Here is a 56693-nt window from a genome sequence, read left to right as displayed (position 1 = left end):
CTAAAACAGAGACCGGATTGCGTGTTAGTACATTACGAATCCGTTTATTCAAAGTCGCTGCCCGCGTTGTGTTTACCGGTCGACGAATCCAGTTACGACTGAGTTCTCATCACGTTTATCATCGACTCTTTTATCAGGTATTACAGCGTATTCAGGCTATTAAATAGCCCCAATTAAAAAAAATTCTGTACGATCAAGGGATAAGTGCACCCAAAAATTCAAAAATGACTCACCGTTAGGTGATACCATCAAAATTTAGAGTCTCAATACATAGTAAGCAAGATCAAAAGCCGTCAGTTTTTGAAAAACATGAAAACTGACGACTTTTTTGAAAGGTATGAATAATTCAGGTTGAAGTATATTTAATAAATAGAATGTAAATTTTAATTTTCTATTTCTTGTAATCTATAAAGAGACGATTCTGAATCAGAATTACGATATGAGAAATGATAATTAGTACTTTTGAAGGTAGTCGCAGTAGTATATCGCGTAGTTTGGCTGAATAAATTGTTTTAATATATGTGAGTGATTAGAATAACTGTAAACGCTTTATTTTTATAGGGGGAATCGCCATATGAAAAAATATGGAGTAGTAACGAGTATTATGTTGTTTTCAACTTTTTTAGGATTGATATCGCCAATACAAGTGGTAACTCAAACAAAACAGGGAAAATTTGCATCGGCACCTTTAAGCGCTAAGGCTGATAGCACCAACACTAAAGCACAAGATATCGAAGATGCAACGGCAAAATTTAATGAAACACTGGCGCAAGTTAATTTAGATGCAACTGTTAACTTAGATGGAACTGACACGAATGCAATTTCAGCACTAAAGTCCTCTTTCGATGATAATTTAAGTGCAGCCAGCATGACTTCCCAAAATGATTATAGCAGGGATTCGAGTATTAAAGGACTTACTAAAATCCAAGCTAGTAGTAAATATTATAGTGACGGAACTTATGATCAAAATCAATTTAATCAGGCTAATACGAGCGCCATTAATACATTAACTGACGTTTCGTTACCAGTTGACTGGGAATCAGCAGCTGAATTAGTGGCAACTTTTGCGAATAAAAGAAAAGAGGAAATAGCAGTTGCAGGTGCAACATCGTCAGCGACCGCTAATAGCGTTATAACTGCACAAGAGAAATATACGAATCCACAAGTCTTGGTGTCCTACACTGGTAAATCGATAGCAGACCAAAATATTTCAAGTTTTTTGCAATCAAAAGTCCTCGTACCTTATCTTACAACGAATATCGATGGGACAAAATTTTCTGGAAAAGAAGCTAATACAACGCAAATAGCAGATGCAAAATTTTTTGTTGAAAATATTGCGAATGCACGTAAACAGGTGGTGAATAGTTTAGCCTCGGCTTCAGATAAAGCAAAAGCAGACACTAATGCGAAAATCGATACCGCTTTGGCGAGTGATGAAGAAAAGATTGATAGCGGAACATTAACGTTTTCAGCTTTAGGCAAGTTAGTCGTAGCAGCATATAAACAATTTCAAGACCTTGGACCGGTTAGCGATATTAACGTTGTGACGGATCAAAATAAAGCAGATGCTTTAGCAACTCTTAAAAGTAATTACGATGCGGCTATGAGTAAACTATCAGCAATAACCGGTTTTGATGTGGATGTTAAAGCGGCAAAGGAGAGACTCGAAACAGCATACGCTCAGTATCAGACAGTAATCAATGGTACCGAAACACAAAGTGCTTTATCAAAGGCTATACTGGATAGCGGCAATGCCCTAGGTAGCGCAATAATCTTGAAAGCCACCGATACCGAAAAAACCGCCGGCATCAACGCCATCAACGCCGCAGTAACTGCCCAAACAGCTGTTATCAACGCCGATACTAAGGCGAGTGATGCTGAAAAGGCAACGGCGATCACTACAATCAAGAACACCGCTAATCAGTACATTCCAATGATTAATGCCAACGGTGGCATTACCGTTCAAAAGTTAAAAACAGCTCAAGACGCCGCTATCTCAACCATTAAAGCCGTAACCGCAATGCATAATCAACTTGCAACAACAGCACAACGTAACGCGGCTATGAACGCTGTTATCATTGCTGGTAACACTATGAAGGTTGACATTCAAAACGACACCTCCATTGCAGCTGCAGATAAGACAACGGCTTATGCAGCGGTTGATAAGTTAGTTACCTCGTACACGGATCAGATGAAGGCGGATAAGTTATTGACAACGGATCTCGCAAAGCTTCAAAGTGCTGGGGTTGCAGCGGTCACTGCGTTCCAAGCAACCAAGACGGCTACTGCATCGACTGCTACACCAACGACAGCCAACACAACTGTAGCAGGGACGACTAAGGCCTCAGCTAAGAAAGTGTTGTACGCGATTTCCGGTTTGAAGCTCTACAAGAGCGATAGCCTTAAAGGCAAGACGGTTGCCACATACGCTAAGCACAAGCGAACCAACCGGCCGACGTTCTTAGTTACGAAGACAGTGAAGAACGATGCTGGTAAGAAAGTTTACTACGTTCAAAACCAGGCTAGTGGCAAGAAGGGCTACATTACCAGCAGCACGAAGTCAGTTGCCTACGCTTATTACCAAACCACGCCTAAGAAGATTCAAATTATTTCAAAGGCTGGGGTTAACCAATACAAGAAGGCCAACTTATCTACGAAACAAAAGCACTACAAGAAGGGTCAAACTTTGAAGGTTAAGAAGTTGATCAAGAGTGGCGTTACAACTCGGTTCCAGTTGACGAATGGGAGCTATATTTCCGCCAACAAGAAGTTCGTGATCGATACGCAATACTAGGGCGTTACATTGGCCAATTGAAACACTTAAACTAGGTTATCAGATTGCTTAATTGCAATTATTAATGACTATATTATTAGGATGTTAGGGGAGAGTTCATTATGAAGTTTACCAAACTAGTAAAACTACTAGCTGGGACCGCCTTAGTTCTTGGCGGACTGGCTGTCGGGACTGGCGTTAGCGCAACGACAACCACGGCGCAAGCTAAAACGAAGAGCACCAAAGTGGTTAAGGCAACTTACAAGAAATTATCTAAGAAAGCCTACCACGTGACCAAGGGAACGTTCTACAGCACTAGTAAGTTGACGAAGGCCAACCACTACGCTAAGAACTATAAGCACACAACGTTCTATACGTACAACCAGGCTACGGTAACGCGGGCTAATGGTAAGAAGGCTGTTTACTACTATGTTAAGACCAGCAACAATAAGGTTAAGGGCTGGATCTGGCACAGTTATCTGAAGAAGGGTGTGGCGCCGGCTGCTAAGAAGACGACTACCACAACGACTTCAAATAAAACGACTACGACAACACCAAGCACGACTACAACGACAACGACAACGACGCCCCAAGCCCCAATCACGTCGTTAGTTGGCAGTGGGAGCACCACTAACGCCACTGAAGAACAAGTTCAAGTGCAAATCTTTGGCCCTCAAGAAGAAGGTAATAAGATTTTGAAGTCAGGAACGGTTGATATTCAATCAGGTGATACTGCCTTTGACGTACTCGAAAAATTAGATAGAGATATCTCGTACACCGGTTCTGGCTCAACGATTTACGTTAACCGGATTGGCAGTTACACTGCTGGTACTAGTGGTAATGGTGGCGGTTGGCTGTACAACATCAACGGCTCATACCCAAGTCGCAGTGCGGGCGCTTCACCTGTTAAGAACGGCGACTTAGTTCAATGGGTCTGGACATCAAAGCCTGGCGATCGTGGCTGGACTGGTGACCAAACCGGTGCTTAATGGCTCGGTAATTAAATCAGGTAATTCCGAAATTCTAATTGCAACACCATTCATCAAGCAATAAAAAGCTCAAATTGGCTATGCTGAACGCCAGCATACTCAATTCGAGCTTTTTTGGTGATTATGATCGATAACCCTTCCGCCCCAAATGCAACGCCGCCGCTCCCAAATCAAACGTCCGGTAACGCACATCTTCAAACCCAGCTGCCTCAAACATCCCAACCAACTGCTTCGCCGACACAAACGCCTTCGTGGTCTGCTGAAGATAGTCGTAATCTGAGTACCGGTTCCCAGCAAGACTCGTCATCACGGGCACCAGCTTAAAGTATGCTTGCCAGCCGATCTTAATTACCGGTTGAGTGGGCTGTGAGGTCTCTAAGCAAGCGGCCTTGCCACCGGCACGGACGACCCGGTAAAGTTCGCGGAGGATCTGGTTAGCGTCGGGGACGTTGCGGAGGCCGAAGCCGATGGTGACGACGTCAAAGGTATTGGCTGGGTACGGCAGTTGCATCGCATCGCCTTGAACGAGGGTCACCCGGTCTTCGAGGTGGGCGGCGCGAATCTTTTGTTGTGCCAGCGCCAGCATTTCCTCACTAAAGTCTAAGCCCCAAACGTGACCGCTGGGACCGACCGCTTTCGCCAGCGCAATCGTCCAGTCACCCGTGCCGCAGCAGACGTCCAGCGCAAAATTGCCCGGTTGAACGGCGAGTTGCTGCATGGTGACCTTGCGCCAGTGGTGGTGGGTGCCCAGCGTCATCAGGGTGTTCATGGCGTCGTAGTGGGTTGCGAGGCGGTTGAAGAGGTGTTGAACGTCGGCTTCTGGGGTGGGGTTAGTGAGTGACATGGTAAGGACTCCTTCGTTGAATTGGTGGTCATGCGCAAAATTGCGCTAGTTATTACGAAAATATAAGGTTAAAAAGATTATTTAGTCATGACGATATTTGATATAATGTATAAAAAATACGAATATGGACTGATAATTAATGGATATTAATCGTTTTATTGAAGCGCGTAAGGCGCATCACTTATCGCAAGCGGAACTCTGTCAGGGTATCTGCACCCAAGCCACCCTCAGTAAGTTTGAGAGTTCGGGCAAGGCGCCCGCCATCCGCATCTTAACGCAATTGTGCGCGCGGTTGGACCTAAAGTTGGACGACGTTTTTCCGGTGAATCAACCGGCACAGTCGCAGGCCAGTGTGTTGTTGGAACAGGCCGAATTTAAGTTGATCACCAGCGAGTACGAGAGCGCCTTGGTCGACCTAGGTGAGATTGACCTGGCTGACTTGAACAACAAGAGTCAGATGCAGTACTACTTCGTGCGCGGGTACCTGTCGGCGTTGTTGGACAAACCAATTGCCGATACCCTGTACGACTTTAACCTCATTTTAAATGATTTGGACGACACGCACCAAACGATTTTCACACTGCTGGCGTATACCGGGAGTGGGGTGGCGTACAGTCGCAATGGGGAAAATGCGAAGAGTGAGTTCTACTTCCAGAAGATTTTTGATAAGCTGCAGACGTTACCGTTGACCGATAACCAGTCAATTTGGCGAGTGCTCAACATGGTGTTTTATACGGCGGAGTATTTTGCTAGCGTTGGCGACTTTGAGACCAGTGATTCGCTGTTGCATTACGGCTACGGTATCTGTGCCAAGAACCACGTAACTTACTACTCAGCCAAGATCTGTTTCTTGTTGGCGCAAAATGCGCGGGATGAGCACCGCCCTGAAACTGAAGTGGTGGATCACTTGAATGATGCCAAGACCTTTGCCAAATTAAACAACAACACCCAACTTCTGGCAAAAATTGCCGCGTTTCAAGGATAAATCGTGAATTCACCAACGAATCGGTGAGGCGCTATGTTAGAATAAACCTAATTGAGTTTGGTAATCGAACGATAAGTCGTTTGGCTACCAGCGACGAGGAGGGGCAACATGGTGCATCAACTTTGGCGTCAATTTCCAACGGTTCAGCGACAGCTCACGCAGCTCCAGCCGTACCTGTTGAAAGTCGTCACGTTACCTAATCAACCGATTCACACGAAGATCACCCAGTTACTTAAGTCGGGGGGCAAACTCCTGCGACCGGGGTTCTTCTATTTATTCTCGGCGTTTGGCACGCAACGAGATGAAAATGCGTTACGGGCAGGGGCCGCTTCGCTTGAAATTCTACACGTGGCCACGCTGATCCACGATGACGTGATCGATGCGTCACCCTTGCGGCGTGGGGTCACCACGATTCACACCCAGTACGGGTCTCGGAACGCGATTTACGCGGGAGACTACTTATTTACGGTGTACTTCAGTGAAGTGATGAAGGCGACCCAGGATGTGGCCCAGCTTCAACTTCACATTGATAGCATGCGTGAAATTTTAGTGGGGGAGCTGGCGCAGATGCAGCTCAACTATAAACAGTCGGTGACCGAAGCCGAGTATTTTAACGAAATCACCGGCAAGACGGCGGAACTGTTCTGGTTAAGTTGCCGGCAAGGGGTGGCGTTGACCGGGGGTTCGGCTGAGGTGATTGACCTCGCCGGGCAGATTGGACTGACGATTGGGAAGGCTTATCAGATCTTGGATGACATCCTCGATTACGATGGTCAAACCGCGCTGACCAAGAAGCCGGTACTAGAAGATTTGAAGGCGGGCGTTTATTCGTTGCCGCTGATTCTGGCGATGAAGCAGGCGCCCCGAGCGTTTAAACCGCTGTTGAAGAAGCGGGCTGAGTTGAGTGACGCGGAGGCGTTGATGGTTCAGCAGTTGGTCAACCAGTATGGTGGTGTTGAAGCGGCTAAGCGGATGGCTGGTGAACTGACTGAGCAGGCGTTGGCGTTGATTGATCAGTTACCGGACTTGCCGGCGAAGCAAGACCTCGCAACCTTAACTAGTTGGTTGCTGACTCGAAATCAATAATTGAATGAACAAAGAGGCTGATAAGAAGTCAATATTGGTAAGGATTGAACTAGTTTCTTAACTCAAAGATAATGATAAATTTGATTTAATTTCGAGATTATTATCTAGCCTAAACGCGAGATAAAACTCAGGCCCCGGCCATATAAGCAAATTGGCGTCCAAATTCCAGAATCGGGAATTCGGACGCCAATTTGCTTATACTCTGGGACCTAACCGAGTTTTGTCTCGCTCTGCATTAATACCGTGACCGAGAAACCCCATATCGCGATTGTCCCAGTGTCCGCTGCAACCATGGCACGAACCAGAGATCCAGGCCGAAGCTGCGGCCAGAACCGTTCATCAGGGCAAAGGCCACGAAGAGCACCCAGACCGTCGCCCAACTGTGCAGGAAGACGAAGAAGCCGATGATCACCAAGAAGCAAGCACACCAGGTGCCGAGACCGAGGAAGATCAGCGCCCCAATCAATAGTTCCCAGATGCCTAACCCCGGATGACCGCTGACCAGCCAGCCCACGTCGCCGTTCAGCTTGCTAAGGCCGTCGATGAAGAGGCCGATGCCGAAGAACAAGCGTAGGGGGAGTGACCAGAGGACGTTGCCTTGCCGCGAGGTATTGGTGCCAAATACTGTCCGACCGTTAGCCACTCGGAAGATTTCGTCCATCAGGTATTTCCACATAAAGTAAAACGACTTGATGCGCCAGAAATACAGGAAGTTGGAGCCGTGCTTCATAATGGTTGCCAGCAGGCCACGAACCCGCTTACCGCCGAAGACTTGGGCAATGCCGTACTTGGCGCCAAAGGACACCGTGAAGCCCATGTCGCGGTCAACGAAGGTCTCGTAGTTCTGGGTGCCGTTGATGTCTTCAGCGATATTATGGCTGGTGGTGAAGGCTTCGTATTCGGCCTCCTGAGCCGTTTGCGGTACGGCCCGCTCTGCGCCCTTTTCGGTGGCGTTAGCGTTGTCACCGGCCACGTAGATGCTCTTGTCTTCAAAGCCACTCGCTTGCAGATACTCGTTAACGATCAGGCGGCCACCACGACCAGACTCGATGCCGAACTCGTCAGCGGTATGGTTGGTCTTCACGCCAGCGGTCCAGAGCAGCGTGTAGGTCTTGATGGGATCTTGTTCCTTGATTTCCACACTGTCAGCGTTGACCTTGGTGATCATGGAAGACGTCCGAATCTCAACGTTGTTCTTCTTGAAGTAGGCTTCGGCGTGAGCGGCGTTGGTGCGGTCCAGCATGTTGATGATGGTTGGGGCGGCTTCAACGAGGATCAGCTTAATCTCGTTGGGGTCGATTTTATTTTGCCGCGCTAAAATTGCCCGGTAGTCGATCAGTTCGCCCACCGTTTCGGCGCCGGTAAAGCCGGAACCACAGACCACCAGCGTCAACATGGCCGCCCGCTTTTCGGGATCCACTTCGACAGCCCCGAGACGGATGATTTCATTGATGTGGTTGCGTACTGCAATCGCGTCTTCCATTGACCACAAGGTAAAGCCGTTTTCCTTCACCCCAGGGGTACCGAAGTCGTTGGGTTCGCCTCCAAGACTGATCAGCAAACTATCGAACGGGTAGGTGCCCTGTTCACAGACGACCTGTTTGGCTTCCTTATCAACTTGAACGACAGTATCGGTCACTAACTTAACGTTTCGCTGCCGCGCAAAGAGCCGTTGCAGGTCGTACTGAACGGCGTCGGGTTGCACCCGCTCAGTCGCAATTTCGTGCAACTGGGTGAGGTAGGTGAAGTAGGAGTGCCGGTCGATCAACGTGATCGAGACGTCCGGTTGCGATTTAAACTGCTTCGCTAGCTTTTTAGTGGCTAGGACCCCCGCGAAGCCAGCGCCGATAACAACAATGTTCTTACTCATAATGTGCCTCCTTGTAAATGACAGGGTAAGTCAGTTCAGGTTATCAATTGGCGGTGAATATTATTAAAATGCATAATGGCAAGGTGAATACGCCGCTAGCTAAAAAATATAACTGTGGCGAAGTAATTAATCAATTGATAACTCAACATCAGTATACAATATTTGAGAATTGAAATGCACCTAAAACGCCTTAATCTAGGCGATTGATTGCTGATAATCGTAAAAATAAACGCGATTGGAATTCAAAATTTCACTCAAAATGAAGTCGCTTACATTTTATTGGAATGTTATAAATGAGGTTGTTAATTTTGACACAAGTTAGAATTATTCAAGACTGCAACGATGGTGAATGGACGATTATTCGTCATCGGATAAGTTGGCGATGGATGCTGATTGAAATTTAGTTATATTAGTTATTCTGATATTAGAATGAGCAATGAATATTATTGGCTGGTTGGATGAGTGCATTTAAGATGGTGAGTGAACGGCCGATGGCCACCGAATCAATTTAGGGTGGTGGTCAATAGTTAAAGTACGGATTATATTGGCTGCTCAATCTGAGGAACAATCACTCACCAGTGACCACTGATTTAAATCGTTAAGTCGAAGCCAATCACCACTCACCGCCAACTGTACGACCATCAAACATTCAACCTGAATAGTCCAAATATTCCAGCATGTCCGCCAAACATTCCAAAATAACATCGACCCCGACCAAAGCGCGCCAGTCGTTGGTTTCAAAATGCCAAAAAACCGCTTTCAACAATATTGGAGAAATACCTAATTTAAATATTCCAAAAAGAATGTATAATGAAGACATCGCATGTACATAATTAGAAAACGACAGTTCCGTTTACCCATTTGGTTATTAGGTGACTGGCGGTATAACAGGAATTAGCATCAAACGCTCTAATGCAATGTGAATGTAATTTTAATTTTCGATAGTAATGACTAGGAGGATGATGATCGCATGGCAACATTGGAAGTCAAAGATCTGCACGTTGAAGTTGAGGATAAGGAACGCGAGACCTCACGAGAAATTTTAAAGGGCGTCAATTTAAAAATGAAGACCGGCGAAATTCACGCTATTATGGGTCCAAACGGGACCGGGAAGTCAACGCTGTCACAGACCATCATGGGCCACTCCGCCTACCACGTGACGCAGGGCGATATTTTGCTGAACGGTGAAAGTATCTTGGACATGCCAGTTGACGAACGGGCACGTAAAGGCCTGTTCTTAGCGATGCAGTACCCCGCTGAAATTCAAGGGGTCACCAACGCCGAATTCTTACGGGCTGCCATCAATGCCCGGCGTCCTGAAGATGACCAGATCTCGGTCATGGCCTTCTTAAAGGAACTGGATAAGAACTTAGCCTTACTGGATATGAGCGAAGAAATGACGGAACGCTACTTAAACGAAGGCTTCTCCGGTGGTGAAAAGAAGCGTAACGAAATCTTACAGTTGTTGATGATCAAGCCATCCTTTGCGTTGCTTGATGAAATCGACTCTGGGCTTGATATCGATGCCCTTCAAGTGGTCTCTAAAGGGGTCAACTCGATGCGAGGGGACAACTTTGGTTCACTGATCATCACCCACTACCAACGGCTGTTGAACTACATTGTGCCTGACGTGGTTCACGTGATGATGGGTGGCCGGATCGTGAAGACCGGTGGCGCTGACTTAGCCAAGGAACTTGAAGCTGAAGGTTACGCTGGCTTACGTGACGAATACGGGTTGGACGTTGACCTCGTGGACGACAACCGTTAGGAGGGGTAAACGTGAGAGAAGCAGTTAAGGATTATGAAACAGTTAAACAAGCTGTTGATGCGGCTGCCGCTGTGCATGGTGACCCCAGTTGGTTGATCGACCGCCGGCTCGCTGCTGTTGACGGCGTGGCCAAGTTGCCATTGCCTGAGATGCGGCGGTTGGACTTTCACCGCTGGCCATTAACGGCCAACACCGAGCTTAACTGGCACGACTCAGATGCCAAGTTAGCCGATGACGTGGCTGGTGACAACCAACGGATCCAAGTCGTTCAGGTTGGTCAAACCACGGTGTCGATTGCGTTACCTCAAGCATTAGCGGATCAGGGCGTGATCTTAACGGATATCTTCACAGCATTTAAGGACTATCCGGAATTGACTCAGAAGTATTTTATGACCAAAGTGATCCCTGTCAACGAAGATAAGTTGACCAGCTATCACGCGGCTTTCTTGAACGCCGGGGTCTTCCTCTACGTGCCAAAGGGCGTTGTGGTGGATAAACCGGTTGAAATTTACACCGTCCAAGACAGTACGGTTAAGGTGCCGTTAGTGGCCCACGTGCTGGTGGTGGCAGAAGCCAACAGTGACGTTCAGGTCATTCAACACTTGAGTACCAAGGGTGAAGAAGAAAACGTCGCCAGCTGTGTGGTTGAAATCGACGTGAAGCCAAACGCTAACGTGCACTTTAGCTCCCTCGATGAATTTGGCCCCAAGACGCAAACCTACCTGAACCGGCGGGCTTACTTGGAAGCCGATGCGAAGATGGAATGGGCGATCGGCATGATGAACGATGCCAACACGATCGCAGACTTCGCCACTGAACTGGTGGGTGACGGCTCGCAGGCTGATTCAAAGGTCATTGCGATCACCTCAGCCAAGCAACACGATGGCATCAACAACCGGGTCACGAACCGTGGCAAGCACTCCACTGCTAACATCTTGCAACGGGGTGTGTTGCTCGAAAAGTCAGAACTGATCTTTAACGGGATCGGTCACATCGTCCACGGCGCTTCTGGCGCTAACGCTGAACAGGAAAACCGGGTGCTGATGATGTCGGACTACGCCCACGGGGATGCTAACCCAATTCTATTAATTGATGAAAATGACGTCATTGCCGGCCACGCTGCTAGTGTCGGGCAAGTTGACGAAGATCAACTGTACTACTTAATGAGTCGTGGGATCGATAAAGCACTCGCGCAACGGTTGGTGATCCGGGGATTCCTGGGCGCCGTGTTGAGTGCCATTCCACTACCAGAAGTACAACAAGAAATGATTGCGATTCTTGAAAGGAAGCTTGAGGATGGTCAAAAGTTTGAATGATATTGAAAAGGATTTTCCGATTTTAAATCAACAAGTTAACGACGAACAACTGGTTTACTTAGATAACGCAGCCACTGCGCAACGGCCAACTCAAGTGACCACGGCGCTCACCGAGTTCTATCAAACCGATAACGCCAACGTCCACCGGGGCGTCCATACCCTAGCAGAACGGGCAACGGCCGATTACGAAGCCGCTCGTCGTAAGCTCCAAAAGTTCATCAACGCCAAGGAACCCGAAGAAGTGATCTTCACCAAGGGGACCACGGACGGCTTGAACTTAGTGGCCAGCACTTACGGCCAACAAAACGTGACAGCCGGTGACGAGATCGTCATCTCGATCACCGAACACCACAGCAACCTGATTCCATGGCAACAACTCGCCTTGGAGAAGGGCGCTACTTTAAAATACATTCATTTGACTGACGATGGCGAACTCGATTTAGACGAGGCCGCTAAGTTGATCACGGATAAAACGAAAATCGTTGCCGTGGCCCACGCCAGCAACGTCATGGGCACCATTAACCCTATCAAACAACTGGCGAAGTTAGCCCACGAACACGGCGCCATCTTCGTTGGCGACGGGGCGCAATCAGTTCCTCACATCGCTGTTGATGTACAGGATTTGGACGTTGATTTTTACGCCTTTTCCGGCCACAAGATGATGGGGCCAACTGGGATCGGTATTTTGTACGGCAAGCGGGCGTTACTCGAAGCCATGAAGCCTTACCAGTACGGTGGCGAAATGATCGGCTTTGTGCATCAGTTTGAAAGTACCTGGGCTGAACTGCCATACAAGTTTGAAGCCGGGACGCAAAACATCGCTGGCGCAGTTGGCTTAGGTGCCGCTGCCGATTACCTGACTGAAATCGGGATGGCCAACGTGACTGCGCACGAACAGGAAATCGTGAACTACCTGCTACCAAAGCTCGAAGCCATGGATGGCGTGACGGTCTACGGGCCACAAGATCCCGCTAAGCACACGGGCGTGGTTGCCTTTAACTTAGACGGTTTACACCCCCACGACGTTGCAACGGCCTTGGATATGGAAGGCGTTGCCGTTCGGGCCGGTCACCATTGTGCGCAACCACTAATGGAATATCTCGGCCTTACCGCAACCGCTCGGGCCAGCTTCTACCTCTACAATACCAAAGCGGATGCTGACCGGTTGTTGACGGCACTTCAAGAAACAAAGGAGTTCTTCAAACATGGGTCTATCGAAACTAAATAACTTGTATCGCGAAGTCATCTTGGACCATTCAGATCATCCCCACCACAAGCATTTGCTAAACGAAGGCGACGCAACTAACAAAATTACGTTGAAGAACCCGACCTGTGGTGACGTGATCAACCTGGAAGTCAAGTTGACCGACGATGATAAAATCGCCGACATCGGCTTTACCGGTGAAGGCTGCACCATTAGCCAGTCGTCCGCCAGCATGATGACGGATGCGGTGCTGGGCAAGAGTAAGGAAGAGGCTTTGCACATGGCAAAAACCTTCTCCGACATGGTGATGGGTAAGGAACATCCCCAAGCTGATCTGGATCAACTGGAAGATGCTGCCATCCTATCAAGTATCATGAGCTTCCCAGCCAGAATTAAGTGTGCCACCCTGTCATGGTGGGCACTACAACGGGCACTGTTGTCAGAGGACGCCCCAGCAGAAGAGGAGGAGTAGACGATGTCAGAAGTACCAGATAGTGTGATCAATGATAAAGACTACGAGTACGGCTTTCACGACGACATTCAGCCGAAGTATACGACCGGCCGTGGCCTGACTGAAGAAACCGTCCGTGAAATTTCAGCAGCTAAGGATGAACCCCAATGGATGCTGGACTACCGCTTAAAGGCTTACGAGGCGTACAAGAAGTTACCACTGCCAGATTACGGTCCCGATTTGTCGAAACTGGACCTCGCCAACATGCACTATTACCAGAAGATGACGGATAAAAAATACCGTGACTGGGATGACGTGCCTGAAGACCTGAAGAAGACCTTCGACCGCTTAGGCGTGCCAGAAGCTGAACGGAGTTACTTGGCTGGTTCATCTGCCCAGTACGAATCAGAAGTGGTGTACCACAACATGCGGGAAGACTTCGAAAAGTTAGGCATCATCTTCACGGATACCGATACTGCGTTGAAGGAATACCCAGAACTATTCAAAAAGTGGTTCGGTAAGTTAGTGAAGCCAACCGACAACAAGTTCGCGGCGTTGAACGCGGCCGTTTGGTCAGGTGGCTCATTCATCTACGTGCCAAAGGGTGTGCAGACGAAGACGCCGATCCAATCGTATTTCCGTCTCAACTCCGAAAACTCTGGTCAGTTCGAACGGACCTTGATCATCGTGGACGAAGGCGCGCGGGTGGACTACGTTGAAGGCTGTACCGCACCAAACTACTCGCAGGATAGTTTGCACGCGGCGGTGGTTGAAGTGAACGTGCAAAAGGACGCTTACTGCCGTTACACCACGATTCAAAACTGGTCAGACAACGTCTACAGTTTGGAAACTAAACGGGCAGCGGCGGAAGCCAACGCCACAATGGAATGGGTCGACGGCAACTTGGGGTCAAAAGTCACCATGAAGTACCCAAGCGTCTACCTGAACGGTGAAGGCGCCCACGGGACGATGTTGTCGATCGCCGTAGCAAGTAACGGCATCCGCCAAGATTCCGGTGCGCGGATGATTCACAACGCCCCACACACAACCAGCTCGATTGTTTCAAAATCAATCGCCAAAACGGGTGGCGCCACGGATTACCGGGGTACAGTGCGTTTCAACAAGAACGCCGACCACTCACTGGGCCACGTGGAATGTGACACGATCATCTTGGATGACCAATCATCCTCAAACACGATCCCCTACAACGAAATCTACAACTCAAAGGTCGCCATGGAGCACGAAGCGAAAGTTTCCAAGATCTCAGAAGCTCAGTTGTACTACTTAATGAGCCGTGGTATCTCGGAAGCCAAAGCCACCGAAATGATCATCATGGGCTTCGTGGAACCATTTACGAAGCAGTTGCCGATGGAGTATGCGGTTGAGTTGAATCGGTTGATTAGTTTTGAGATGGAGGGGTCGATAGGTTAGAGTGCGGAACGAAACGCTTTGAGAGCGTCGTGTAAGGGCAACCGGGTGAAAAGGCCCGGGTTTTGGTCCTTTTTATCCGGTTGCCCTTACACATAGCTCTCAGTTTCGTGGAGCACGTTTCGGCGCAGGAGCCAAAACGAGGTTGCGAAAGCAACTCCACAAAGCCGCTGACAAGCGTTAGTGCTGAATCTCAATAGGCGCCGAAAACCATGTAGCAGCAATGCACGTCGCCAATACTACTATGGTAAGGACAACGCTTTTGGGTTTGTGGTGGAAGTTGCTTATGTGCAACTCTCTGCTCCCTGGAGCACGTTTCGGCGCAGGTGCCAGAACGAGGTTGCGAAGGCAATCCCACAAAGCCGCTGACAAGCGTTAGTGCTGAATTTCAATAGGCGCCGAAACCATGTAGTAGCAACGCACGTCGCCAACACTACCATGGTAAGGACAACGCTTGGGGTTTGTGGTGGAAGTTGCTTATGTGCAACTCTCTGCTCCTTGGAGCACGTTTCGGCGCAGGAGCCAAAACGAGGTTGCGAAAGCAATCCCACAAAGTCGCTTACAAGCGCCAACACAGAATCCCAATAGGCGCCGAAAACTATGTAGCAGCAACGCACGTCGCCAACACCACTCAACAACCGATTAGCATCAATCCAAAAAAACACCAAAAAAACGGCCACCGCAATCTCCGGTGGCCGTTTCGCTTAACCCTGATAAATATCAATGCCCTGCTCAGTATCCGTCACCCACTCACCCTTAGGCGTCAACAACAACCGCCCAACCAGATAAGCATCACCCGTACACCCAGACCCATGCACAGCAGTCACCAGAACAAACACCCCGGTCGACAACCAACCAAGTCCCCAGCCAATCGCAAAGACGGCAGTCAGCAACACAAACGGTGCCACGCCAATGAGCACAAACTGCCATCGCTGATACCGGGTCTCAGGACTAGTAGCGTAGAGCATGCCGTGCTTGAAGCCAAATTTAACGGGACGCTGAGGTTGAAATAACTTATAGCATGCGCCGTGAATCAGTTCGTGGACCGGAAACGAGCCGATGATCAAGCCACCAGCTAGAATTGAACCGGTGATGAGTTGACGACCATTGGCGGCGTTGAAGCTAAACAATGTTGTGCCAGTCAGCATTGTTAGCACCGCTAGTAACGCCATAAAGACGATAACGCTGGCTGCATTTAACCAAAAAATTGTTCTGGGGTTATCCATGACTAAAACGCGCTTGATCAGTTTTGGTGGCATGAGTGGGCTCCTTTGATTTTGGGAAATATTCCAAATGTGTTCGATACTGCGAGTATATCAGAAACTGTCAATCGTAGATAGCGCCTAAAATGAAGCGGTGGTTAAATTCAAAAAAATTCAGCGGTTAACCATTGAGAAATGGCCGAGAAAACGTTATTATTTAAATTAAGAATAAATTAGAATTCCACAGGAGGAATAGCCAATGGCAGAGACAGGTACCGGCGCTTCAGCAATTGAAACGAAAGTAATGACGTCACTTGAAGACGTAATTGACCCAGAATTGGGCATCGATATGGTCAACCTGGGATTAATCTACGGCGTTGACGTTGATGACGATGGCAAATGTGTGATCACCATGACTTTAACGACGATGGGGTGCCCACTTGGTAACCTTCTGTCGGACCAGATCACCAGTGCAGTTGAGTCCGTTGAAGGGGTCACGTCATGTGATATCAACCTCGTATGGGAACCCGCCTGGGATATGACCAAGATGAGCCGCTTTGCGAAAGTGGCCCTTGGCATTCACGGTTAATTAATTATTGGAAGTGGATTAATACATGAACATTGAAAAATTTGTAACTCGCCGAAAAGAGCTACATATTTCACAAGTTAAAATCTGTCAGGGCATCTGTACCCAGTCGACGCTCAGCAAGTTTGAAAGCGGCGGCCACGTGCCATCGCTGTTGATTTTAACTAAGCTCTGCAGTCGAATCGGCTTAACCATTGATGATTTAAACGAAGACGATAGTGCCTCCGCCAACCAGCTTCAGGTTCAGTTAGACCAACTGGAACAGGAACTGATCATGGAAGACTACCAGAAGGTGCTAACGGGCCTCAAGGCAATTGATGTGAAGCAGCTAGACTCAATCCTATTGAAGATGCAGTTTTACTACTTGCGCGGCTTATTAGGGGCGCTGATCAATCAGAAACCAGAAGAGATTTTGTACGACTATTCTCAGATCCTAAATGATTTGGATGAACGGCACGAAACGATTTTCACCCAGTTGGTGTACGTCGGTTCTGGCGTCATGTACAGTCGGATGCAGCAAGCGGAACGTGCCTCGTTTTACTTCAAGAAGATCCATACGTTTATCAACAACGTGTTGAAGGACGAAGAACTGTACTTTAGCCGAGTGGGTGATAACTACTTGCGATTATTAACGATGATCTTCTACACGGCTAACTACTATGCAACGATCGGTAAATTAAAGCAGAGCAACCAGTTAATTGACCGAGGCGTGCAGATTTGTTCCAAGAAGCACGTGACGTACTTCATGCCACGGTTGAAACTGTTGGCAGCCAAGAACGCCATCAGCCAAAAGCACGACGCCGAAGAAATTGAACGGCTGTTAAGTGAAGTGCTGGCCTTCGCAAGAATCAACGAAAACCAAGTGATCGAAGTGAAGACGGCGGCGTTGCGGCATCGGTATGAGGAAGATTTGCCGTTGACGGATATTATGCCGTAGAGAGCGCAAAAAAGAGCGGTTAAAGAGTGGCGTATAAGGCGGCCCCGACTAAAACTACCCGGGTTTTGGGTAGTTTTAGTCGGGGCCGCCTTATACATAACTCTTTGCTCTTTTTTGCGCGTTTCGGCGTGGCAGCCAGAAAGAGAGAAAGCTGGCAGGCTTCGGTTAACTCAAGGAACCCCAAGAAGAGATAGTCTAAACCAAGCCGAAACAAACGTAATAGTAAAGCGCGTCGCCAGCAACACTCAGTAAAATACCGGTTTGTGGTAGCTTTATGCCGGCCGCCCTTATGCATAACTCTTTGCTCTTTTTTGCGCATTTCGGCGTGGCAGCCAGAAAGAGAGAAAGCTGACAGGCTCCGGTTAACTAAAGGAACCCCAAGAAGAGATAGTCTAAACTAAGCCGAAACAAACGTAATAGCAAAGCGCGTCGCCAGCAACACACAGTAAAATACCGGTTTGTGGTAGCTTTATGCTGGCCGCCCTTATACATAACGCTTCGCTCTTTTTTACACGTTTCTTTCCCTTATCATAAGCCACCCATAGCAAATGGTATAGCCAGCTACCGACTCTCATAAACCCGACAACAACCCCGCATATGTCCCAAAATAACACACGATTGCCAACCACCCCCAACAATGGTATATTAATGGCGAAGACGACATTTGTCGTTACTTATAATTAGATAAACGTGGTAAATGGGGGACACAAGTGCAACACCTTGGAGGGGGAAACACAAATGACAATGGCACGAAAGCACCAGCGTTTGTTACAGGATACGGCAACGACCAAGCAGCATTTCAAGCGATATAAGGATGGTAAAATTTGGGTTGTTATGGGGATAACAACCGTCACGTTAGGTTTAGCTGGCTTAGGTGTTACCGCTCAAGCAGCAACGGGGGATAATGCGACGCCGCAGACAACGGTTATTTCGAAGACTGGTAATGCTGAAAGCGACACGCCCTTAACTAATAGTAATAGTCAAACGACTTCAATTAACGCACCTGCGGCAACGACTAGCGAACAAACGCCGGTGGTCAACGCCACCCAAACAGTGCAGTCAACAACTCAGGCGCCTGAATCGGTACCGGTAAACGAAGCAACGCCAACTACGCAATCCGATTCAGCAACCACCGAGACGGCTGATCCAGCAACTACGATAACCACCGACTCGACCTCAGGCCAAATCACAAACGTTGGCGATGTTGATGACGCTACCTATAACGACATTAAGACCGCAGCGGCCAAAGCGTACCAAACTACCGGAACGCCGCAAGTCATCACCCGCGACGCCGCAGCTACTGCCGTCACACCGCAAACGGGGACTTACGGGACGGCCACTTGGGATTTAGCCGAAGATGGGGCTTTGACGATTCACGCGGGGACCATGACGGATAAAGCGCCTTGGCTACCTTACGCCGATCAGATTACATCAATTACCACCGAAGCAGGGGTAGTGGCGGACAACTCGACCAACAATGATAACTACAACATTCACTTATTTGGCGATTTACCAAACGTCACGACCATCGACTTAACCGGGATGGATACCAGTCAGATGACGAGCATGAGTCACATGTTTGCGAGTGATCCGAAATTAACGTCGATCACGGTGGACCCAACGTTATTTAACACCAGCAAGGTCACCGATATGAGCCGGATGTTTTGGGGCGACGGGGCGCTGGTAAATATTGACCTGACGCCGTTTGACACCAGTTCGGTCACCAACTTTTACGGTATGTTTGAAAGTCTCGGTGCAATAAAATTCCTAGACGTGAGCGGCTTTGATACGAGTCAGGCCACGGTTATGCAGCAGATGTTCTACGGCACGTCGTCACTCGAAAATTTAGACGTCTCGAACTTTGATACCAGCAAAGTCACCAATATGAATTCGATGTTTGAAGATGCCGGTAACCGCGATGCCAAACTCGTCCTAAACGTCAGCGATTTTGACGTCGCCCAAGTGACCGATTTTGGCTCGATGTTTTTTGGCGCAGGCATCCAAATTTTAAACGTTAAATACTGGCAGATGTCACCCGACGCCAACACCTCGAGTTGGCTGGGACAAATGGACAACCTCTGGCAACTCACCGTTGGCCCTCACGTCAAACTGACGGATGCGAAACTCCCGGATGTCCCAGAAGCGGGGACCCCGATTCCACCACACACAAGTGACCAGTTGGGTAATCCGAACCTCGTTAGCGGCATTGAACAAGATGGTAATTTCGTCACCGGTTGGGAAATGATTTCTTCTGGCACGATCACCGATCCGGAAGGCCCAGTTTGGTCGACAACGCAGCTGATGGATTTGTATAAAGGTAACGGCATCGGCGCGCCAATGACCTACGTGTGGTCACAGCCGGTGCTCAACTTCTACCAGCCAATCGATGTGGCGACTGGTCAAATGGTACCGGACAGCGAAAAGGTCATTTTGGACACTTATGGCGCATTAGTGGACGTTAATTTGGATGATTTGGCAGTTAACGGGGTGATTCCAGACGGCTACCACGCCGCCACTGGCACGGAACTGGGCAGTTATAAACAGCCAAGGGAAGGGGTTGGCATCTCGACGAATGGGAATCGGTTTAAGATTTACGTGGCTGCGGATGCCGTACCGATCATTACGGGTGAAATGACCGTTTCTCGGACGATTGCATTTACTAGTGATAATCCAAATGCTGACTTGCCGGCAACAGTCGTGCAGCAGGTCGTTTACCAGACCGCTACGGATCCAACCACGAACCAGACCGGCTATACACCAACCGGTATTTTTGCCGAATACGATGTGCCTACTTTGACAGGTTACACGGCGGACACGCAGACGGTGGCGGCGTCCGTGCCAGCGGGAACCTTCACTGCGCCGCAGGATTCAGTGGTTACGGTCAATTACACCGCGCATCCGATGGTGTACGGCACTGATACGGCGATGCGCCGAATCACCTTTGGCAGCGAGGATCCTAAAGCTAAGGTACCGGGCAACGTCATTCAAACGGTGACCTACAAGACGGCAACGGATACGGTGACGGGCAAAACGGTGTATACGCCGATGGGGGTCCTGCCAGAATACGAGGTGCCAGAATTATCAGGCTATACCCCTAGTGTGACAACGGTTGAGCAGATTACGCTTGTCCCATCGTTCAATTCACCAGAGCTTTGGATTGATGCGGTTTCCTATTCCCCTAATCCAGTCACGTATGGCACTGCAACGAGTACCCGGACGATTACGTTTACGAGTGACAATCCAAATGCTGATTTGCCAAACGATGTGACGCAAACAATCACTTACCGCACAACAACGGATAAGCTGACGGGGAAGACGGTGTACACGCCGGCTGGGGCGTACGCAGGGTATGAAGTGCCGGAATTGACAGGTTACGTGGCGGATCAAACAAGCGTTGCCCAACTAGCACCGGGCGCCACGACTACTGAACCAATGAATGACGTTGTTACGGTGAATTACACCGCTGATCCGGTGACGTATGGTACCGCGACTGCGACCCGAACGATTACGTTTACGAGTGACAATCCGAATGCTGAGTTACCGACAACGGTAGTACAGACGGTGCCATACCGCACGACTACCGATACGGTGACGGGCGAGACGGTGTACACGCCAACCGGAGCGTATGCCGGCTACGAAGTGCCAGAATTGGCCGGCTACGTAGCTGATCAAACGAGTGTTGCGCAAGTTGCACCGGGTGCCGCGACTACAGCTCCGGTCGATAGTACGGTAACGGTGAACTACACCGCCAATCCAGTGACGCATGGCACCGCAACTGCGACCCGGACAATTACGTTTACGAGTGACAATCCAAATGCAGACTTGCCAACGGACGTTACCCAAACGGTCACGTACCGCACGGCAACCGATACGGTAACGGGTGAGACGGTATACACGCCAACCGGAGTGTACGCTGGCTATGCGGTTCCCAAATTGACGGGGTACACCGCTGACCAAACCGCTGTGGCACAAGCAACGCCGGGGGCTACTGCCATAGCGCCAGTTGATACCAAAGTAACGGTCAACTACACGGCCTCGCCATTAGACCATGGCACCACGACAGTGACCCGGACGATCACGTTTGTGGATCAAGGAACTGGCAAAACGTTAGCGCCACCAATCGTTCAGACGGTACCGTATAAAACGGTGACTGATCCGGCGACTGGTGAAACGGCTTATACGCCGGTCGGCTTGTACGCGACCTACGATGTACCAACGATTAACGGTTACGAAACGTCACAAACCGTAGTGCCACAAGTTGTGCCGGGGACGACGATGACAACGCCCGCTGATTCGGTGGTTGAAGTCGATTACAAGCAGGTTGTAACTGAAACAACACCAACGGAGACGAATGAAGCTACCGTTCCACCAACTACTGAGGTGACAACGCTGACTGATACGCCAACAACGGCGAGTCCAGTAACTGAAAATGCAACCGGAGTTCCTGAAACGACACCGAGTGAGACGGCCGTTCCAACGACTGACCAGGAGACAATGACCACGAGTGATAACAGTACTGCACCGGCGGCAACTCAGCCGGCAACGTTAGCGGATGAACCAGCAAATAGTCAGTCGGTTGCGGATGAGACGGTGACAACGCCATCAACTGCGGCTAAGGCAACTGTGGCTGGTAACGAGGCTGTTCCAACGGCTGTGCAAGCGCAGTTGCCACAAACGGGTGATCAGCAGTCAGCTAAAGGATGGGTTGTGGTTGGTTTGACCGCGTTATTAGCCGAATTAGGCATGGCGCTTGGCTTTGGCAAGAAGAACCGGCAGCATTAAGGTTGTTGATTAAACGCATTTTTCGAGTGATACACGTTGATTAGCGTACTAAAAAACAGGATTGAAATTCTTAGATGGTTAAGAATTTCAATCCTGTTTTTAGTGACTGGGGAAGAAACTAAAGCTTAACGTTCCCGCCGTTTCTTAACTTCGATGCCTAAGAAACCGGCAACTGAAAGGAGTAACCAGCCCGCGAGTGAGGCCTGAGCGTACCGCGCTTCTCTAGTTTGTGGGAGGGTGGCCGCTTTAGTTTGAGCGGTCGTTTGACTCGCCGTTGAAGCAGTCCGCAGATTAGGGCGCTGACTAGTAGCGGCTAAATTGACAGTTTGCTGCGTGTTCGCTGATTGTGAGTCAGCATTCGTTTGGTTGGACTGAGTCGTTGTGCTGTTTGTCTCAGTTGACGGGGCCGGTGTGCGTGAGTCAATCCCCGTCCCTGGTTCGGCGGTTCCCGGCGTTATTGCTGTTTCTGGCGACGTTGGTTGAACCGGCGTGGTTGGCACAGTTGGCGTGTTCGGTTCCGTTGGTGTCGTCGGTGTTGTCGGCGTATCGGGACCAGTCGGGTTAATCGGCCCAGTTGGCTCGGTTGGCGTTACCGGGTTATCGGGATTAGTCGGGTTAGTCGGGTTAGTCGGCCCCGTTGGCGTGGTTGCCTTCTTCTGGTAGTAGACGTTGACCACGGTATTTTCCGAATCGGGTGTTACGGTCAACGCAGCAACGATTGCCTGATCAGGGGCTTGGTAACCAGCCGCGCTTAGGTCTGGTGAGGTCACTTCGGTTAAGCTTTGGTTGGCCAAATTCCAGTCAGAAGTTGTCGCAACGTGCGTAGTATCATCCGTCGTTACCGTCCGCGTAAACGTAGCGGTTTGAGGAACGGCTGGCGCAACCACCGCATTGGTGTCCTTATCCAGATAGTTGATCGTTCGAGTGATCGTCTTGGATTCGGTTGTCGTTGAGGTACTGTTGTGATCGTATAGCGCGTTGATCACGGTATTTTCAGTAGCACCGGTGACGATTGAACCAGCGATGACGGCTTTATCAACGGTATCGTAGCCGTAATCGGTAGGAGCTGGTGAGGTGACCGCATCATAGGCCGTTTTGGCCGTGGCGGGCAGCCAAGCTTCCGCCAGCACCTTGGTGTCAGCGATTCGGTCTGCGTTGGTGTCGTAGCCAATTAAATCGCCCGTTGCGGCGTCTAATAATTCGGTGGCCGTTAAGTCAACGGACTGAGTATTTGCGGGTGCGACGACAATGCTGTGGTCTTTGGCATCCAAGTAGTTGATGGTCTGAGTCACGGTTTTGTTAAGGGTGTTCGTGGTTCGGGCAGTTTGATAAAGGACGTAGTAGTCCGTGATAACGCCCTCTGTTTGTGGCAGTGAAACCGTCAGTGAATCAGCCGCGATCGTGTTACCGGTAACCTTGTCTGGCAGGGTGTAGCCGGCTGGCACGCTCTGTAGCATTTCGTATCCCGGAATATCTGGGGTCGGCGCCGTTTCGGTGTTCGCACCAGTCGGTTTGTAGATGGTGCCTCTTTGCGCTGGACTTAGGTATTGGCCGGTGTCAATGTCAAGGTAGTGATAAACTGCTACGGCATTGGTGGAGAGTTGGATGCCGTTTGGAACGGAGGTTTGTTGATAAGTTTTGTCCAGACCGTTTTCATCTTTTAGCACCTTACCAGTTGTTAAGTCCAGTGCTGAGACGGTGGTAGTGTTCGGGACAAACTCGTTTTCAAAGTCGAAACTAGTAATGATTTGAAATACCGGTGGGATATCGTTCATTGCGCCACCGTAATAGGTCTTAGTGGCTTGATCAGCGGCGTCAACACTCGTATCGAATTGAGCCTCCACACTTTGACTTGTAGAAAGTCCAGTGGTCGCAATGGACACGTCCTTGGCGCTGAAATTGTAGTAAACCAAGTAACTGCCATCGGCTTGCAGAGAGTAGGCCATGCCGTCAAAGTTGAGCGCTTCAAGATCCTGTAATGAAGTGCCATCAGGTGCTTCATGGGTGGCGTCACTAATTGTCGTGATGTAGAAGGGGTGAATGTTGTATTCATCGCCGTTATCAACACGGACCAGCTGGTTGGATTCAGAGTTGGCGACAAAGCCCCAGGTTTCAAACTCGCCACCAGTTAATTTATAGAGTTTATCGGCAGAAATTTTGTAGGCAAACTGGTAGGCGTCTTTTTGAATTGTGTCACCTGTTTTCCCATTCGATGCTTGAAGTTGCGCCAAAACTTCAGCGTTTGGAATAACTTGTTGGTAGACCATATGATCCACTTTCACGTTATCGGCACTAGGCGACTCAGATAAAAAGTCGTTTTGCCATTTCGTTAACGGGATGGTGTTAACGGCCTGAAAATTGAATTTGTAGCTATTGATAACTTCGTTTTGTGGATTAGTCACAGTTAAGGTGTTAGAAAACGGCATTTGTTTAATAATCGCGGGATCAGTATTCCAGTTGATGGTCATGATCCAAGGCCCGTTGAAGGCTAGGAAACCATCGCCAATTAAGGCGTGCTGCGTTGGGTCGTATTTATCACTCACCGTAAAGACCAGCTTATTGCCTGATAGCACGATGCTGCCAATTTCGTTCCCGTTTTTATTCCCGTCAAATACTGAGGCACCAACGTCCGCGCCATCCTTTTTTAGCGGCACGATTAATGCTGGATCGCTGGGGTCTGGTAGAACCGTCAGCGTCGCAATGTCATAACGCTTACCAGCAGTAAGATCATCAGCCGAGATGTTGAAGGCGCCATCGATACCCAGCCGGTAATAGCGGTTACCCTGAACGTCAACTTCGCCGGGTTCAACGGTGTTACTTTGGCCGACTAAAACATCTAAATGCAAGTTGGTCACGGCATCGGTTGCTTGCTGACTGACGGCGTCTACCCGAACGACTTTCTTAGTCGCAGTTGGGGTAGGCGTGACACTGGTTGAGTCAAGTTTATCGCTGTCGGCTTGAGGGGCCTCATCTTTGGCGATGGTGTCGGTAGTTGGTGTGACAGTTTTGGCTGATTCGGCTGTTTCAGTAATCTCAGTGGTCGTTTTCGGTGTTGCAGTATCCGCTGGCGTTTCAGGATTACCATTTGTCGGTGCTGGCGTTTCAGTCGGTGTTTCGCTTTGAACCGGTGTTTCAGACGATGAAGCATCGGTTGGTGTCACTTCAGCTTCAGTAGTTGCCGTCGTTCGCAACGTCGCCTGACTATCAGGCGTACTTGAGCTATCCGTTGCTGCCTCCGTTGCGGCAGCCGCCGATGTTTCATCCGTTGCCGCGTGCGCCGTAGTTGCTACGCCCCCAATTAGCAACGCGCTGGACAAACTCATGAAAACCCAAAATTTGCCAGCCTTAAACATTTTATAGTGTAGTTTCGTTTCCCTAGCTGTAAGCTTTGACATAGTGTTGACCTCCCCCAGATCAAATCATGTGATGTCGATTAATTGGTTAGTTTTTAAAGCTAAACTTATCATAGCATAGAACGCTGAAAACGATTTCTGAGTATCCGGTGATGTATTGAAATAAAAGTATACGGGTGCACAAAAACAGCGCTACGAGTCCGTAATTGGAGACGTAGCGCTGTTTATTTTGCAGTTTAATTCTAACGCTTACCAGATATTAACCCGGTCTTCCGGCTTCCGGTACATCTTGTCGCCTGGTTGAACATCGAAGGTCGTAAAGAAGTCTTCGAGGTTTTGCACCTGAATGTTGGCCCGGAGCTTGGCTGGCGCGTGAACGTCGATCGCCAACAGGAGCTCTTCGCGTTCCTTAGTGGCCTTTGACCGCCAGATAGCCGCCCAGTTAAGGAAGAAGGCTTGTAAGTCAGTGTCCGGTTCGCCCTTAGCGGCTTCCAAGGCGCAACTCAAGCCACCACCATCGGCAATGTTTTCGGAAACGGTCAGTTTGCCGTTCACGGTTTTACCGGCGAATGGCAGGCCGTCAAATTCCTTGATCATGGTCTCAGCCAGTTCGTGGAAGTGTTGGTTATCCGCTTCGGTCCACCAGTTGTTTAAGTTCCCGTATTCGTCAAACAGGGAGCCGTTATTATCAAAAGCGTGTGAGATTTCATGGGCAATCACGGCGCCGATGCCACCAAAGTTTTCACTGGATGATTGCTTCAAGCTGTAGAACGGTGCTTGGAGAATCGCAGCTGGAAAGACAATGATGTTGTGGAAGGGGTGGAAGTAGGCGTTGACGGTGTGCGCACTCATTTCCCAACGGGTACGGTCAACGGTTTGATTCCATTTAGAAAATTCATCGGTGTTACGGATGCGCGTGAAGGCCATGACGTTACTCAATACGGAACCACCATCAGTAGCCGTAGTGACGGTGAACTTGCTGTATAGGGGATCGATTTGGTCGGGGTAGCCGACTTGGATGCCGAGCTTATCCAACTTAACGATGGCTTTATCACGGGTGGCCTTGCCGAGCCAAGTGTTGGCAGCTAAGCGCTTCTTGTAGACGTTGACCATCTTGACGACCATATCGTGGACGTCTTGTTTGGCAGCTTCACCGAAGTATTTGCGGCCATAGTAATCACCGACAACTTGGTCGAAGACGCCAGTTGCGAGGTCGTACGCGGCTTTTTCTTGACTGCGAGCTTCCTTCCGACCAGAAAGGGCGCGACCGTACTGGGTTGCCGTTTGGCGAAATTCTTCACTGAGGTAGCTGGATAAACCATTCACTGTTTTGACCAGTAACCAGCTCTTCATCGCGTCGAAGTTCTCGTCAGTCAACAGGTCGTTGAGCACGTCAAAGTAGGCAGGCTCTGGCGTGATGATGACTTTCGGAGTGTCCCCAATCAACGTGGTAATGGCCGTCTTCAAATCCAGCTTCGAGGTGCTACCCGCAATCTCGTCAAGGGAACGGGGGTTGTACATCTTGCTGTAGTCGGCGCCTTCTTCAGCGGACTTCACGTGTGGCGCAACCAAACGGTCAAATGCTGTAGCGCCATCGATGATCCGTTGCGCAGCAGCGTCATCGTAACCCGCTAATTTCAAGAGGGCACTCACCATGTTGGTGAAGATCGGCATCAACTGTTTGGCTGCCTGATTACCTTCTTCATAGTAGGTCTTATCAGGTAAGAAGAGCCGGGGACCGCTCGCGAACAGCGCGTACTGGGTCGAGTTCTTCATATCGGAATCGATTTCAAGATTAAAGGGCGTTGGGAGGCCGGTCAAAATCCAGTCGGCCAATTGGTCACTCAAATCTTGGTAGTTGGTCAAGGCTTCGATGCGGTCAAGGTAGGGCTTCAGTGGCGCAGCGCCATCAGCTTCGCGTTTCGCAAAGTCGCTGGTTAATGCGTAAAACTGCTTGAACGCCGCCATTTCAGCGTTTTGGGGTTCTAATTTGCCTGCGAGTAAGTCGCTAAAGTCGCTCATTAAGGTTTTTTCAATATTATCGGCCAAGTCGGTAAAGCCGCCGGTCGTGGAGTGGTCGCCAGGAATGACGGCAGTTTTTAGCCATTCGCCGTTGACGGCCTCGTATAGGTCTTGTTTGATCAAGTTCGAATCAAGTTTAGTTGACATTCAGTTCCCTCCAAATGATGCAATATGCTTATATTATACTGCTATGTGGCTCATTTTGGTGAACGACTGCTTGCGAAAATCAGGGAATCTGACTGCCAATCAAGTAATTAGGCGTTGTGTTAACTGGCATAATCGTTAAAATAAGATTAAGAACTTTTAATCAGACGGAGGAATCAACCATGACAACCTTTACGAACGGTAACATTTTTACCGGCCAGGACGCCACAAGCTTTGTGTCGGCGATGACGCTGGAAAACGGACGGGTCACCTGGGTGGGTGATGCGGCGGACGTGACGGATGATCAGGCCATCGACCTGCACCAACAAACGGTCCTACCAGGGCTGCTAGATGCGCATACCCATCCAAAATACATTGCGGATGCCTTGCACGGGGTCGCTTGCACGCCACCGCACATCAACAGCATTGCTGATATGCAGGCCGCGCTACGCCAGTCCCCAGGGTTTGGCAAGGGTGCGGATGTTTGGCTGGAAGGCTGGGGCTTTGACGAAACTAAGCTAGCCGAACACCGGACACCAACGGTTGATGATTTGGACGCGATTACGACTGAGCAACCGATTTTCATTTACCGGTCAGATTGTCATTCATCGATCGGTAACTCGAAGGCGCTTGAATTAGCGGGTATCACCGCTGAGACGCCGGATCCTAAGGGTGGCGAGATTGGGCATTTTCCAGATGGTCGGCCAAATGGGTATATGAAGGAAGTCGCCGCTTCACAATTGTTGATTCGGGCGAAGTCAGCGCAAAACTATGAAGCAGACGTCACTAACATGGTGAACACCTCAACGCACTACCTCGAAAACGGGTTGGTAGCGATTGGTGAACTGATGGGGCGTAAACAACCTTACGATACGTTGGATTTGTACGAAGACGCGATGAAGCGGGGCTTTGAACCGCAGAGTGCGATTTACTACGTTTGGAGCGAAATTAAGGATTTGAAGGATCCGATTGGAACGCCTGATAACGATAAGCTGTCGATTGCCGGCGTGAAGGTGTTTATGGACGGTAGTATTTCCGGCGAAACGGCTTGGAATAAGGTGCCTTATCCGAGCGGTAAGAACGGCGTGCAACTGACCACGGGTGAGGAGTTGCTGGCGGCGGTGACCTTTGCGCGAGACCATCACTTACAAGCGGCGGTGCATGCGATGGGCGATGCGGCCATTCAACTGATTTTGGACACCACGCAGGATCTAACGCCGTGGCTGGAACACGGTCCATCGATTCGAATCGAACACGCTACATTGTTGAGTGATGAGATGTTGGCGCAGATCAAGGCGGCCAAGATGAACTATGCGTTGGTGACGCAGCCAATCTTTTACTTTGCGGAGGATGAATCGTACCGGACGTATTTGAACGATGACCAATTTAAAAATGCTTACCGGATCAAGTCGATGATTGCGACGACGCGAACGGCGTTGAGCTCGGACGCGCCATGTACGCCGTGGTTTGAACCGGATAGCCCATTTATTGCAATGCAGGCGGCGGTGAACCGGACGGCGGTCAACGGTGACGTGGTCAATTCGGATGAGGCGATTTCGATTGGTGAAGCTGTGCTGGGGTACACCAAGTGGGGCGCTGAAGTTGGTGGTTTAACGGATAGCGGCCAGTTGCAACCGGGATTCCGGGCGGACTTCGTGATTTTGAATCAGGACCTGTTTAGCGTACCAGCTGATCAGATTGGTCAAACTAAGGTATTATCGACCTGGATTGGTGCTAAAAAAGTCTACGAACGTTAGGCGGGAAACTATCTGTAAGCGCTAAAATATGCTACGATAAAGTTAATAAAACCATGGGGGTGGTTATGATGTTTGAGAAGATTTTGGTTCCGTTGGATGGCAGTGAGAACGCCTTTAAGGCGCTAGCAACCGCGTTTGATCTCGCCAAGCATTATGACTCAAAAATTTACGCAGTGGTGGTCGCAAACGATCAGAGTTACACACAGTACGGTGCAATTTTCGGTGACGACATTATGGCGCACATGAAGGAACAGGCGGAAGTCACCCTTCAAGAGGCTAGAAGCCGGGCGGAAAAGCAGGGCGTTGACCTAGTGACGATGTTTGAAGTTGGCATTCCAAAGATGGCAATCGCGGACTCGTTACCAGACCGCTTAGAGACTGATTTAACCATCATCGGTAAATCAGGGGTCCACGGCTTGAGCCGGGCGATTATGGGTTCGACGACGGCTTATGTGACTAGACGGTCGATTACGGCGGTGATGGTGGTGGGAGACTAGAGAGCGGAGAGAAGCGGTTAAAGCGCGGCGTGTAAGGCGACTTCCGTGAAAGCGCCTAGGTTTTGGGCGGTTTTACGGAAGTTGCCTTACGCATAGCGCTTTGCTTCTCGGAGCTCATTTCGGCGCAGGCTAATTAGTGCTGTAACGTTAAAAAACTTCACTATATGACTGGTTAGCGAAACACGACAATTTAAGTGGCGCCGAAAACTAGGTCATCGGAATGCACGTCGCCCTTACCACTCATTACCAGATAACCAACTAAACAATAAACGACAAAAGAGAATGCTGCGATGGTGAGCGGCATTCTCTTTTTTGATGTGGTGATTTTGATGTAGATTAATGATTGGTTGGTATTTTATGTATGATGCAATGGCGTTAGTGCGTTCAGTGAACAGCGTACTTTTGGCGACGTACACTACTCCGATATTGAATTTCGGCGCCTCTGGGCTGTTTTGTTGGTGCTGTTGAGGTTATGTGGTGGGATTGCCATTGTAACTGCATTTTGGCAACTACGCCGAAACGCGCGGAACGAGGCAGAGAGCTATGTGTAAGGCGACTAAGGTAAAAGCCCAAACCCGGGGCGTTCACCTTAGTCGCCTTACACGCCGCTCTCTAACCGCCTCGTTCCACGCTCTAAAAAAAGCCCCACAATTCAGTCACCAAATTACTTTGGTCATTGAACTGTGGGACCTTTCAGCTGTAAGCAAGAAGAATTACTTCTTAGTGCTCTTAAGCCATTGTTGCAAGTTTGAAATTTCTTTTTGGCGCTTCGCGTCCTTCTTTTGGTTCACTGGACGGCGACCTTGTACGCCATGTGGATGTGCTTTTCTCATGATATCTAACCCTCACTTTAAATATGATAATCAATCATTTAACTATTCTACCTCAGAGTTGGGTGAAAAATCAAGGGGGTTCGCCGGGATTTTTCAGTAATGGGGTAGTCGGTAAATTAAGGTAAAGCGGCGCCAACGTGATGGTCATGCCGTTAGTAGCGAATTGTTAAATTCAGATGACAGGCAAAAATAACGATTTTGTAATTAATCAGGCAAGGCCAGCGTGCTAAAATCGGAATGTGCTATGATTAGGGCCATAAGGTGGGATATGAGAAATGATAACAACAACTAAAACGGTGCAGCGACGTGGCTGGCAGAAGTGGTGGCCGGCACTCGTTGTGCTACTTGGCGCCTTGTTGGTATGGGGCGTTGCCCATGATGACCGGCTGTACCAGCAGCCCCTCATGGTAATCACTTCAGTACATACAACCGCAGTTGATAAACAGAGTGACCAGTTTGATAACGTTGATCATCAGGTGACTCAGCGACTTCACGGGACGATTACTAATGGTCGGTATCGTGGTCAAAAAATGACGATTGAGAACGTTTATTTAAAATCCCAGTCGACAACGCAGGCTTATCACCAAAACCAGCGGGTATTTTTAACCCTTCATCATCAAAAGGGCAAGTTAACCGCAACCGTTTCGGGACCGAAGCGTGACGTGGCGCTGGCGTTTACGGCGTGGGTCGTGATCAGTATTTTGCTGGTGCTGATGCGCTTCAGTGGGTTTATGGCACTGGCTAGTGTCCTCGTGAACGGGGGCTTGTTTTGGCTGGCAGTCAGGTGGAACACGAACACGCAGGGCGGCATGGTACTACTGATTTTTAGCGGTTTAGCAATTTTATTTGCGGCGCTGACGTTGCTAATCGTGATTGGCTGGAACCAGCAGATGGTGATGACCTTCCTGACGACGTTGATTGGGACTGGGGTGTCGATCGTGGTTGCGCTATGCGTCTTTGCGTTAACTCACGAACACGGCGTTTACTACGAGTCGATGCAGTACGTGACACAGTTGCCACGACCGTTGTTCCTAGCAGAAACGTTGCTGGGCTCACTGGGAGCGGTTATGGATGAATCAACCGATATTATCGCGTCACTGATGGCGTTAAAGCAGGAACAACCCGCAATTTCAGCCAAGCAGATTTTCAAATCCGGACGGCAAATCGGCGGTGAAATCATGGGACCGCTGGTGAACGTGCTGTTCTTTATTTTCGTGGCAGATACCTTACCGTTAGCTTTACTGTATTTAAAAAATGCGAACTCCTGGGGCTACACCTTCAATATGACGATGTCGCTCGGGGTGATTCAGAGTTTGATCAGCGGGATCGGGATCGTGTTAACGGTGCCGGTTGCTTGCGGGATCACGAGTCTATTGATTGGAGGTAAGCGGCCATGGGCACGATTACGGCACTAGGATTAGTTTTACTGGTTTGCATGGTTGCGGTTGGTGGTGGCCAAGGGTTTCAGGCGTTTTTAAGCTTGTTATTTAACTTTGGCGCGCTGTTCTTCGCAATGGTGCTGATGGCGTTTCACTTTTCACCGGTGCTCGTCACGTTGGTTACAAGTATCATTGTGTTAGCCATGACGATTTTTCTGGGTGGCAGCGATTCGGACAGCACGATGGTGGCGTTCTACGCGTCAATCGTGGTGTTGTTACTGTTAGTTGCCTTGATTATTCCAGTTGAACACTGGGCGCAAATTCAAGGCTTTGGCCAAGAAGATAGCGAGGACTTGGAAGGCATGTCGACGATTTTGGGTATCAACTACCTAGAAATCGCGATGTCGACCGCTATTTTGAGTACGTTGGGTGCGATTGCTGAAGCAGCAATCGCCATTTCAGCGGGTTTGGCGGAGATTCTAGCACAACACCCGAAAATTAGCCTAAAAAACCTGCAGGGCGCAGGTTTCAAAGTAGGTAGTCAGATTATCGGCACAACCTTCAACACGCTGTTCTTCGGCTTTTTTGGCGGGTTCTTGGCCCTGTTTATCTGGTTCGCCGGCGTGCACTATTCAATTGGTGATATTATTAATGATAAAATTTTTGTGAGCGAAATTTTGATGGTGCTGTTTTCAATGTTGTCGGTGATTGCGACGATTCCACTGACAACGTGGGCGATGGTGGGGTTTGAGACGCGAAGAAGAAAGAGTGCGGAGAAAGGCGTTTAGAGACCGGAGCATAAGCCCCTTTTGCCAGAAACCCCGGTTTTTGGGGTTTGTGGTGAAAGGGGCTTATGCTCCGGTCTCTGCCTTTCTCCGCACGTTTCGGCGCGGTGGCCAGAACACAGTTACGAAGGCAATTCCACAAAGAAACTAGTAAGCGGAAAATTCAATCCAAATAGGCGCCGAAAATTGTAGCCAAGTTTAGAGTGCGGAGAGAAGCGGTTAAAGAGCGGCGTGTAAGGCGACTTCCGTGAAAGCGCCTGGGCTTTTGGGCGGTTTTACGGAAGTCGCCTTACACATAGCTCTTTGCTTCTCGCAGCACGTTTCGGCGCGGTGGCCAGAACGCAGTTACGAAAGCAATTCCACAAAGAAACTGGTAAGCGGAAAATTCAATCCAACGAAGCGCCGAAAATTGTAGCCAACTTACACCAACTAAAAAGCGCGGCTTTGCCAAGGAAACCGCCGGCAAACAGCCAGTTCTGAGAAATATAGAAACACAGAAATCCAAAAACGACCCCAACAAAAAACGGATCCGAAATCTCCAACCAACAGAGATTTCGAATCCGTTTTAATTTTATCGATTAATTATTCAGCACTACTTGAAGTACTGGTAGCCGTTGCACTGCTACTAGTAGCGGCAGCGGTCGTGTCATCAAGCGTGATGGCCTTTGAGTAAGCCCAGTATTGCTTAGCGCCAGCAGCGGTGCTAAAGCTGAACCGGTACCAAGTTGAGCCTTGCTTGTCCTTGACACCCTTCTTGTTGATGTAGATCTTCTTGCCAGTTGAGGCGCCAACGGATGACCAGCTGTAGGTCTTCATGTTGGTGTAGGCGTTCTTCACGTGGTTGTACAGCTTGTACTTGCTGTAATCACTTGAAAGCGTTGCTGTTACGCTAGCGTCTGAGTAAGTGACCTTATCAACTGAAGTTGCAGCAGTGTCACTAGATGAAGATGATGAGGCTGCTGAAGCAGTGGTTGAGAAGTCGGTGTTGTAGTAAGACTTAACGAGGGTGTAGAACTGAACCATCGTGTAGCCTTGACCGAAGTACTTCTTCCCGTTTGATGAGTAGTAACCAACGGGATCGGTGTGGGTTGACCCACCAAGGTATTTGGCAACCGCACGGTGAGACCAAACGGTACCCTTACCATCGTAATCAGCCCGGTTTGGCTTCAAGCCATATTGGTGCAGCAGGTAAGCTGTGTACCAAGCCGCGTTGGCAACTTCGTGGGCAAAGGCGGACTTGCTGTGAACTTCAACTTGTTCGAATTGAACGTAACGGGCGTTCCCAGGGAAACCAACGCCCCAAGCGAGGTAGTTGGTGTTGGCGATGTTGATAATGTGATCAGCATCGACGAAGGAGTGCACGAAGGCGTTGTTGTAGTTCTTCTTCATGTAGGCAATTTCGTTGTAAATGGTTGAGCTTGGGTTAGCCGTTTCATGAACGACAACCCCTTCAGGCTTACCAACACCGTTTCGGTAGGCGTTCTTAGGGAAGCCACTCCAAACGGCACTGGTAACCTTAGCAGGCGTAATCTTTTCACTAGAAATATAACTATTAACAGCAGAACTGGCATGAGCCGTCTGCGTACCGGCAAAACCGACCGTGACAAGGGTCAGTAATCCAGTTAAAAGCAAAGTTGTTTTTTTCAAAGTCGTCATCTCACTATTTCGCATTATTTTTTATGAACGGTCGATTCATTTTATGAAGTTTAGTTTACCGGCAAATGCCAAGGAAAACAACCGGTCTGGCGGTGAAATCCCTTTATGTTACAACGTTAAGCATTGTTTTGACGGGTACTGGCGCACTTGTTTTCAATCATATTAAGAACACGTAACAAATCCCTTAAGGTGGGGAATTGGGTGATTTTTGGTTATTTTGGAGTGAAATCCGAATTGCGGGAAGTTAGGGGTGTGCAGATGAAATAACGTTCCGAGACTTGGTTGGCGTCGCGGAACGTTGGTTTTGAGGTAGATGGAATTTTAGTTAACTTAGCGTTGGGAGGGTGGGGGTGTTGTGGTTGGCTGTTTTTGCGAAGTCGCGTTTTTTAGTTGGTGTAACGTGACTATAACTTCGTATTGTGGTTGATATTACAAGACCACGTTCATGTCCTCGAGCCGAAACGTGTTCCACAGGGCAGAGAGCTGCACGTAAGTCACTTTCACCACAAACTCCAAAACCCGGAGTTTCTGGTAAAAATAACTTACGCTCCGCTCTCTAAGCGCCCTGTTCTACACTCTGTCTTACTGTCCTCGAGACTAAACGCGCTCCACAAAGCAGAGACTTGCACATAAGGCCCGTCAACCACAATCCCCAAAGACCGGGGATTCTGGTTGACGGGCCTTATGCTCCAGTCTCTAAATGCTTTGTTCCGCTCTCTAAGCGTCCTGTTCCACACTCTGTAACTTTACCTGACACTCCGGGCACAAGCCGTAAAGTTCAATATGACTACTACTAAACGTATAACCGGATTGTTGTTTGGCGGTCAGTTGGATCATTTTTTCGATTTCGGGAAGTTGTGGATCGTAGATATCGGTCACCTTCCCGCAGTTTTCACAGATGGCATGGTAGTGCGGCTGACCGAAGAAGTCGTATCGGACACCACCGTTTTCGTTCGGAATCTCGATAACAATGCCAAGTTCCACAAATTTGTTCAGGGTATTGTACACCGTTGCCAGACTTAGACTGGCCATTTGAGGTGCTAGTTCTTCATAGATGGTCTCAACGGCCGGATGATTTTCGTGCGTAATCAAGTAGTTTAAAATTAATTTTCGTTGTGGTGTGATGCGAATATGCTTTTGGCGAAGCTGCTGGAGGGCAGTGTCAAGTGCGTCGTTATTCAAAGGTAGGCCCCCTTTTTCAGAATTAGACAACGAATCGTTGCCGTTTAGTCTATTAAAACACGTTTTTTAGAATACTTCCAATATAATACACCTAATGTTGTGCTAAGGTGCAACGTAATAGTTGTGCGTCGCGTCGTAAGTGAAGCCTAGCGGTGTCAAAACCTCATCCGCGTTGTCAGCTTGAACCGCAAACTGGGTGGCACCAAGTTCACTACGACTAAAGTCATTCATATGGGTAACTAAGTCGTGAATCAAAGCAGCCCAATCGGCATCGGTCGTTAATGTTAAGCTGAGTAGGCCAAGGCCAGCATCGGTTTTAGACAGGGTCGCGCTACCGTTAAATGTGGCGGTTGCTTTATCCTGAATCCCCCAAGTCAACGCTTGGTCATGCATAACGGTGCTCATTTCACGATTAATGTAAGTTGCGGTTTCAAGCAACGTTTCGTTTGGAAAGCGTTGTTGACGTAGTGCATTGACGTCCTTAACGGTAAACTGGGTTAACCAATCAAGCCGATAGTGGGGCGTCAAAATTGGGTGGTACAATTCAAATTTTGCCATGATGTGCTTCCTTAAATTAATGTCATAGGCATAATTTTAGCATGAACGTTCGGTTTTTACTAGAGTGCAAAAAAATGCGATTAGGTCCCAGAATCTAAGGCCATTAAGCGGTGGACGCCGGGTTTTGGCGTTTACCGCTTGATGGCCTTAGATGGCCGGGACCTGCATTTTTTGGCACGTTTCGACTAGATAACAGATATAAAGTAACGATGACAACTTAAATGATTGTGAGATAAGTACACAATTCAATTCTTACAACGCAAATCTATAACCACATTCTTAAAGGTGAACACCGGGTTTGGGTGTTCGCGGCTTAAGTCCCTTAGATGGCCGGGACCTGTATTTTTGAGCACGTTTAGGCTAGATAACAGATAAGCGGTAACGATGACAACTTAAGCGATTGTGATATGAGCGCTCCGTTCGATGCTTACCAAACTAATCTTTGACTCGAATTAGACCCGGCGTTTACCGCTTAATGGCCTTAGATGGCCGGGGCCTGCATTTTTGAGCACGTTTAGGCTAGACGATAAATAGTAAGAAACGGTAGCCAATAAATCTTTTTAAATTTAATTAACAAAACGTCTTGCCTTCAAGTTACTTCAAGGGTCTAAAGTAAAGCCATTGAACGAGAACAGAACAGGAAAGGAAGTTTTGACTAATGCCGAATAAAATTGCTCAGAAAAATCATGATGAGATGTTTCCTAACCACGTCTCAACGTTGAAACAAACGGATCCTGAATTTATTGAGATCTTCGATAATTTCGCTTTTGATGAGGTGTTGCAACACAGCCATTTGAACACGCAATTACGGATGAAGGTGACCTTGGCGTCGTTAATCGCTATGCAGTGCCTGAACGAATATCAAGCGATGGTGGTAGCAGCGCTCAACGTAGGCGTATCCCCAGTTGAAATTAAAGAGATTGTCTACCAAGCAGTGCCATACGCGGGATTAGGCAAAGTCTTTGATTTCTTGAATGGCACGAACGATGTTTTTCGTGACAGAGGCATTCAGTTACCGGTAGCACCGCAAAGTACAACCACGCCAGAAACCCGGGCCGAAAAGGGGTTGGCAACCGTTCGCCAGATTGCGGGTGATGCGGTCGATAAAATGTTGGCAACGGCGCCTAAAAACCAGACCCACTTTGCGACTTTCTTAGCCGATAATTGTTTTGGTGACTACTATACCCGGACCGGACTTGATCACCAGACCCGAGAAATGTTGACGTTTGCGATGTTGATCTCGATGGGTGGTGCGGATCCTCAAGTGAAGGAGCATATCGTTGCGAACCAAAACGTTGGCAATAGCAAGCAAACCTTAATCGATATTATTACGGTGCTGCTGCCGTTCATTGGGTACCCACGAACGTTGACGGCGGTCGGTTTAGTTAATGAAGTCATTCCAGATGAGGAGGACGATTAATGACGATTTTTGATGACTTACGCGCTGGTCGAGCGGTAGATATTCGAGATGCACAATATCAAAAAGAAGTTCACGGTGAAATTGATCGCTGTAATGATCTTTGTTTTGATATTAACAACACCCGTCCGAGCGACCATGCCAGAGTGGTTGCGTTAGAAAATGAGTTGTTACAGGGTCAAATGCAGGATGGCACATTCTTCACGCCACCAATGTCCATCGACTGTGGCAATCGCGTTAAGTTAGGTAAAAACGTCTACGCCAACCATCATTTAACCATGATGTCCGTTGGTACTATTACGATCGATGATGGTGTCATGATGGGACCGGGCGTTGGCCTCTTCACTGATAACCACGAACCGAATCATATCCGGGTGATCAGTACGAAGGAGATTCACATCAAGAAAAATGCTTGGTTGGGTGCCCGAGTCAACGTGGCGCCCGGCGTAACGATTGGCGAAAATGCCATTATTGGAACTGGGGCCGTAGTGACAAAGGATATTCCCGATAACGCCGTTGCGGTTGGCGTACCAGCTCGAGTGATCAAGTATACGAAGTAATTTTAAAATGTGAATTTTTGCTTGCCTTGAAGTTACTTTAAGGCCGTAGACTAAGTTTATTCAAAGATGAAAAGGAGTGTCGCATGATGGAAAACAAAACGTGGTTGATTACAGGGGTTAGTAGTGGGTTTGGTCACGCAATGACGGAACAACTTTTAGCTCAAGGAAAAACGGTCATTGGAACCGTTCGTAATACGGCTAAGGTGCAAGACTTAGTCGCACAATATCCTGAAACGTTCATTAGTAAGTCGTTAGACGTGACGGATGTTACCGCCATTCACCAATTGGTAACTGATGTCACCAAAGACTATCAAATCGATGTGTTAGTTAATAACGCCGGCTACGGCCTGTTTGGGGCTGCGGAAGAGTTAAGTGATGCGGATGTTGACCAGATCATTGCGACCGATTTAACGGGATCAATTCAAATGGTCCGTGCAATTCTGCCTAGCATGCGGGCGCAAGGTCATGGCCGGTTGATTCAAATTTCGTCATACGGTGGCCAAGTGGCATTTCCAGGAAATTCGATGTATCACGCTGCCAAATTTGGGATTGAAGGGTTTATGGAAGCCGTTGCGCAAGAAGTCGCTAGTTTCAACATTGGCGTGACGATCGTTGAACCCGGTGGTGCTCGGACGGAATTTCGATATGGGAGTGCCCAAGTTGCTCACTTGATGCCAGCGTATGAGGGCAATCCGGCCCATGCCTTTCAAAAAATGCTGGATCCAGCCAACGGGTTAGCCCCTGGTGATCCAGTCCGAATGGCAAGTCGAATTATCGAAAGTGTTGATCAAGAACCAGCTCCATTGCGAATGGTGCTGGGCTCTCAAGCCCTTGAGAGTACGATTGCAACGCTGGAAAAACGGGTCGCCGATTTTAAAGCACAAAAAGACTTGGCTGCTTCGACGGATTTTCCGGAAGGTGAATAGGCTTTCAGTCATGTTGTTATGCCCTCTAGGTAAAGTTTAGGACAGTTGATAGCATTGGTCAGGAGGCATCGTGTCAGTCGACTAACCTCCCTAGACCAATTAACCCGCTCACCCGCAAAGCCCTGTGCTATAATGAACAAGAACAAACATTGCATAATGGGGGATTGAACATGATCGAAACCTTTTTAATTGGCACCTACACGAAGAAGAGTAGTGAAGGGGTCTATCAACTTGAATTAGATACGACAGCTAAGCAGTTACAGCATTTGGAGATGGTTGGCAAGTCTGGCAACCCAACCTACGTGGCTGAATCTAAGGCGCACAAAGTTTACGCAATTGATGCTGAATCTGAAGACGGCAAGAAGATTGGCGGTTTGAAGGTGCTTGATGCTAGTGCAGCACCATTTACCGAAATCAGCAAGAACTTGACGCCAGGGTCATCACCAGCTTACGTTTCCGTTGATGAAGCCCACCAATTTGTCTTCACGGCAAACTACCACACCGGCGTTGTCACCGTCTACAAGATTGCTACTGATGGAACGTTGACGGTTGCTGACACGGTTACCCACACCGGTAACGGTCCTCGTCCAGAACAACAGGATGGCGCCCACCCACACTACGCTGACTTGACGCCGGATAACCGGTTAGTCGTCTGTGACTTAGGTAACGATACGGTTACGGTTTACAACTTATCAGACGATGGCAAGTTGAGCGAACAATCTAAGTTCACCTGCGAAGCCGGTTTCGGTCCCCGTCACATTGTCTTTAACACCGCTAAAAACGTGGCCTACTTAGTCGGTGAATTGTCCAGCAACGTTTCCGTTTTGGCTTACGATGAAGCCGCTGGCAGTTTCACGTTACAACAAACGTTGAAGACGATTCCAGCTGACTGGACGGCGCACAACGGGGCAGCCGCAATTCGCTTGTCTAGCGATAACCAGTTCGTTTACGTGTCGAACCGGGGCTTCAACACTTTAGCAACCTTTAAAGTCGAAGCTAACGGCCAATTAACGTTGATCGACCAAACGTCCGTTGAAGGCGACTTCCCACGGGACTTCAACTTTAACGCGGATGAATCATTTGTGATCGTGGTTAACCAAAATACCAACAATGCCACGCTGTACACGCGTGACGCAGCAACTGGTAAGTTGACGATGGTTCAAAAAGATTTCACCGTTCCAGAAGGCGTTTGTGTGGCACCACGCGCATAATAACGAATTAAATGAGGAAGCGTCACGGACTTCAGTCGAGGTTCGTGGCGTTTTTTATTGATATTAGTTGACAAAGAAAGAACGTTCATTCATAATGGGCAACATGAAAGAAGATAAAAAAGCAAAAATCAAACAAGCAGTTTATCAGTTAGTGGCCAAAGAAGGCTTGCTTGGCATCTCGATGTCTAAGATTGCCAAGCAGGCTGGCGTGGTACCGTCCAACATCTATGTTTATTACGAGAATAAAACTGATCTGCTCAGTAGTATTTACCGAGAGGCAAAGTTGAAAATCGACGGCAACTTAACGGCAATTTTGGCACAAGAAGACACGATTCAGGGAAAGATTCGGGCAACGGCAACCTTGTTTGCCAAGAGTGCCTTCACGTTCAAGGACGAGTACACCTACATGATGGCGGTCAATAGCAACATGGAAGTTTTAGACGAGGCAACGAAGCGCTTTATTCAAGAGATGGGCGCACCGTTGTTTGAGTTAGGTCAACAGATCATTGATTCACCGGACTTTAAGAAGTTAACCTTTGACCAAATTGTGGCGTTTTCGATGACACCAGTTCAGCAATTGGCGTATCAACGAGACCAACAGTTTACGGATAAGGAACTGGATTTCTTAGTTCAGATGATATTGGATGCTTTAAGCGCTTAGTGATAACGGAGCGCTTTGATTTTTACAAGAAAAAGAATGAACGTTCATTCTTAATAGAGGAGATTATAAAATGACAAAACGAGTGATTTTGATTACGGGTGCTTCAAGTGGTATGGGCTATGAGGCGACTAAGCTATTTGCGGATCGCGGTTGGGAAGTATATGCTGGCGCACGGCGGGTGGCGAAGATTCCAACGGGTTCCCGAATTCATCCAATTAAGTTAGACGTGACGGATGCCGAGAATCGAGCAGCATTTGTTGAAATAGCTTTAACTGAACAATCCCAAATTGATGTGTTATTGAATAATGCGGGGTACGGGGAATTTGGGCCGATTGAAGAGGTTAGTGTTGAAAACGTTCAAAAACAATTAGACACGAATTTAGTTGGTGCGTCCGAGCTGACTAAGTTGGTGTTGCCACGGATGCGGTACCAACACCACGGCCGAATTATCAATGTTTCATCGATTGGTGGCGATATGTACTCGCACCTCGGTGGTTGGTACTACGTTACGAAGCATGCACTTAACGTCTGGTCGGACGTGTTAGATACTGAGATTCGGGAATTTGGGCTGCGTTCAGTTATCATTGAACCGGGCGGCACTCAGTCATCGTGGAGTGAAATTGCGATGGCCAATGCCTTAAAGAACCTCAAGCCTGATTCACCGTACACGAAACTAGTTGAAGGCACACAAAAGATGATGGGTAAAATGCTGACAAATTCATCAGCCACCTCTGAGGATTTGGCAAAGGTCTTCTACCGAGCCGCAACTGATCGTAAACCGAAACGGCGTTACTACTTTGCGTTAACGGATCGAATGTTCACTCGATTTGCGCGCAACCACCCGGGTATGTTACATTCAGCATTAACGAGATTAACCGCTCGGCTAACGAAGTAGTCGAGTCGGACGTGAAAAGGTGGTTATCACATGAGCCAGTTTCAATTTCAGGACAATTCAGCAAACATCGAACCGATGACGGCGTATATGCGCAACCAGTTTCCGTTTCTGGGGGTCAAGTCGCCGGACCGGAAATTGCAATCACGGCCATTGCTAAAACAGAGTACGCATCAACCAACGCAATTAGTACTGGAATGGGTCGCCGAATTCTACGGGCGACGCGAGCGAGAGTATCAGTACCTCGCCATCGATTTAGCGGTTCACGTGGCGAAACGGTTATCGTTGCAGGAATTGAAGTCGTTGACGCCGTATGTGTCACAGAAGTCCTGGTGGGACTCCGTGGACGCTTGGCGGAAGGTGTTTGACGTTTATCTGAGAGCCCATCCGGAAGATAAAGTCACCGTGTTTGAGTGGTTTTATGGTCACCCGGACTTCTGGCAACGGCGGATTGGCATTACGTTGCAGTTGTTGGAGAAGGAGACGCTGGATACTGAATTGCTGACCCGCGCAATTGAGGCTGATCAGACAACGGATGAGTTCTTTATCCAAAAGGCGATTGGTTGGGCGTTGCGCAGTTACGGGAAGTTTGCGCCCGATTGGGTGCGTCAGTTTTTGGCGACGCATGAGTTGTCGGCGTTGGCTACTCGGGAGGCTGGTAAGTATTTGTAGGCATATTAAAAAAGTAGCGTTGACGGCAATCTGGTGGGATTGGGTCGATGCTACTTTTTTGCGATTTATTAGATTAAGGTGAATGATTGCCTAGATATTGCTGCCGCTTGTGTTTGGCGTAAGCATTCTTATGTTCAGATTGTGAAGTGCGGTGATTTGCTTAAACTGTCGATTCCGGTCAGCGGCTAGGTTCCTGTTGTGGGGCCGGTCTGAGCCAAAGGGCGGTCTCAAACCTCGAAGTTAAGCCTCGCCAAAACCCATGCGAGTCTTAACTTCGTCCCCGATGATTGGCGGTTGTCGGAAAAACACCAACAACCACCAATCATCGCGACACAGCCTCCACCTAGCCGCTGACCTGCATCTCACAATGTGCAAGGCACTATTGTAGACCATCTCAAGTGTTTAACTGGACAACTTGCGGCGATATCATAATAACACTAACGCTGATTCAACAAACGTCTAAATGAATCAGCAGCCGTCGTTCCATAATCGCGATGGCTACTTCTGAATGGCAACGCAACTGCGTTAAGGCCACGCAAACGTGATGCACGACTGGCAGATTTAGCATTGCGCAATCGTTGATTTGTTGCGGTTACTGAACATTGACTACTATCGTTTCTTACGGTTGTTGAGTTATCATCGAACGTTGCGATTATGCAGTTTCGTCAACTTCAGCATGTGACAGTTAGCTGTTGTGGTTGTCGACAACGCACTATGTAGCGGGAGGCGGAGGCGCGCGAGGCTCAGCAGTGTCGGTATGACTTGGGCAGTCGTGCCTCGTGGGGTTCGAGGTGCGAGTGCCCTAGTCATACGCGGGTCCGGAGAGATCCGGCATGGGCGTTTCTTGCCCATTCCTAGCTCGTAGGCCCGCCACTGCGTTCCAGCCTCGCATAGCGCCGGAGCCTCCCGCGGCATCCTCTCACTATAGAAAACCAGAATCACTGAACTTCACAAACTAAACATGCTTACGCTGGACATAAGCGACAGTAAAAACGCCCTGAAGTATCCTCCAGGACGTTTTCACACATTCTATTTTTAGTGTTCCTGCATTTCTTCCGGATGCTTCTTTTCATAACGGTATTCCATAAAGAAGTAACCCGTGATGTAAAGGAAGCAAAGGGCTGGGACAACGAATGATAATTGCATTGAGCCAGTTAAATCAGAAACCAAACCTTGAATAGCTGGGAAGATGGCACCACCAATGAGGGCCATTACGATGATTGCACCAGCAGTTTCAGTGTATTTCTTTTCGTGAACTTGATCCAAGGTGTGGGTGTAGATTGTTGGCCATTCAGGACCGAAGAAGAAGCTGGTCATGATGGCTGAGTAAACGGCAGTCATGTTTGGCACCGTAAACGTACCAGTGATGGAGAACTTGCTCATGAAGTAGTTGGCAATCAACTTACCAACGAACCAAGCGATGTAGCTGTAGATCATGAAAGTTGAAGCAGCGGCATCAGTGATGCTGTGGTTCAAGTTCAAGGCCAAACGAATCGTAAATGACCAAACCGTGGTTTGCAGACCGGCGTAAACGAAGTGGGTGAAGACCCCTTTCTTAAAGCCGGTGTTGTGCCAAAGGTACTTGATCGTTTCGCCTAAGCTAGGACGTTCTTCTTGGGCTTCTTCACCAGCTGCTGATTCAGCAACGGCTTTGGCCCGTGGCATTGGGACGAGAGCGAAGATGATCAACATCACGATCAAAACGATCAAGATGTACTTGTATGGCCGCAACGTTAATTGCAGCATCTTTTCACCGTAAGCGATACGTTCAGCACCGTGCATGTTAGCCATCTTATCAGCTAAGTTACCAACGGAACCGAAAATCAGGTATTTACCAAGTAAAATCCCAGTGATGTCACCAAGTGGCACTAACGTTTGTGAGAAGTTCAAGCGAATCGTAGCAAATTGCTTCGGTCCTAACATTGAACTATACGTATCACAAGAGGTTTCCAAGAAACTCAAGCCAATTGCAATGGCGAAAATGGCAACCAGGAACATGCTGTAAGTTGCAACCCGTGAAGCTGGGAAGAACATCGCACAACCGAGGATGTAGAAGATTAACCCGGTCATAATGGCAAATTTATAACTGGCTTTCTTGATAATCAGCGATGCGGGGATTGCAATCAGGAAGTAACCACCGTAGAAAGCGGATTGAACGAAGGCCGTTGCGGCATCGTTTAATTGAAAGACCGTCTTGAACTGAGTGATCAAGATGTCGTTCAGGCTGGCTGCGGCGCCCCAAAGTGGGAAAATCAGAGAAACCAGTAAGAATTGGAAAACGGGGGTTTTGCTAAGGTACCCATCAGACAGTTGAGTCCAACCGTGATGCTTAGCCTTTGTAGCAGTTTGTTCCATGTTGTTAGACGCTCCTTTGGCTGGTGGCGGTGAGAGAGGACCGACCACCGATTAGTTAAAATAATGGCAGTTAAAACATTTTACGAAATACAAAAATTAAAAAGTAACACCAGATTCCAAGATAATGTTTGAGAATGGCGTCATTTCACCAGTCCGCACGAAGGCGTGGGTCTTGGCAAGGTCTTGCTTCAATTCGCTGTGAGGCATGAAGGCAATTTCAACATCGGGTAACAGGTCTTTGATGGCCGTCAATTGCTTAGGGTTTTGCGTTTTGATCTCATCCGCAAGGTAGATCTTTTGAACTTCAAGCTCGCTTAAAATGTTTGATAACACGTCAATGAAGCTTGGGAGATTCTTGGTTAAAGCCAAGTCAATTTTCTTGGTGCCCATTGGAACTGGCATGCCGGCATCGCCGATACTCAACCAATCCATGTGACCCATTCCGGCAATCACCGTTGAGAGTTCTGAGTTGATAACAGTCGTTTTCTTCAATGTTGTAACATCCTTTCAGTGTGACTAAAATCAAATTGATTAGCGGGAAACACTAAGTGAAAGACCGGCCAAAATTAGATAAACCGTTTTAATAATGCTACCCAGTTCTTGTTACTGACTAACGAATGATACTTTAGCATATGGTGAAAACGATTGCAACTGTTTCTTTGGCAATAACTTCACATAATCGACTGTAAGTTAAACGGTTTAAGTGCCGTAACACACTGGGGCTGTATGTAACGGCAGTGTTTTGAATTTTGGCTAAAAAATTGCATTTTTTTATTTGTGACCGGGAATAATTGGAATCGGTTGAGAAAAATTGACGTGTCATTGTGAGCGACAAAACAATCCTCAAAATCACCCGGTGGTTGTTAAGAATTAGCTAAGCAGTCTCATTTAACCAATCCCGGTCTGATAAGGTTGATGAGCATTCACTTTTGGTAAGATTAGAAGTCACTAAACTCTATGCAGAATCCCGTATTTTTTTGAGGAAAGATGTTATCATGACCGTGGTTGAAAGAATAACACGTTAAGGAGCGTGAACAATATGATGAATCGGTTTAATTTGCAGCTAGTTGCTATGGGACGTCAAATGACGTTAGGACGAGGGTTGATCTTACTCTTGAATCTGCTGACCTTTGCGACGTTGATATTCGGCTCATCGGCCATGTTGTTTGCAGCGCTAGTCTTTACGAGTTTGCTCTTATTCACGGGTCACTTCTTGGTGTTCAGCTCGACGCAGCAGGCGAGCCGGTTACAACAACTCGATCTGTGGCTGATCGGCTTAACGCTAGTGGCCGGGTACTTTAAGTTAATGTTTATGATTTAGGTGACTTCACTAACGGGTCATTGCATTACAGCTTGAATCTCAGTCCAAATAAAAATACGGTAGCTACCTTAATCGGGTAGTTGCCGTATTTTTTGTTGGTGCTTGTTCGCTATTTCCAAATCACCAATTGTTTATTAGCTGATACATAGTTGCCATTCGTCAGTTGGTAACGCGTTGCCTTGCCGGTCTTGATTAGGCGTTTCACCTTGAGCACTTGATTACGTTTAGTCGTGCGCACTTTGCCGGTCAACTTAGCAGTTTTGTACTGGTTGATTCCCTTGGTGCTGATGACGCGAATGCGCTTAGTGTTGCTTTGGTAGTACAGGTTAGCGACATAGCTTGAGTTGGCTGTTACGTAACCACCAGCAACCCGGTAACGTTTGGCACCACCCTTAGAGTAACTGACACCCAGAACGGTGAAGGTTTTCGCCTTTGTCCGAGCTTGTTTCTTAAAACTTTGAAGTGGTTGATTGAGTTCAACGGTTTTGTGAAGGCGCATCGCGCGTTTCGCATAAATCTTGTACGGATGTTTCACTTTTTTGATGACTGGGTCACTTGAAATTGGGACGATTGGGGTTACGTCTGGTGTGGTTTCCGGTGTTGGGGCTGGCTCTGGGTTAGTTGTGCTACCACCGCCAGTACTACCGCCACCGTTATCGGTGTTGCCGCCCGTATTCGAACCAGTGTAGGCATCGTTTTCAATGTTTAACGTCAGCGGACGAATACTGTAGCCGCCAATTTCAGCAGCGTTCTTCAGGACAATATTAACGGTTGCTGTCGCAAATTCAACGCTGGAACTTAGGCCGGTCAATTGATTATTTTCAGCGGTGAGACCACCATTCACCACTGTCACTTGAAGGTCTTCTTCGGCCGTTAATGGGCGACTGCCATCGTTGTTCGTGACGGCAACCAAGTTAGGCAACAGCTCACCAAACGCAATGTTGCCATCATCATCGGTTGTCACGTCCATCGTCACGATTTGGTTACTGAAGGCAGTTGACGCCATTTTGGTGCCAACTGGAATCTCAAGTTTATCGATCGCGTTATTGGCAAATGCCGCCGCACCCACGGAAATTTGGTTGGCAACCCGCAGATAGCTTTGATCAGCATGGACGAATTTGGCAAATTCTACTTTATCGATGCGATTATTCGCAAAGGCTTGATCGCCAATGATGACCGAAGAATAAGTCGTTTTCGGAAATTCTAGAGTTTCAAGGCGGTTGTTCATGAAGGCCTTGTTACCAATCGTTAGGCTGGTCTTCACGTTTTTCGGCACTTCCAGCGTTTCAATCTGATTGTTCATAAAGGCGCCATCGCCGATCACTAGGCGTCCAGAAAGACTTTTTGGCAGTTCAACGGTCGTTAACTGATTATTAGCAAATGCCTGGTAACCTACAGTCAACGATTTCGCAGTTGTCGGGAAGGTGACCTTGCTGATACCAGTCGCATTAGCGGTTTTAGGCAAGAGACTTCGGAGATGCTCTAATGAAAATGCCTTCGTGTCGACGCTAAGACTGTCACCTAACGATGAATCAAAGATCAACGTCCCACCATTGATGAGACCAAGGGCAGCGTCAGTGTTGGCAGCAAGCCAGTCAGCTTTAAAGCCAAGTACTTTGCCACTTTTAATATTGGCGTTTTCACTGGTCAACGTCACGCTCGTTGCGGTGACGGGTTGCGTGACCGTTTCTGTAGACGTTGTTTCAGCAGCGGCAGCGGGGATGAGGGCGGTCGGTGTCAGGCCTAAGATTAAGGTGCTGATCATCAGGGTCCGCAAGAGCGTTGTCGTTTTCATGGTGAAACCTCCTTTTTTGGCGGGAGCGGCTAACTAATAGATTGCTTATAACTCTAATGTTATTCTTACTATTACTAGTGTAACGGTTAAATAGGAAACAAATCAACCTTATTGTGCTAATTTCATACATTGTTCGGTGTTTGTTCATAGTTTGGTCATAATTTGACTTGTTGGTGTCGTTTGTGTCCAGCGTAAGTGTGCGGAGCGAGACGGGGTGAGAGCAGTGTGTAAGGCGAGTCCGGTGAAAGCGCCCGGGCCTGGCGGTTTTACCGGACTCGCCTTACATGCAGCTCTCTGTCTCGCGCAGCACCATTCGGCGTGGTGGCCAGAAAGCGCGTGGTTGACAAGTTCCTGTAACTTCAGAAACCCTGGAAACAAAAGCCCAAGTGGCGCCGAATTTTGTAGCCTGAACGAACGCTTTTCAACGCGGCTTTGGCGAGCGAAGCGACGACAAACAGCCGACACTCACCATGCACTCAACGCTTACGCTGGACACAAAAAAACGACCGCAAAATTGCAGTCGTTCAAAGTTAATTCGTCATATACCGTGCCATCATCACAAAATGATGTTCCAACGTCAATTGCTTCAAAATGCCCATTCCAGGAAACTTGTGCGCCTTAGCCAGTTCCCGTAACTGGTCGATCGCCGGTGTCTGGTTAATTGCGGGTTGCGTGTCAAACCACGCGATGGTTTTGGCCAACGCCTCAAAGTATTTTTCCTTTTGGTGCTTAAAGTCTTCGTTTTGATCAGAAACAAAGTGGTGAATCCGAACCATGCCGTCTTGCAAATAAATCAGGTGCAGTGTCACCGTTCGACTAGGGTGGCCGTGCTCGAAGTAGGGCTTTCCCTGAGTGAGGTAGTCGCCAAAGCCGGTTTCGTGGTATTGACGCGCAAACGTTTGGTCATCAGTGAAGAAACTGTCAGGCATCTTCGCAAAGTCGGCACTGTGGTCACGGACTTCGTTGTGGTCGAAGAGGTGGCCGAACACTTGGTGGTTAGCTGTTAGTAATCGTCGCATTCGAGCTTCCGGCGGTGCCAGCACCGTTGCTGAAGCAGGTAGCCAATCATGGTCGATGAAGAGTTTTAAATCGGCGTAGTGTTGCACGATGACCAATGCATCGTTAAGTTGATCCGGCGGTAGTAGCGGTGTCAAGATGACGGCGCGTTGCACCCAGGGGGTTTCGAACAGCGCGTTAATGGGGTAACGTTGCTCAGCCTGATAGTTGTAGTGGTCAACTTGCGGATTTTGAATTACCGCAACGGGTTGCTGGTGGTTGATAAAGGCCTGTAACGTTTTTGGTAACGCTGCAATGTCGCGAACCGGTTCGATAACGGGCACCACGTTTTGATGGGGTTCGGTCGCAAAAGTGGTGAGTGCTTTTAAGTCAAATTGACGGCCACGAAGATAGGGGTAGTAGATCATGTGTGATCACCGCCTGATAGTAGTTGGTGCTGCAGTTTAGCAATTTCAAGGTTTAGGGCATCGACTTCTTCTTGGAGGGCCGTTACCGCACTGCTCCGCGTTTCATCAATGAAACGCGCGTAAAAGTTATTTTCCGGATCGTAAATATCGTAGTGCTGGTGGCGCTTCTTCAATTCACGGTACAGTCGCTCAGTTGGATACTGGCTGATGCCCGTTTCAACGCGTTTGGCTTTTCGAACTTCTCGGGCTAACGAGTAGAGAAAGTGACTCATTAACTCATCGGGGTCTAACGTCACTTCTTGATAGCGCGGCTTTTTCTCAACGGTCAGGTAACCGGGTGCTAACACGGGCTCAGTGGCCGTCGCCAGCTGGTCGGGGTCGTAGGCTTGATAACTTAAAACCCCAATTTCGGCCGGAATCTCGTCCTTTACTTCTTGATAAAGCGCTAATGGTAACACGAAGTAGTTGTAGTTACCGATAAAGGATAGTTTCGCCTTTGAATGGAAATCACTTTTAGTGACTTTGAGCTCGTAGCACCGCCATTCAATGGTGCCGTCCGCGAATCGTTGATAACTGAGGGTATCAACGATGCCTTGGTCGTCGGGCATCGTGACCTCTTCAACGGCCACTGCCCCGGCTTCAATGCAGGTTTCGTAAACGGTCTTTTCTAGTTCAAGTGTGAGTTTTGTTTTCATTTTAAATCCTCGTTTAGATTAGTTACTAGTTAACTAGTTAATCAGACTGTTCAGCCGTCCACTGCCAAAATTGGTCGATAGTGGGCGCCAAGTCGCTTTCTCGATAGAGTGTCCGATAGTATTGCCAGTGGGGTGGAAAATACCGGGTGTAACGCGATGACGCGAACCGCCGATCCATTAGCAAAATCACGCCCACGTCTTTCGCACTTCGAATCAACCGACCAGCTGCCTGAAAAACGTGGTTCAGGCCAGGTAACTGGTAGGCGTACTCAAAGCCGGGTTCGTCCATGGTGTCAAAGTAGTCACGGAGTAGGTCATTTTCGGTGCTTAGACCAGGCAGCCCAACACTGACGATCCCCACGCCGATCAGTCGGTCAGCAGCGAGGTCGATACCTTCAGAGAACAGGCCACCTAAGATTGCAAACCCGACCAACGTTTGGTCCCCATCCGCAGTGAAGGCGTCCAGAAAGGCGGTTCGTTCACTTTCAGTCATTTTAGTCGCCTGAACCTTAGTCTCAACGTCGGGGTAAGCCAGTTGAAAGGCCTCGCTGACGGTATTCATAAAGGAGTAGGACGGCAGAAAAATCAAATAGTTGCCGGTCTTCCCGCTGATCAGCGTTTTAATACTAGTAATAATTTTAACCAGATTATCGTCCCGTTTGCGATAAGTCGTTTCAATGTAGTTGGTGATGAGAATCGTCTGGTGTTTTGGTGGAAACGGTGAGGGGAGTTGATAACAGAGACTATCGTCGCTACCGCCGAGCACCCGTTGGTAGTAGTCCAATGGTGAAAAAGTGGCTGAAAATAGGACTGCGCCGTGCCCTTTTTGAAGCGATTCGGCCAAAAACGCACTGGGATCCAGGCACAGTTGTTTAAACGTAATGTCGCGATCCTGATCGTCACCAACCGTAATTTTAGTCCGGTAAGTATCATCATAAAAGTCAGCGATTTTAAGGTAACTCATGCAGCTAAAATAGTAGTCCAAAACAGCTTTGGTATAGTCGTCTTGGGGTTGTTCACGACCAAGCCAATCGCCAACGGAATCGGTCAGCTGTTTGACCGCTTTATCAAACCCAACGGCCGCTTCGTTAAAGACGCTTTCGTCCTTGCCGCTTTCCAGCAATGGTCCCGCGAATTTAAAGAAGGCACGACGGAGTTTTCGAAATGCTGTGATCAACAAGTGCGACGGGTCCGTTTGGTCCTTCGTGAGCGCAATCAGGTCCGTCAGTGGTGCTAACGCCAGCTCAGTCGAGTACATATCTCGTGAGCGACTCACTAGGTTGTGGGCTTCATCGACCAAGAAAAAGTTATCGTCATCGTGGTCGACCGAGAAGAACCGTTGCAGGTAAACTTGCGGGTCAAACAGGTAGTTATAATCGCAAATGATCATGTCGCAAAACAGGCTAACGTCCAGTGAAAATTCAAATGGGTCCAGCGTGTGTTTGCGCGCGTAGGTTTCAATAACCGGTCGGGTGATTGCCATTTCGTGAGTGAGAATGTCCTTCAAAGCCGGTTTTAAGCGGTCGTAGTAGCCGACCAAATAGGGATTGTCATCCGGCGCTAAATCAACTTCTTCTGGGAAGGTGATGGTATCCTTAGCGGTTAAGGTGACACTGCGTAAAACAAGCCCCTTATCAGCAAGCAACGCTAACGCTTGCTCAGCCACGTGGCGGGTACTTTGCTTAGCCGTGAGGTAGAACAGCCGCTGAATCTGATCTTCCCCCATGGCTTTGATGGCGGGGAAGACCGTGGAAATGGTTTTACCAGTTCCAGTGGGGGCTTCGATAAAGAGTTGTTTCTTGAGACGCAGAGCCTTGTAGACGGCTACCGCCAGTTCCCGTTGGCCGGTTCGGTACTGGTCAAAGGGAAATGGGAGGGTTGCAATCGACGTGTTGCGTTCCTGTCGTAAGTCGGTTTCGAGTTGAATCCAAGTTTCGTATTCACTGACCACTTGGTTGAAAAACTCAGTCGCTTCAGTCAGCGTGTAAGTCAGTTGTTTTTTGGTGACCTCGTCAGTTGTTCGCCGGTAATAGGTCAGTTGAAGCGTTAATTGGTCTAGGTCCTCATCGGTCATCAAAATGTAGGCGTACATCTTGGCCTGACCCCAGTAGAGGGTCAAGGTATTTTCGGGTAGATCTTCGAAGGCCAGATCGGACGTTTTGATTTCTTCAATGAGGGTGTCATTGCCCGCCAAAATCACGCCGTCAGCGCGACCATGAATGAGGAATGGTCGGTCGGCAAGCGTCACTTTGCGGTCGAGGGCGTATTCTTTTTGGTAGTTATCGCCCCGTTGCTTTTGGAGTTGACGGTGGATCCTGGCACCTTCTTGGGCGGTGTTTAAACTATTAAGACCGCCGCCAAGGTTACCTGATCTCAAGGTGAACTCCACAAGTTCGCGGATGCCGATTTTACTGATTGCCATGATTCGGGTGCTCCTTATGCCGCGAGGTTGGCTGATGGCCAATCTCAGAATAAATCTATTATAACAGTCGAGTTGCTTTGGTGATAGCGGACGAAGATGGTGAATAACTGGCAGACTGACGGCTGATAATGTTCGAGTTTATCCTTGGATTGGCAATTAAATCGGATGGATATAACGTGAACAATATTAAATCCGAATGTTTTGAAGGAATTTGTAAAAAAAGCTTGTATTTTATGCGGTAGGCGGTTATGATTTAACCAATCAAACCTTTAACAATTAGTCCTGTGAGACTAAGAAGGATCGGCAATAAGTTCTAGGCCAGAAGTCTAGACAGCAGTGAACTCTTTACCCACAGGCGGTAGAGAGCCTTTTTTTGTTACTCTTAATACCGCGGACTAATGAGCACATGATATGAGATTGACACTGACGATTTAATTGTCTCCCGTGAGAGCAAAACGTCCAAGGGTACACCACCTAAGAGGCGCGCTTTGCGAACACGGCAAGGCGCGTTTATTATTAGGAGGATGACTGACTATGATGGAAACGACCAAGCCGTTGAGCTACGCAAACGTACTGAGCATGAAGGATTTAAGTTCTGGAGAAGTGATGAACTTTATCCGTGAAGCCCAACAATTTAAAGCAGGTAAGCAAATTGAACTGACTCGCCCGGTATACGCGGCCAACTTATTCTTTGAAAACAGCACCCGGACCCACACCAGTTTCGAAATGGCAGAACGTAAATTAGGTCTGAACGTGGTTAACTTTGACCCCGCTCACAGTTCCGTGAACAAAGGTGAAACCATGGCTGATACGCTGAAGACCTTACAAGCCATCGGCGTTGACGTTGTTGCCATGCGAGATAAGCACAACGAATACTACCAAGAATTAGTTGACGACCGTAACATCCACGTTGGAATCGCCAACGGTGGTGACGGTTCTGGTGAACACCCATCGCAATCATTACTCGATATGATGACGATCTACGAAGAATTTGGCTTCTTTGAAGGCTTGAAGGTGGCCATTGTTGGCGACTTGGCTCACTCACGGGTCGCCCGTTCAAACATGGAAGTCTTAAACAAGTTAGGCGCCCGGGTTTACTTTGGCGGTCCTAAGAAGTGGTTTGACGACCGCTTCCAAGCATTTGGCACTTGGATGCCTGTTGACGATTTAGTTGACGAAATGGACGTCATGATGTTCCTGCGGGTTCAACACGAACGCCTTGATAGCAAGGAAAATGCCAACTTTACCGCTGCCGGCTACAACGCCGAATACGGGTTGACGCCTGAACGCGAAGCTCGCATGCAAGAACACGCTATCATCATGCACCCAGCGCCCGTTAACCGCGGCGTTGAAATTGCGGATGAACTGGTTGAATGCGACCGTTCCCGGATCTTCACCCAAATGCAAAATGGCGTTTTTGTACGAATGGCTGTAATGGCAAGTCTGTTACGGTACAAAGGATTAGTTGAAGAGGATTAAACTGACGATGACAAAACGATTGATTAAGAACGGCCAGTGTTTGGTAAACGGCCACCTAGAAGTTCAGAATATTTTGATTGAAGACGGGGTGATCACAGCGATTGGCCAGTTAAGGAACCCCCAACCGGCGGCCAGTGAAATCATTGATGCCCAAGGGTTGTTTGTGAGCCAAGGGTTGGTCGATGTGCACGTGCACTTTAGAGAACCCGGCCAAACGGCAAAGGAAACCATTAAAACCGGGAGCTTAGCGGCTGCTCGGGGTGGTTATACCACGGTGGCAGCAATGCCGAACGTGATTCCAACACCAGATACGCCAGAACGGATCAAAGCGTTGATTGCGAAGAACGAACAAGATGCTGCCGTTCACGTGTTACAGTACGCAACGATCACGACTGATCGTGGTGGCGACGAGTTGGTGGACTTTGAAGCTTTGAAAGCGGCTGGGGCATTTGCCTTTAGTAACGACGGTAACGGGGTTCAAACCAGTGGCACGATGTATAAAGCGATGCAGGCGGCGGCTGAACTGAACATGGCCGTAGTGGCACACGCTGAAGATGATAGTTTAACTTACGGCGGCGTGATGCACGAAGGCGATTCTTCTAAACGATTAGGCTTGCCTGGCATTCCAAGTGTGAGCGAAACCGCGCAAGTTGCTCGGGACGTTGTGTTAGCCGGCGCGACTGGTGCTCACTACCACGTTTGCCACGTGTCAGCGAAGGAAACCGTTCAAGTCATTCGGGCAGCTAAGCAGGCGGGGGTTCACGTGACTGCTGAAGTTTCACCACACCACTTGTTGCTGAGTGATGCCGATATCACGAGTGACAACGCCATGTTGAAGATGAACCCGCCATTGCGGAGTGAAACTGACCGACAAGCGTTGATCCAAGGCTTGTTGGATGGCACGATTGATATGATTGCCACCGATCACGCACCACATACGGATGCTGAAAAGGCGCAATCAATGTTAAAAGCACCATTTGGGATTACCGGTAGTGAAACGGCCTTTGCGATGCTGTACACCAAGTTCGTGAAGACTGGGCAGTTTAGTTTAGCGCAGTTGATCAACTGGATGGCGGTTGCACCGGCTGAAGTATTTGGCATTCAAACTGCTGGGCATTTGGCAGTTGGGGCACCGGCTGACTTAGCCATCTTTGATCTAACGACTGCTAGTGAAATTAAACGAGAAGACTTCTTGTCCAAGGGGCATAATTCACCATTCGTTGGTGAAACTGTTTATGGCGGGACGAAGTTGACTTTGGTTGATGGTGAAGTTGCTTATCGGGCTAAATAAAGTTAGTTCAAATTAAATCGTAAGTTGTAACAGCAGTGATGATTCTGAGCACTGCTGTTTTTTTGATGCCGATAGTTGTGTGAGGTGCGATGCAGTTAAAACTCGTGGTATGATTGGAACGGATACCATCATCAGGAGGCAAAGACGAATGACAGAAACGGAACTGAAGGCTTTGGCGGAACTATTGCAGGCGTACAATATCGAGTTGAAAACACAGGGGACGATGATCACCCACGTTAACGGCCATGAAGCGCAACTCGATGCAACTGGTTACATGTCAGATCAGCTGATTAAAGTGGTTTTGGAAATCATCGGGACTGATTTACGCGCCGCATTATTTCAGAAACTTCACGGCTAAGATGACAATTGTGTAACAAGTATGACAAAAACTGAAGATTTGTTAACTTAAATGTGACCGCATCGTTACGTTGATTGCTTATACTAACTAATAGTTGGATAAAAGATGAGCAAGTTTTAAGGAGATTGACGGTGCGGATGAAACGAGTATTAACTTGGGTTGCAGTTGTTATGGCCATGATTGCCGGCCTCGCAATGCCAGCCACTCAAAGTGCCAGTGCCAAAAAATATAACCCGGCTGATGACGCGATCATGAGCGCATCCGTGTTCAAGCGGATGGGTCGCGTTTACTATCACAAACGGGTCTTTACATACTACTCACCAAACGGTAGTGGGTTTTACGGCATGGGTGCTTACACGTCAGATGGAACTTATACGTTGAACGGTCGGGACAAGCAGGGATACTTGATCTTGGCGAACAACAAAAAGTTCGGTACGAAGATCAAAACCCCACTTGGGATTGGTGTCGTGCATGACCGTGGAACTTATGGCGGGCATTATGATATTGTTGTTAAGTAAATAGCGTGTTTGAGGTCGTTGAGCTGTTTTTCGGTTTGGCGGCTTTTTTGTTGACGCTTGTGTCCAGCGTAAGCATGTATAGTTTGTGAAATGATTCTGGTCTTCTATAGTGGGAAGATGCCGCGGGAGGCTCCGGCGCTATGCGGAGCTGGAACGCAGTGGCGGGCCTACGAGCTAGGAACGGAAGAAGACCACTTCCGTGCCGGATCTCTCCGGACCCGCGTATGACTAAAGCACTCGCAGCCCGAACCCCACGGACTACGACTGCTTAAGTCATACCGACACTGCTGAGCTCCGCGCGCCTCCGCC

Annotated in this window: 43 protein-coding genes; 29 read left to right on the top strand and 14 right to left on the bottom strand. The window is 48.5% G+C overall.

Features of this window, described 5'->3' with window-relative positions; all coding sequences use genetic code 11:
- Positions 1–17 precede the first annotated feature (17 nt).
- The 3 genes from ACYVR3_RS04445 to ACYVR3_RS04435 all read left to right on the top strand — a co-directional run bounded on the left by ACYVR3_RS04445 (position 18) and on the right by ACYVR3_RS04435 (position 3762).
- On the top strand, positions 18–167 hold the full coding sequence (locus tag ACYVR3_RS04445) for a transposase (protein WP_151388939.1): 150 nt from the start codon (positions 18–20) through the stop codon (positions 165–167).
- Positions 168–574: 407 nt separating this feature from the next.
- The gene (locus ACYVR3_RS04440; RefSeq protein ID WP_461243283.1) at positions 575–2794 is read left to right on the top strand and encodes a DUF5776 domain-containing protein; all 2220 of its coding nucleotides are present in this window, start codon (positions 575–577) and stop codon (positions 2792–2794) included.
- Between the two features lie 101 nt (positions 2795–2895).
- Positions 2896–3762 carry a DUF4430 domain-containing protein gene (locus ACYVR3_RS04435; RefSeq protein WP_461243282.1) on the top strand — a complete coding sequence of 289 codons (867 nt, stop codon included), beginning with the start codon at positions 2896–2898 and terminating at the stop codon, positions 3760–3762.
- A gap of 121 nt (positions 3763–3883) precedes the next feature.
- Here ACYVR3_RS04435 and ACYVR3_RS04430 read toward each other — a convergent pair whose 3' ends face one another.
- Positions 3884–4606, bottom strand: coding sequence for a demethylmenaquinone methyltransferase (locus ACYVR3_RS04430; protein WP_461243281.1), 723 nt, complete (start codon positions 4604–4606; stop codon positions 3884–3886).
- Positions 4607–4745: 139 nt separating this feature from the next.
- On the opposite strand from ACYVR3_RS04430, the gene ACYVR3_RS04425 reads away from it, so the two are divergent.
- Both ACYVR3_RS04425 and ACYVR3_RS04420 read left to right on the top strand, forming a co-directional pair.
- Positions 4746–5591, top strand: a complete 846-nt coding sequence (locus ACYVR3_RS04425; protein WP_461243280.1) for a helix-turn-helix transcriptional regulator — start codon at positions 4746–4748, stop codon at positions 5589–5591.
- A gap of 108 nt (positions 5592–5699) precedes the next feature.
- Positions 5700–6677, top strand: coding sequence for a polyprenyl synthetase family protein (locus ACYVR3_RS04420; RefSeq protein ID WP_461243279.1), 978 nt, complete (start codon positions 5700–5702; stop codon positions 6675–6677).
- A gap of 235 nt (positions 6678–6912) precedes the next feature.
- On the opposite strand, the gene ACYVR3_RS04415 is transcribed toward ACYVR3_RS04420, so the two are convergent.
- Positions 6913–8547 (bottom strand): FAD-dependent oxidoreductase, encoded by a 1635-nt coding sequence (locus ACYVR3_RS04415; protein WP_461243278.1) that lies wholly within the window; start codon positions 8545–8547, stop codon positions 6913–6915.
- A 970-nt stretch (positions 8548–9517) separates the two neighbouring features.
- On the opposite strand from ACYVR3_RS04415, the gene sufC reads away from it, so the two are divergent.
- From sufC to sufB, 5 genes are read left to right on the top strand one after another with little or no spacing between them, the layout of a single operon-like run.
- Positions 9518–10315 (top strand): Fe-S cluster assembly ATPase SufC, encoded by a 798-nt coding sequence (gene sufC, locus ACYVR3_RS04410; RefSeq protein ID WP_057152133.1) that lies wholly within the window; start codon positions 9518–9520, stop codon positions 10313–10315.
- A gap of 11 nt (positions 10316–10326) precedes the next feature.
- Positions 10327–11631 carry a Fe-S cluster assembly protein SufD gene (gene sufD / locus ACYVR3_RS04405; protein ID WP_461243277.1) on the top strand — a complete coding sequence of 435 codons (1305 nt, stop codon included), beginning with the start codon at positions 10327–10329 and terminating at the stop codon, positions 11629–11631.
- The gene (locus tag ACYVR3_RS04400; RefSeq protein ID WP_461243276.1) at positions 11612–12859 is read left to right on the top strand and encodes an aminotransferase class V-fold PLP-dependent enzyme; all 1248 of its coding nucleotides are present in this window, start codon (positions 11612–11614) and stop codon (positions 12857–12859) included. Before sufD ends, ACYVR3_RS04400 begins: the two co-directional genes overlap by 20 nt.
- Positions 12837–13307 carry a Fe-S cluster assembly sulfur transfer protein SufU gene (sufU, locus tag ACYVR3_RS04395; protein WP_054736018.1) on the top strand — a complete coding sequence of 157 codons (471 nt, stop codon included), beginning with the start codon at positions 12837–12839 and terminating at the stop codon, positions 13305–13307. Before ACYVR3_RS04400 ends, sufU begins: the two co-directional genes overlap by 23 nt.
- A gap of 3 nt (positions 13308–13310) precedes the next feature.
- Positions 13311–14717 carry a Fe-S cluster assembly protein SufB gene (sufB, locus tag ACYVR3_RS04390; RefSeq protein WP_057152131.1) on the top strand — a complete coding sequence of 469 codons (1407 nt, stop codon included), beginning with the start codon at positions 13311–13313 and terminating at the stop codon, positions 14715–14717.
- Between the two features lie 701 nt (positions 14718–15418).
- Here sufB and ACYVR3_RS04385 read toward each other — a convergent pair.
- Positions 15419–15973, bottom strand: coding sequence for a DUF3267 domain-containing protein (locus ACYVR3_RS04385; RefSeq protein WP_461243275.1), 555 nt, complete (start codon positions 15971–15973; stop codon positions 15419–15421).
- A gap of 202 nt (positions 15974–16175) precedes the next feature.
- Here ACYVR3_RS04385 and ACYVR3_RS04380 point away from each other — a divergent pair, with 202 nt between their 5' ends.
- From ACYVR3_RS04380 to ACYVR3_RS04370, 3 genes are all read left to right on the top strand, one after another.
- On the top strand, positions 16176–16505 hold the full coding sequence (locus ACYVR3_RS04380; RefSeq protein ID WP_461243274.1) for a metal-sulfur cluster assembly factor: 330 nt from the start codon (positions 16176–16178) through the stop codon (positions 16503–16505).
- 25 nt (positions 16506–16530) lie between these two features.
- A complete protein-coding gene (locus ACYVR3_RS04375) occupies positions 16531–17439 on the top strand; it encodes a helix-turn-helix domain-containing protein (protein WP_054736013.1) in 909 nt (302 codons plus the stop codon).
- Between the two features lie 738 nt (positions 17440–18177).
- Positions 18178–22221, top strand: a complete 4044-nt coding sequence (locus tag ACYVR3_RS04370; RefSeq protein WP_461243273.1) for a mucin-binding protein — start codon at positions 18178–18180, stop codon at positions 22219–22221.
- Between the two features lie 125 nt (positions 22222–22346).
- Here the strand turns inward: ACYVR3_RS04370 and ACYVR3_RS04365 are convergent, their stop codons facing one another.
- Together ACYVR3_RS04365 and ACYVR3_RS04360 are read right to left on the bottom strand one after the other, a co-directional pair.
- On the bottom strand, positions 22347–25616 hold the full coding sequence (locus ACYVR3_RS04365) for a mucin-binding protein (protein ID WP_461243272.1): 3270 nt from the start codon (positions 25614–25616) through the stop codon (positions 22347–22349).
- Between the two features lie 207 nt (positions 25617–25823).
- Positions 25824–27743 carry a M13 family metallopeptidase gene (locus tag ACYVR3_RS04360; RefSeq protein WP_461243271.1) on the bottom strand — a complete coding sequence of 640 codons (1920 nt, stop codon included), beginning with the start codon at positions 27741–27743 and terminating at the stop codon, positions 25824–25826.
- A gap of 179 nt (positions 27744–27922) precedes the next feature.
- Here ACYVR3_RS04360 and ACYVR3_RS04355 point away from each other — a divergent pair, with 179 nt between their 5' ends.
- From ACYVR3_RS04355 to ACYVR3_RS04340, 4 genes are all read left to right on the top strand, one after another.
- Positions 27923–29497, top strand: coding sequence for an amidohydrolase (locus ACYVR3_RS04355; RefSeq protein ID WP_461243270.1), 1575 nt, complete (start codon positions 27923–27925; stop codon positions 29495–29497).
- A gap of 68 nt (positions 29498–29565) precedes the next feature.
- Positions 29566–29994, top strand: coding sequence for a universal stress protein (locus ACYVR3_RS04350; protein WP_054736004.1), 429 nt, complete (start codon positions 29566–29568; stop codon positions 29992–29994).
- 1108 nt (positions 29995–31102) lie between these two features.
- Positions 31103–32242: a YibE/F family protein gene (locus tag ACYVR3_RS04345; RefSeq protein ID WP_461243269.1), complete on the top strand. Its 1140-nt coding sequence runs from the start codon at positions 31103–31105 to the stop codon at positions 32240–32242.
- Positions 32221–32994, top strand: coding sequence for a YibE/F family protein (locus ACYVR3_RS04340; protein ID WP_461243268.1), 774 nt, complete (start codon positions 32221–32223; stop codon positions 32992–32994). Before ACYVR3_RS04345 ends, ACYVR3_RS04340 begins: the two co-directional genes overlap by 22 nt.
- A 579-nt stretch (positions 32995–33573) precedes the next feature.
- On the opposite strand, the gene ACYVR3_RS04335 is transcribed toward ACYVR3_RS04340, so the two are convergent.
- The 3 genes from ACYVR3_RS04335 to ACYVR3_RS04325 all read right to left on the bottom strand — a co-directional run bounded on the left by ACYVR3_RS04335 (position 33574) and on the right by ACYVR3_RS04325 (position 36387).
- A complete protein-coding gene (locus ACYVR3_RS04335; RefSeq protein ID WP_461243267.1) occupies positions 33574–34638 on the bottom strand; it encodes a peptidoglycan recognition protein family protein in 1065 nt (354 codons plus the stop codon).
- Between the two features lie 726 nt (positions 34639–35364).
- Positions 35365–35829, bottom strand: coding sequence for a Fur family transcriptional regulator (locus tag ACYVR3_RS04330; RefSeq protein WP_461243266.1), 465 nt, complete (start codon positions 35827–35829; stop codon positions 35365–35367).
- Positions 35830–35931: 102 nt separating this feature from the next.
- A complete protein-coding gene (locus ACYVR3_RS04325; RefSeq protein ID WP_461243265.1) occupies positions 35932–36387 on the bottom strand; it encodes a hypothetical protein in 456 nt (151 codons plus the stop codon).
- A gap of 658 nt (positions 36388–37045) precedes the next feature.
- On the opposite strand from ACYVR3_RS04325, the gene ACYVR3_RS04320 reads away from it, so the two are divergent.
- The 7 genes from ACYVR3_RS04320 (at position 37046) to ACYVR3_RS04290 (ending at position 42726) form a co-directional block, all read left to right on the top strand.
- On the top strand, positions 37046–37807 hold the full coding sequence (locus ACYVR3_RS04320; protein WP_461243264.1) for a carboxymuconolactone decarboxylase family protein: 762 nt from the start codon (positions 37046–37048) through the stop codon (positions 37805–37807).
- Positions 37807–38364 (top strand): DapH/DapD/GlmU-related protein, encoded by a 558-nt coding sequence (locus tag ACYVR3_RS04315; protein WP_461243263.1) that lies wholly within the window; start codon positions 37807–37809, stop codon positions 38362–38364. The genes ACYVR3_RS04320 and ACYVR3_RS04315 overlap by 1 nt, the downstream gene beginning before the upstream one ends.
- 83 nt (positions 38365–38447) lie before the next feature.
- A complete protein-coding gene (locus ACYVR3_RS04310) occupies positions 38448–39290 on the top strand; it encodes an SDR family oxidoreductase (protein WP_461243262.1) in 843 nt (280 codons plus the stop codon).
- Between the two features lie 170 nt (positions 39291–39460).
- Positions 39461–40501, top strand: a complete 1041-nt coding sequence (locus tag ACYVR3_RS04305) for a lactonase family protein (RefSeq protein WP_461243261.1) — start codon at positions 39461–39463, stop codon at positions 40499–40501.
- A 103-nt stretch (positions 40502–40604) separates the two neighbouring features.
- Complete coding sequence (locus ACYVR3_RS04300) at positions 40605–41162, top strand: TetR/AcrR family transcriptional regulator (RefSeq protein ID WP_461243260.1); 558 nt, start codon at positions 40605–40607, stop codon at positions 41160–41162.
- A gap of 70 nt (positions 41163–41232) precedes the next feature.
- Positions 41233–42057 (top strand): SDR family NAD(P)-dependent oxidoreductase, encoded by an 825-nt coding sequence (locus ACYVR3_RS04295; RefSeq protein WP_461243259.1) that lies wholly within the window; start codon positions 41233–41235, stop codon positions 42055–42057.
- A gap of 30 nt (positions 42058–42087) precedes the next feature.
- Positions 42088–42726, top strand: coding sequence for a DNA alkylation repair protein (locus ACYVR3_RS04290; protein WP_461243258.1), 639 nt, complete (start codon positions 42088–42090; stop codon positions 42724–42726).
- 1035 nt (positions 42727–43761) lie between these two features.
- Here the strand turns inward: ACYVR3_RS04290 and ACYVR3_RS04285 are convergent.
- Entirely contained in the window at positions 43762–45081 is a 1320-nt protein-coding gene (locus ACYVR3_RS04285) for a sugar MFS transporter (RefSeq protein ID WP_461243257.1), read from the bottom strand.
- Positions 45082–45177: 96 nt separating this feature from the next.
- Complete coding sequence (gene rbsD / locus ACYVR3_RS04280) at positions 45178–45573, bottom strand: D-ribose pyranase (protein WP_054737342.1); 396 nt, start codon at positions 45571–45573, stop codon at positions 45178–45180.
- Between the two features lie 547 nt (positions 45574–46120).
- Here rbsD and ACYVR3_RS04275 point away from each other — a divergent pair.
- Positions 46121–46402 carry a hypothetical protein gene (locus ACYVR3_RS04275; RefSeq protein WP_054737341.1) on the top strand — a complete coding sequence of 94 codons (282 nt, stop codon included), beginning with the start codon at positions 46121–46123 and terminating at the stop codon, positions 46400–46402.
- Positions 46403–46511: 109 nt separating this feature from the next.
- Here the strand turns inward: ACYVR3_RS04275 and ACYVR3_RS04270 are convergent, their stop codons facing one another.
- The 4 genes from ACYVR3_RS04270 to ACYVR3_RS04255 form a co-directional block, all read right to left on the bottom strand.
- A complete protein-coding gene (locus ACYVR3_RS04270; RefSeq protein ID WP_461243256.1) occupies positions 46512–48197 on the bottom strand; it encodes a DUF5776 domain-containing protein in 1686 nt (561 codons plus the stop codon).
- Positions 48198–48727: 530 nt separating this feature from the next.
- Positions 48728–49621 carry a sce7725 family protein gene (locus ACYVR3_RS04265; RefSeq protein WP_461243255.1) on the bottom strand — a complete coding sequence of 298 codons (894 nt, stop codon included), beginning with the start codon at positions 49619–49621 and terminating at the stop codon, positions 48728–48730.
- Positions 49618–50316, bottom strand: a complete 699-nt coding sequence (locus ACYVR3_RS04260) for a hypothetical protein (RefSeq protein ID WP_057152464.1) — start codon at positions 50314–50316, stop codon at positions 49618–49620. Before ACYVR3_RS04260 ends, ACYVR3_RS04265 begins: the two co-directional genes overlap by 4 nt.
- Before the next feature lie 37 nt (positions 50317–50353).
- Positions 50354–52738, bottom strand: coding sequence for an ATP-dependent DNA helicase (locus ACYVR3_RS04255; protein WP_461243254.1), 2385 nt, complete (start codon positions 52736–52738; stop codon positions 50354–50356).
- 534 nt (positions 52739–53272) lie between these two features.
- Here ACYVR3_RS04255 and ACYVR3_RS04250 point away from each other — a divergent pair.
- The 4 genes from ACYVR3_RS04250 (at position 53273) to ACYVR3_RS04235 (ending at position 56384) form a co-directional block, all read left to right on the top strand.
- Positions 53273–54217: an aspartate carbamoyltransferase catalytic subunit gene (locus ACYVR3_RS04250; protein ID WP_461243253.1), complete on the top strand. Its 945-nt coding sequence runs from the start codon at positions 53273–53275 to the stop codon at positions 54215–54217.
- A 7-nt stretch (positions 54218–54224) separates the two neighbouring features.
- On the top strand, positions 54225–55508 hold the full coding sequence (locus ACYVR3_RS04245) for a dihydroorotase (RefSeq protein ID WP_461243252.1): 1284 nt from the start codon (positions 54225–54227) through the stop codon (positions 55506–55508).
- A 148-nt stretch (positions 55509–55656) separates the two neighbouring features.
- The gene (locus ACYVR3_RS04240) at positions 55657–55866 is read left to right on the top strand and encodes a hypothetical protein (protein ID WP_054737460.1); all 210 of its coding nucleotides are present in this window, start codon (positions 55657–55659) and stop codon (positions 55864–55866) included.
- 137 nt (positions 55867–56003) lie between these two features.
- Positions 56004–56384, top strand: a complete 381-nt coding sequence (locus ACYVR3_RS04235; protein WP_057152462.1) for a hypothetical protein — start codon at positions 56004–56006, stop codon at positions 56382–56384.
- Positions 56385–56693: the final 309 nt, after the last annotated feature.

It is taken from the genome of Secundilactobacillus muriivasis (assembly GCF_054785195.1).
Note: the sequence above shows the minus strand (reverse complement) of the source record. Positions and strands in the feature narration are given on the sequence as shown.

Coding starts and splice junctions, on each gene's coding strand:
- ACYVR3_RS04325 (WP_461243265.1), bottom strand. CDS start 36,387: ATGGCAAAATTTGAATTGTACCACCCAATTTTGACGCCCCACTATCGG.
- ACYVR3_RS04400 (WP_461243276.1), top strand. CDS start 11,612: ATGGTCAAAAGTTTGAATGATATTGAAAAGGATTTTCCGATTTTAAAT.
- ACYVR3_RS04340 (WP_461243268.1), top strand. CDS start 32,221: ATGGGCACGATTACGGCACTAGGATTAGTTTTACTGGTTTGCATGGTT.
- sufC (WP_057152133.1), top strand. CDS start 9,518: ATGGCAACATTGGAAGTCAAAGATCTGCACGTTGAAGTTGAGGATAAG.
- ACYVR3_RS04435 (WP_461243282.1), top strand. CDS start 2,896: ATGAAGTTTACCAAACTAGTAAAACTACTAGCTGGGACCGCCTTAGTT.
- ACYVR3_RS04320 (WP_461243264.1), top strand. CDS start 37,046: ATGCCGAATAAAATTGCTCAGAAAAATCATGATGAGATGTTTCCTAAC.
- ACYVR3_RS04265 (WP_461243255.1), bottom strand. CDS start 49,621: ATGATCTACTACCCCTATCTTCGTGGCCGTCAATTTGACTTAAAAGCA.
- ACYVR3_RS04255 (WP_461243254.1), bottom strand. CDS start 52,738: ATGGCAATCAGTAAAATCGGCATCCGCGAACTTGTGGAGTTCACCTTG.
- ACYVR3_RS04260 (WP_057152464.1), bottom strand. CDS start 50,316: ATGAAAACAAAACTCACACTTGAACTAGAAAAGACCGTTTACGAAACC.
- ACYVR3_RS04305 (WP_461243261.1), top strand. CDS start 39,461: ATGATCGAAACCTTTTTAATTGGCACCTACACGAAGAAGAGTAGTGAA.
- sufB (WP_057152131.1), top strand. CDS start 13,311: ATGTCAGAAGTACCAGATAGTGTGATCAATGATAAAGACTACGAGTAC.
- ACYVR3_RS04365 (WP_461243272.1), bottom strand. CDS start 25,616: ATGTCAAAGCTTACAGCTAGGGAAACGAAACTACACTATAAAATGTTT.
- sufU (WP_054736018.1), top strand. CDS start 12,837: ATGGGTCTATCGAAACTAAATAACTTGTATCGCGAAGTCATCTTGGAC.
- ACYVR3_RS04310 (WP_461243262.1), top strand. CDS start 38,448: ATGATGGAAAACAAAACGTGGTTGATTACAGGGGTTAGTAGTGGGTTT.
- ACYVR3_RS04425 (WP_461243280.1), top strand. CDS start 4,746: ATGGATATTAATCGTTTTATTGAAGCGCGTAAGGCGCATCACTTATCG.
- ACYVR3_RS04370 (WP_461243273.1), top strand. CDS start 18,178: ATGACAATGGCACGAAAGCACCAGCGTTTGTTACAGGATACGGCAACG.
- ACYVR3_RS04355 (WP_461243270.1), top strand. CDS start 27,923: ATGACAACCTTTACGAACGGTAACATTTTTACCGGCCAGGACGCCACA.
- ACYVR3_RS04290 (WP_461243258.1), top strand. CDS start 42,088: ATGAGCCAGTTTCAATTTCAGGACAATTCAGCAAACATCGAACCGATG.
- ACYVR3_RS04285 (WP_461243257.1), bottom strand. CDS start 45,081: ATGGAACAAACTGCTACAAAGGCTAAGCATCACGGTTGGACTCAACTG.
- ACYVR3_RS04315 (WP_461243263.1), top strand. CDS start 37,807: ATGACGATTTTTGATGACTTACGCGCTGGTCGAGCGGTAGATATTCGA.
- ACYVR3_RS04420 (WP_461243279.1), top strand. CDS start 5,700: ATGGTGCATCAACTTTGGCGTCAATTTCCAACGGTTCAGCGACAGCTC.
- ACYVR3_RS04415 (WP_461243278.1), bottom strand. CDS start 8,547: ATGAGTAAGAACATTGTTGTTATCGGCGCTGGCTTCGCGGGGGTCCTA.
- ACYVR3_RS04270 (WP_461243256.1), bottom strand. CDS start 48,197: ATGAAAACGACAACGCTCTTGCGGACCCTGATGATCAGCACCTTAATC.
- ACYVR3_RS04250 (WP_461243253.1), top strand. CDS start 53,273: ATGATGGAAACGACCAAGCCGTTGAGCTACGCAAACGTACTGAGCATG.
- ACYVR3_RS04375 (WP_054736013.1), top strand. CDS start 16,531: ATGAACATTGAAAAATTTGTAACTCGCCGAAAAGAGCTACATATTTCA.
- ACYVR3_RS04275 (WP_054737341.1), top strand. CDS start 46,121: ATGATGAATCGGTTTAATTTGCAGCTAGTTGCTATGGGACGTCAAATG.
- ACYVR3_RS04240 (WP_054737460.1), top strand. CDS start 55,657: ATGACAGAAACGGAACTGAAGGCTTTGGCGGAACTATTGCAGGCGTAC.
- ACYVR3_RS04345 (WP_461243269.1), top strand. CDS start 31,103: ATGATAACAACAACTAAAACGGTGCAGCGACGTGGCTGGCAGAAGTGG.
- ACYVR3_RS04430 (WP_461243281.1), bottom strand. CDS start 4,606: ATGTCACTCACTAACCCCACCCCAGAAGCCGACGTTCAACACCTCTTC.
- ACYVR3_RS04295 (WP_461243259.1), top strand. CDS start 41,233: ATGACAAAACGAGTGATTTTGATTACGGGTGCTTCAAGTGGTATGGGC.
- ACYVR3_RS04245 (WP_461243252.1), top strand. CDS start 54,225: ATGACAAAACGATTGATTAAGAACGGCCAGTGTTTGGTAAACGGCCAC.
- ACYVR3_RS04360 (WP_461243271.1), bottom strand. CDS start 27,743: ATGTCAACTAAACTTGATTCGAACTTGATCAAACAAGACCTATACGAG.
- ACYVR3_RS04235 (WP_057152462.1), top strand. CDS start 56,004: ATGAAACGAGTATTAACTTGGGTTGCAGTTGTTATGGCCATGATTGCC.
- ACYVR3_RS04440 (WP_461243283.1), top strand. CDS start 575: ATGAAAAAATATGGAGTAGTAACGAGTATTATGTTGTTTTCAACTTTT.
- ACYVR3_RS04385 (WP_461243275.1), bottom strand. CDS start 15,973: ATGCCACCAAAACTGATCAAGCGCGTTTTAGTCATGGATAACCCCAGA.
- ACYVR3_RS04300 (WP_461243260.1), top strand. CDS start 40,605: ATGAAAGAAGATAAAAAAGCAAAAATCAAACAAGCAGTTTATCAGTTA.
- ACYVR3_RS04380 (WP_461243274.1), top strand. CDS start 16,176: ATGGCAGAGACAGGTACCGGCGCTTCAGCAATTGAAACGAAAGTAATG.
- ACYVR3_RS04350 (WP_054736004.1), top strand. CDS start 29,566: ATGTTTGAGAAGATTTTGGTTCCGTTGGATGGCAGTGAGAACGCCTTT.